The organism is Viridibacillus sp. NPDC096237 (assembly GCF_050278625.1).
In the GTDB taxonomy this organism is placed as follows: domain Bacteria; phylum Bacillota; class Bacilli; order Bacillales_A; family Planococcaceae; genus Viridibacillus.
In genome coordinates this window covers 1-57,671 of record NZ_JBNNTI010000016.1, presented here as the reverse complement: position 1 = coordinate 57,671, position 57,671 = coordinate 1, and the positions used below count along the sequence as shown (strand labels likewise).

The 57,671-nt window shown below is 35.7% G+C and carries 43 protein-coding genes, 3 pseudogenes and 1 other annotated feature (1 of these 47 running past the window's edge); of the genes and pseudogenes, 38 read left to right on the top strand and 8 right to left on the bottom strand.

Annotation, left to right across the window (positions count from 1 at the left end; translation table 11 throughout):
* From ACQKMD_RS10815 to ACQKMD_RS10790, 6 genes are all read left to right on the top strand, one after another.
* A protein-coding gene (locus ACQKMD_RS10815) for a serine hydrolase domain-containing protein (protein ID WP_427751957.1) crosses the window boundary here: on the top strand, positions 1-843 show its 3' portion. It extends 621 nt beyond the left edge of the window; the window shows 843 of its 1,464 coding nt (coding positions 622-1,464); the start codon falls outside the window, past its left edge; its stop codon occupies positions 841-843.
* A gap of 8 nt (positions 844-851) precedes the next feature.
* A complete protein-coding gene (locus ACQKMD_RS10810; protein WP_427751915.1) occupies positions 852-2,135 on the top strand; it encodes an MFS transporter in 1,284 nt (427 codons plus the stop codon).
* A 17-nt stretch (positions 2,136-2,152) separates the two neighbouring features.
* Positions 2,153-16,042, top strand: coding sequence for an amino acid adenylation domain-containing protein (locus ACQKMD_RS10805; protein WP_427751913.1), 13,890 nt, complete (start codon positions 2,153-2,155; stop codon positions 16,040-16,042).
* A gap of 42 nt (positions 16,043-16,084) precedes the next feature.
* Positions 16,085-18,763, top strand: coding sequence for an amino acid adenylation domain-containing protein (locus ACQKMD_RS10800; RefSeq protein WP_427751911.1), 2,679 nt, complete (start codon positions 16,085-16,087; stop codon positions 18,761-18,763).
* Positions 18,764-18,824: 61 nt separating this feature from the next.
* Positions 18,825-19,946, top strand: coding sequence for a guanitoxin biosynthesis PLP-dependent (S)-gamma-hydroxy-L-arginine cyclodehydratase GntC (gene gntC / locus ACQKMD_RS10795; protein WP_427751909.1), 1,122 nt, complete (start codon positions 18,825-18,827; stop codon positions 19,944-19,946).
* 70 nt (positions 19,947-20,016) lie between these two features.
* Entirely contained in the window at positions 20,017-20,862 is an 846-nt protein-coding gene (locus tag ACQKMD_RS10790) for a DUF2785 domain-containing protein (protein WP_427751908.1), read from the top strand.
* 250 nt (positions 20,863-21,112) lie between these two features.
* Here ACQKMD_RS10790 and ACQKMD_RS10785 read toward each other — a convergent pair whose 3' ends face one another.
* Both ACQKMD_RS10785 and ACQKMD_RS10780 read right to left on the bottom strand, forming a co-directional pair.
* Positions 21,113-21,238: a hypothetical protein gene (locus ACQKMD_RS10785; protein WP_427751906.1), complete on the bottom strand. Its 126-nt coding sequence runs from the start codon at positions 21,236-21,238 to the stop codon at positions 21,113-21,115.
* Positions 21,239-21,825: 587 nt separating this feature from the next.
* Positions 21,826-22,566 carry a GTP pyrophosphokinase gene (locus tag ACQKMD_RS10780; RefSeq protein ID WP_427751905.1) on the bottom strand — a complete coding sequence of 247 codons (741 nt, stop codon included), beginning with the start codon at positions 22,564-22,566 and terminating at the stop codon, positions 21,826-21,828.
* 180 nt (positions 22,567-22,746) lie between these two features.
* Here ACQKMD_RS10780 and ACQKMD_RS10775 point away from each other — a divergent pair, with 180 nt between their 5' ends.
* The 6 genes from ACQKMD_RS10775 to ACQKMD_RS10750 all read left to right on the top strand — a co-directional run bounded on the left by ACQKMD_RS10775 (position 22,747) and on the right by ACQKMD_RS10750 (position 28,850).
* The gene (locus tag ACQKMD_RS10775) at positions 22,747-24,687 is read left to right on the top strand and encodes a GTP-binding protein (RefSeq protein ID WP_427751902.1); all 1,941 of its coding nucleotides are present in this window, start codon (positions 22,747-22,749) and stop codon (positions 24,685-24,687) included.
* 156 nt (positions 24,688-24,843) lie between these two features.
* Positions 24,844-25,446 (top strand): class I SAM-dependent methyltransferase, encoded by a 603-nt coding sequence (locus ACQKMD_RS10770; protein WP_427751901.1) that lies wholly within the window; start codon positions 24,844-24,846, stop codon positions 25,444-25,446.
* Positions 25,447-26,202: 756 nt separating this feature from the next.
* Complete coding sequence (locus ACQKMD_RS10765) at positions 26,203-26,517, top strand: RNA polymerase sigma factor (protein WP_427751899.1); 315 nt, start codon at positions 26,203-26,205, stop codon at positions 26,515-26,517.
* Positions 26,514-26,738 (top strand): RNA polymerase sigma factor, encoded by a 225-nt coding sequence (locus ACQKMD_RS10760; RefSeq protein WP_427751954.1) that lies wholly within the window; start codon positions 26,514-26,516, stop codon positions 26,736-26,738. Before ACQKMD_RS10765 ends, ACQKMD_RS10760 begins: the two co-directional genes overlap by 4 nt.
* Entirely contained in the window at positions 26,707-27,699 is a 993-nt protein-coding gene (locus ACQKMD_RS10755) for a hypothetical protein (RefSeq protein ID WP_427751897.1), read from the top strand. Before ACQKMD_RS10760 ends, ACQKMD_RS10755 begins: the two co-directional genes overlap by 32 nt.
* 962 nt (positions 27,700-28,661) lie before the next feature.
* Positions 28,662-28,850, top strand: coding sequence for a hypothetical protein (locus ACQKMD_RS10750; protein WP_427751895.1), 189 nt, complete (start codon positions 28,662-28,664; stop codon positions 28,848-28,850).
* Between the two features lie 155 nt (positions 28,851-29,005).
* On the opposite strand, the gene ACQKMD_RS10745 is transcribed toward ACQKMD_RS10750, so the two are convergent.
* Entirely contained in the window at positions 29,006-29,257 is a 252-nt protein-coding gene (locus tag ACQKMD_RS10745) for a hypothetical protein (protein WP_427751893.1), read from the bottom strand.
* A 348-nt stretch (positions 29,258-29,605) separates the two neighbouring features.
* Between ACQKMD_RS10745 and ACQKMD_RS10740 the strand changes: the two genes are divergently transcribed.
* From ACQKMD_RS10740 to ACQKMD_RS10705, 8 genes are all read left to right on the top strand, one after another.
* Positions 29,606-30,199 carry a TetR/AcrR family transcriptional regulator gene (locus ACQKMD_RS10740; protein WP_427751891.1) on the top strand — a complete coding sequence of 198 codons (594 nt, stop codon included), beginning with the start codon at positions 29,606-29,608 and terminating at the stop codon, positions 30,197-30,199.
* Between the two features lie 72 nt (positions 30,200-30,271).
* The gene (locus ACQKMD_RS10735) at positions 30,272-31,486 is read left to right on the top strand and encodes an MFS transporter (protein WP_427751889.1); all 1,215 of its coding nucleotides are present in this window, start codon (positions 30,272-30,274) and stop codon (positions 31,484-31,486) included.
* A 67-nt stretch (positions 31,487-31,553) separates the two neighbouring features.
* Positions 31,554-31,730 carry a GrpB family protein gene (locus tag ACQKMD_RS10730; protein WP_427751887.1) on the top strand — a complete coding sequence of 59 codons (177 nt, stop codon included), beginning with the start codon at positions 31,554-31,556 and terminating at the stop codon, positions 31,728-31,730.
* Positions 31,731-31,842: 112 nt separating this feature from the next.
* Positions 31,843-32,058 (top strand): GrpB family protein, encoded by a 216-nt coding sequence (locus ACQKMD_RS10725; protein ID WP_427751952.1) that lies wholly within the window; start codon positions 31,843-31,845, stop codon positions 32,056-32,058.
* Between the two features lie 69 nt (positions 32,059-32,127).
* Complete coding sequence (locus ACQKMD_RS10720; RefSeq protein ID WP_427751950.1) at positions 32,128-32,355, top strand: GNAT family N-acetyltransferase; 228 nt, start codon at positions 32,128-32,130, stop codon at positions 32,353-32,355.
* A 145-nt stretch (positions 32,356-32,500) separates the two neighbouring features.
* Positions 32,501-32,717: a binding site (T-box leader), on the top strand.
* Positions 32,718-32,810: 93 nt separating this feature from the next.
* Positions 32,811-34,493 (top strand): arginine--tRNA ligase, encoded by a 1,683-nt coding sequence (gene argS, locus ACQKMD_RS10715; RefSeq protein WP_427751885.1) that lies wholly within the window; start codon positions 32,811-32,813, stop codon positions 34,491-34,493.
* Positions 34,494-34,995: 502 nt separating this feature from the next.
* Positions 34,996-35,259, top strand: a complete 264-nt coding sequence (locus ACQKMD_RS10710; RefSeq protein ID WP_427751884.1) for a hypothetical protein — start codon at positions 34,996-34,998, stop codon at positions 35,257-35,259.
* A gap of 592 nt (positions 35,260-35,851) precedes the next feature.
* Positions 35,852-37,159: a GHKL domain-containing protein gene (locus ACQKMD_RS10705; RefSeq protein ID WP_427751882.1), complete on the top strand. Its 1,308-nt coding sequence runs from the start codon at positions 35,852-35,854 to the stop codon at positions 37,157-37,159.
* A gap of 211 nt (positions 37,160-37,370) precedes the next feature.
* Here the strand turns inward: ACQKMD_RS10705 and ACQKMD_RS10700 are convergent, their stop codons facing one another.
* Positions 37,371-37,463, bottom strand: coding sequence for a hypothetical protein (locus tag ACQKMD_RS10700; protein WP_427751880.1), 93 nt, complete (start codon positions 37,461-37,463; stop codon positions 37,371-37,373).
* 354 nt (positions 37,464-37,817) lie between these two features.
* On the opposite strand from ACQKMD_RS10700, the gene ACQKMD_RS10695 reads away from it, so the two are divergent.
* Genes ACQKMD_RS10695 through ACQKMD_RS10625 form a run of 15 tightly spaced genes read left to right on the top strand, consistent with a single transcriptional unit; the run spans position 37,818 to position 52,372 of the window.
* Positions 37,818-38,558, top strand: coding sequence for an SDR family NAD(P)-dependent oxidoreductase (locus ACQKMD_RS10695; protein ID WP_427751878.1), 741 nt, complete (start codon positions 37,818-37,820; stop codon positions 38,556-38,558).
* A gap of 23 nt (positions 38,559-38,581) precedes the next feature.
* Entirely contained in the window at positions 38,582-39,640 is a 1,059-nt protein-coding gene (locus tag ACQKMD_RS10690; protein WP_427751876.1) for a 3-oxoacyl-ACP synthase III family protein, read from the top strand.
* A 13-nt stretch (positions 39,641-39,653) separates the two neighbouring features.
* Positions 39,654-40,676 (top strand): 3-oxoacyl-ACP synthase III family protein, encoded by a 1,023-nt coding sequence (locus ACQKMD_RS10685; RefSeq protein WP_427751874.1) that lies wholly within the window; start codon positions 39,654-39,656, stop codon positions 40,674-40,676.
* Between the two features lie 33 nt (positions 40,677-40,709).
* Positions 40,710-41,543 (top strand): 3-hydroxyacyl-CoA dehydrogenase family protein, encoded by an 834-nt coding sequence (locus tag ACQKMD_RS10680; RefSeq protein ID WP_427751872.1) that lies wholly within the window; start codon positions 40,710-40,712, stop codon positions 41,541-41,543.
* Positions 41,533-42,498 carry a 3-oxoacyl-[acyl-carrier-protein] synthase III C-terminal domain-containing protein gene (locus ACQKMD_RS10675; protein WP_427751870.1) on the top strand — a complete coding sequence of 322 codons (966 nt, stop codon included), beginning with the start codon at positions 41,533-41,535 and terminating at the stop codon, positions 42,496-42,498. The genes ACQKMD_RS10680 and ACQKMD_RS10675 overlap by 11 nt, the downstream gene beginning before the upstream one ends.
* A 24-nt stretch (positions 42,499-42,522) precedes the next feature.
* Positions 42,523-43,497 (top strand): 3-oxoacyl-[acyl-carrier-protein] synthase III C-terminal domain-containing protein, encoded by a 975-nt coding sequence (locus ACQKMD_RS10670; protein ID WP_427751868.1) that lies wholly within the window; start codon positions 42,523-42,525, stop codon positions 43,495-43,497.
* Between the two features lie 18 nt (positions 43,498-43,515).
* Entirely contained in the window at positions 43,516-44,484 is a 969-nt protein-coding gene (locus ACQKMD_RS10665) for a 3-oxoacyl-[acyl-carrier-protein] synthase III C-terminal domain-containing protein (protein ID WP_427751866.1), read from the top strand.
* A gap of 20 nt (positions 44,485-44,504) precedes the next feature.
* Positions 44,505-45,488 (top strand): 3-oxoacyl-[acyl-carrier-protein] synthase III C-terminal domain-containing protein, encoded by a 984-nt coding sequence (locus tag ACQKMD_RS10660; RefSeq protein ID WP_427751864.1) that lies wholly within the window; start codon positions 44,505-44,507, stop codon positions 45,486-45,488.
* 36 nt (positions 45,489-45,524) lie between these two features.
* On the top strand, positions 45,525-46,520 hold the full coding sequence (locus ACQKMD_RS10655; RefSeq protein WP_427751862.1) for a 3-oxoacyl-ACP synthase III family protein: 996 nt from the start codon (positions 45,525-45,527) through the stop codon (positions 46,518-46,520).
* A gap of 20 nt (positions 46,521-46,540) precedes the next feature.
* Positions 46,541-47,521 (top strand): 3-oxoacyl-ACP synthase III family protein, encoded by a 981-nt coding sequence (locus tag ACQKMD_RS10650; protein ID WP_427751860.1) that lies wholly within the window; start codon positions 46,541-46,543, stop codon positions 47,519-47,521.
* Positions 47,522-47,551: 30 nt separating this feature from the next.
* Complete coding sequence (locus tag ACQKMD_RS10645; RefSeq protein WP_427751947.1) at positions 47,552-48,469, top strand: ABC transporter ATP-binding protein; 918 nt, start codon at positions 47,552-47,554, stop codon at positions 48,467-48,469.
* Positions 48,466-49,272 (top strand): ABC transporter permease subunit, encoded by an 807-nt coding sequence (locus ACQKMD_RS10640; RefSeq protein WP_427751859.1) that lies wholly within the window; start codon positions 48,466-48,468, stop codon positions 49,270-49,272. Before ACQKMD_RS10645 ends, ACQKMD_RS10640 begins: the two co-directional genes overlap by 4 nt.
* A 27-nt stretch (positions 49,273-49,299) precedes the next feature.
* Entirely contained in the window at positions 49,300-50,304 is a 1,005-nt protein-coding gene (locus ACQKMD_RS10635; protein ID WP_427751856.1) for an LLM class flavin-dependent oxidoreductase, read from the top strand.
* 33 nt (positions 50,305-50,337) lie between these two features.
* Complete coding sequence (locus tag ACQKMD_RS10630; protein WP_427751854.1) at positions 50,338-51,360, top strand: 3-oxoacyl-ACP synthase III family protein; 1,023 nt, start codon at positions 50,338-50,340, stop codon at positions 51,358-51,360.
* Positions 51,361-51,370: 10 nt separating this feature from the next.
* Positions 51,371-52,372, top strand: coding sequence for a 3-oxoacyl-[acyl-carrier-protein] synthase III C-terminal domain-containing protein (locus ACQKMD_RS10625; protein WP_427751852.1), 1,002 nt, complete (start codon positions 51,371-51,373; stop codon positions 52,370-52,372).
* Between the two features lie 218 nt (positions 52,373-52,590).
* On the opposite strand, the gene ACQKMD_RS10620 is transcribed toward ACQKMD_RS10625, so the two are convergent.
* Positions 52,591-52,842, bottom strand: coding sequence for a hypothetical protein (locus tag ACQKMD_RS10620; RefSeq protein WP_427751850.1), 252 nt, complete (start codon positions 52,840-52,842; stop codon positions 52,591-52,593).
* 304 nt (positions 52,843-53,146) lie between these two features.
* Here ACQKMD_RS10620 and ACQKMD_RS10615 point away from each other — a divergent pair.
* Positions 53,147-53,386 (top strand): annotated as a pseudogene (locus ACQKMD_RS10615) (IS30 family transposase); the annotation flags it as partial.
* Positions 53,387-53,402: 16 nt separating this feature from the next.
* On the opposite strand, the pseudogene ACQKMD_RS10610 reads toward ACQKMD_RS10615, so the two are convergent.
* Both ACQKMD_RS10610 and ACQKMD_RS10605 read right to left on the bottom strand, forming a co-directional pair.
* Positions 53,403-53,513 (bottom strand): annotated as a pseudogene (locus ACQKMD_RS10610) (IS30 family transposase); the annotation flags it as partial.
* Position 53,514: 1 nt separating this feature from the next.
* Positions 53,515-53,663: pseudogene (locus ACQKMD_RS10605) on the bottom strand (IS1595 family transposase); the annotation flags it as partial.
* Between the two features lie 818 nt (positions 53,664-54,481).
* On the opposite strand from ACQKMD_RS10605, the gene ACQKMD_RS10600 reads away from it, so the two are divergent.
* The gene (locus tag ACQKMD_RS10600) at positions 54,482-55,297 is read left to right on the top strand and encodes an alpha/beta fold hydrolase (RefSeq protein ID WP_427751848.1); all 816 of its coding nucleotides are present in this window, start codon (positions 54,482-54,484) and stop codon (positions 55,295-55,297) included.
* Positions 55,298-55,829: 532 nt separating this feature from the next.
* Here the strand turns inward: ACQKMD_RS10600 and ACQKMD_RS10595 are convergent.
* On the bottom strand, positions 55,830-56,870 hold the full coding sequence (locus tag ACQKMD_RS10595; protein WP_427751846.1) for an LCP family protein: 1,041 nt from the start codon (positions 56,868-56,870) through the stop codon (positions 55,830-55,832).
* A 360-nt stretch (positions 56,871-57,230) separates the two neighbouring features.
* On the opposite strand from ACQKMD_RS10595, the gene ACQKMD_RS10590 reads away from it, so the two are divergent.
* Positions 57,231-57,539, top strand: coding sequence for a DUF3147 family protein (locus tag ACQKMD_RS10590; RefSeq protein WP_427751844.1), 309 nt, complete (start codon positions 57,231-57,233; stop codon positions 57,537-57,539).
* The last annotated feature ends 132 nt before the right edge of the window (positions 57,540-57,671 follow it).

Sequence of the window (57,671 nt, the reverse complement as noted above, 5' to 3'; positions counted from 1 at the left end):
CCAAAAGAATTAGCCACAGGATATAAAGTCAATTTTCTTCAAGCACGTCCTTACGAAGCGCCCGTTTACAGAGGAAATACACCTGCAGGTTATATCATTACGAATGCCGATGATATCGAGAAATGGTTGAAAGTACAGTTGGGAACCGCCTCTCAAAGTCCAATAGACAATGCTTTAATCATGAAGTCACATGAATTCGACAAAAAGTTATTGTCGGAAGGAGAAGGTTGGATTTATAAGGAGGGTTGGTATATCGAGGATAATGGGAAGAGAGTCTATCACAACGGAAATAATCCTAATTTCTCTTCCACGATCTTTTTGGAGCCAGATAATCAGCTGGGCGTAGCCTTATTGGCTAACATGAACTCGGATTACACTTATTCCACCGTTAAAGGTATTATGCAAATTCTGAATGGTCAGGATGCCAATCAGAGCGCTTCTGATATGTATTCGATGATTGATCAAATATCGGTTGTGCTTTTGTCTATCATGTCAGTAATCATTATTGTGGTATTTGTATTCATAACACGATTTTTTGTTCAGCTATCTAAGAGTAAAAGAAAATTTATGGCTCCGAATATAATCATAATCTTAAAAATCTCAACTTACCTTGTATTAATAGTAGCTGTTGAATGGTTTATTTATCAAATTCCTCAATTGTTTTTTAACGGAGTTGGTTGGGGTTTCGTATCTGTATGGGCTCCTGCCTCCACGATAGTTGCCGCTATTGGGCTGGGAGTAGGAATCGGATTGTTATTGTTATATCTGATTGCAGCCAATCTATTTAGGGTTAAGCAGATCACCTCATCTTCAATTAGTATTGAGGAAATAGAAAGGAGATGACAAAAAAGATGGAAGCAAATGTACAATCGGCTACTAATAAAGCAATTAACTATAAGCAGAACTTCTTATGGTTTACGTTCGGGAGAACCATAACGGTTATGGGGACGAGTGTATTCGATTTTGTGTTGAGTTTGTATGTATTAGATCTCACTGGATCAGTCGCGGCTTTCTCGATGATTCTGAGTCTTTCGATTTTTCCGCAGGCGATGGTGAATATTTTTGGCAGTGTGTTTGTAGATAAATATGACAAGAAACGAATTATGATTTTTGCGGAAGTAACTAGTACCTTAATTTCAATTTTATTTATGTTTCTTTTTATCGGAGGTTTCAAGAGTGTAGTAGCAATCGCCATTCTTGTCATTTTGTTAAATGCGCTTCAGAGCTTCTTTTGGCTAGCTGGAAATGCTTCTATACCAAATATTGTGGGGAAAGATAACGTTGCGAAAGCTAACTCTAGCCTTGAGGGAATTTGGGCGATCGTGAATATACTTGGCCCAGTGATAGGTGCCGTTGTTTATACGAAAGTCGGTATGGATTTTATCTTTTTGACAACTTCTATTGCCTTCGTAATCGGTGCTCTTACCGTTACTTTAATCAGTTTTGAAAAGAAGGAAGAGAATAGAGAACTGAACGAGGGAACTTACTGGGAGAATATGAAAGTTGTATATACCTATTTAAATAGCCAAAAAATATTAAAGTTGTTATTGATCGTGGCTGTGCTAATTAATTTTATTTATAACCCGTTACTATTCTTAGTGTTACCTTACATTACTTATGAAATAGTGAAAGTATCTGCAGAGCAACTTTCCTATATAAGAGCTGCAGCGGCAATTGGTACGATACTTGGGGCGTTATATGTATTTAGATTGAAATCCGGCGACGTCATGTTCAAAAGATTTTTTATATTGCTACAAATGCAAGCCGTATTAATTATGCTTTGGGCATTTCCATCACTGCCCATTTTTAATGATGCTTCGGCCCTGTTCATTACGATCATTTTTGTCATCGTATTGATTACAATTAGTACTTTAAATACAGTTCAGAATATACCTATTCTTGGATATTTTCAGTTGAAGATTCCAGAAGAGATTAGAGCAAGGGTGTTCGGCGTGTTGAAGTCGGCGTTGCTTTTATCTACTCCTATAGGAATCTGGATCTATGGATTGTTCCTACAGTATATTCCGTGGACGTATGTTGTTGTTACATCAGGTTTGATCATATTTACCCTGTGCTTGATTTTAGGCAGAAATCAAATATTTACAAATTTCGTTAAAAACGTGGATAAAGAGTAGATTGGAGGAGCATTTCTGTGATAGATGTGAAAAAGCTTGAGAAGAAAAATGTAGATGTAAAAAAGCTTGAAAAGAAAAATATAGAAGATATTTACCCGTTGAGTCCGTTACAGGAAGGAATGTTATTCCATTATTTAGAGAAACCTGACAGCAAGTTATACTATGAACAATTAGTTTTGACATTAGTTGGTGACATAGATAGTAATCTATTCGCTAAAGCATGGCAGTTAGTGACGAAATCTAATGAAATGCTGAGAACTATTTATAGATGGGATAAATTAGCTAATCCCCTACAAATCGTTTTGAAAGAGCATCTCTTACCTATAACAGAACACGATCTAGCGAGTGAGGCAGATGAGGAAAGAAAGCATCATTTACTTGAGCAGATTAAAATGAAAGATAAAGTAGGGCACATCGATATTAGTAGTGAACCGTATAGAATAACTCTTTGTAAGCTAGAGGCAGGACTTTATCAAATGTTTCTAACGAATCATCATATCCTTTTGGATGGATGGAGCAATGGAATCCTGCTGAAAGAGTTTTTTCAGACATACAATGCGCTGCATGATGGCCAAGAACCACGTGTCATTGTGAAAAATAAATATAAGAAGTTTCTTGAATGGAACCGTCAGCAGGATCAATCGGGGCAAAAGGATTTTTGGGGGCAATATTTAAAGGGCTTTGATACAAAAACGCTTCTGCCGATTAGCAGTAAAATGGACAAAAATATTTCTAAGCCGAGTAGCTACAGTATTACGTTATCGGCTGAAACCAATAGACAAATGCAGAAGGCTGTCAGGGAGTTAAAAACTACTACAGCGACTATTCTATATACAGCATGGGGAATTTTATTGCAGCGATATAATAATACTCTTGATGCAGTGTTTGGAACGACTATATCTGGACGAAATGCACGTGTTGAAGGTTTGGACAACATGGTGGGGCTGTTTATTAATACGCCTCCGCTCAGGGTAAAGGCAGAAAGCAACGAGAGAGTATATGATCTCGTCAAGAAGGTAGAGGCAGGCATACGTGAGAGGGAATTCTATGAAAATACCTCTTTGGTAGATATTAAATCCTACAGTGAGGTTGAGGCGCAGGGCTCCTTGTTTGATTCAATCCTCGTAATAGAGAACTATCCGCTTGAAAAGCAGTTGATGGAAGGGAAAAGTGGATTAAAAGTAATTGATTATTCCATATTTGAACAAACGAACTTTGATCTTACTGTTGAAGTAGAGCTCTTTGATGATATCCAGATTAGGTTTGCTTATATAGAAGGGTTGTTTGATGCTGTAGTTGTACAGAGAATGGCTAAGCATTTCTTGAACATATTGGAGGCTATGATTGGCAACTACGATTTGTTGTTATCTGAGATTGATATTCTAACCGAAGATGAAGAGCGACAAATAAAGATCGAATTCAACGACACAACTGTAGAATATCCTAAGAGCGCCACTATTCATGAACTATTTGAACATCAGGTTGAGAAGCTGCCCGAACATATAGCTGCAATGTGCGGGGATGATAAGCTCACTTATCGAGAATTAAACGAGCGTTCTAATCAACTGGCGAGAATATTAAGAAGCAAGGGAGTAGGTAGAGATACGATTGTAGCCTTGATTGTTGAACGTTCACTCTCAATTATTACGGCTATCATGGCTATTAGCAAAGCTGGCGGTGCTTACTTGCCGATTGATCCTAAATTTCCACAGGATCGTATACAATTTATTTTAGAAGACAGCGGAGCGGATCTTTTGTTGACACAGAAGCATTTGATTCATCACTATTCATTTGATGTACAGATGATAGCTGTGGATGAATCAGCACTGTATGAAGGTGATTCATCTAATCTTAATCCAATTGGAACCTCTGAGGATTTGGCTTATGTCATATATACATCAGGTTCAACGGGTAAGCCTAAAGGAGCTATGATTGCCCACTATTCTCTTGTGAATAGAATAAATTGGATGCAAACGGCATATCCGATTCATGAGTCGGATGTGATTATGCAAAAGACTCCTTATACCTTTGATGTCTCTGTATGGGAGATGTTTTGGTGGGCAATTACAGGAGCGACTGTGTGCTTCCTTGAGCCAGAAGGAGAAAAAGATCCAAGGACTATTGTCGAATGCATAAATAAATACAAAGTAAGCACCATGCATTTTGTTCCATCAATGTTAAACATTTTCTTGGACTATATTGAAGATATGGATGGATTGGCTAAGTTGGAAAGCTTAAAGAAAGTCTTTTGTAGTGGAGAGGCATTGCTGGCGAAACAGGCAGAAAAATTCAACAAACTTTTCTATGAAACAACGCAAGCTCGACTCATTAACCTGTACGGTCCTACAGAGGCAGCCATTGATGTTTCATATTTCAATTGCTCGACTGGTGACAAGCTCGACATTATCCCAATAGGCAAACCAATTGATAATATTCAATTATATATCGTAGATAACATTGGGAAACTTCAGCCTGTTGGAGTTGCTGGGGAGCTATGTATTGCCGGAGAAGGCTTGGCTAGAGGATATTTAAACCGTAGTGAACTAACGGCAGAGAAATTTGTCTCTAATCCGTTCACGCCGGGTACAAAAATGTATAGAACGGGAGATCTTGCCCGATGGATGGACGATGGAAATATTGAGTATCTTGGTAGATTAGATCACCAAGTGAAAATCCGCGGGGTCAGAATTGAACTAGGTGAGATTGAAAAACAATTAGTGGATCATCCGGTCGTTAAAGAAGCGGCTGTCATAGTGAAGAAGGACGATAGTGGAAGTTCTTATTTATGTGCATATGTAACGCGGGAAGAAGAAGTTTCGATAAGAGAACTAAAACAATTTTTGGCAAAAAGGTTGCCGAGCCATAGCATTCCTTCCTTTTTTGTTCAGATGGAAAAATTACCACTTTCTGCTAACGGAAAGCTGGACCGAAAAGAATTGCCTGAACCGGATTTGGTAATGAGCATGGGTGTAGAATACGTCGAGCCTTCTACTACGTTGGAAAAGGAATTGGCGGCTATATGGCAGCAAGTACTTGGGATCGAGCCTATAGGGATTGATCACGACTTTTTTGAACTGGGTGGACATTCCTTAAGAGCGATGACTGTTGTTTCAAAGATTCATAAGGAACTGGAAGTGCATGCCACCGTAAGTCTTATTTTTGAGAATCCAACTATTCGTGAATTGGCAAAGGCTATTGAAAACGCAGATACAAACAAATATACAGCATTACAGCCTGTTGAGATTCGAGAAACATATCCTGTGTCATCTGCACAAAAAAGGCTTTATATTCTAAGCCAGATGGAAGAATCCAATACGAACTATAATATGTCTGGGGCTGTACTCATTGAAGGAAAACTAAGTCGAGAGCGATTTGAAACAACGCTTCAGAGGTTAATCCAAAGGCACGATGGGCTTCGTACGTCTTTTGATAACAATAAAGGCGAAATTGTACAGAGAGTACACGATAAGGTTGATATTAAGCTAGAGATGTCTCAGGCGGGAGAACATGAAATCCCAGAGTTGATGAAGCAGTTTGTAAGACCATTTGATTTATCACAAGCTCCGTTGCTGAGATGCCAGCTTGTAGCAACAGATCAACACAAGCATGTCCTTCTATTCGATATGCATCACATTATATCGGATGGAGTTTCTCTGTCTATATTTATACAAGATTTTATCGATCTTTATGAGGGGAAAGATTTGCCTGAGCTTGAAATACAGTACAAAGATTTCTCTATATGGCAGAATACTATACAAGAGTCGGAGATTATGAAAAGCCAAGAACAATATTGGCTAGATACGTTTGAAGGTGATGTACCTGTATTGGATCTGCCTATTGATGAGGCGCGTCCGCATGTACAAAGCTTTGAAGGTGATAACTTCGCATTTGAATTAGATGTTGAAGATAGCAAGGCACTTTATGAACTGGCAAATGGCACGGGAACTACTTTGTATATGGTACTTTTGTCAGCTTACCATTTACTTTTATCGAAATATTCAGGACAACAGGACATCGTGATTGGATCACCTATAGCGGGGAGACAACATGCAGAGACGATGCGCACAATGGGAATGTTCGTTAATACGTTGGCGATGAGAAATAATGCTCTTGATGAATTAACGTTCAGACAGTTTTTGCAAAACGTAAAGCGTAACTCATTGAAGGCTTTTGAAAATCAAGACTATCCGTTTGAGCTTCTCGTAGAGAAAAAAGTGAAAACAAGAGATGCTAGTAGAAATCCTTTATTCGATATTATGTTTGTTCTGCAAAATACTGAAACTGCTCCAGTACAATTTGGTGATCTTGCGTTCCAGACATACGAGTTTGATGCTCAAATCTCCAAGTTTGACATGACGTTAAGTGCCCGTGAAGAAAAGGGACGTATCTACTTTACATTGGAGTATTGTACTAAGCTGTTCAGACGTGACACAGTTGAGAGAATGGCAACACATTTCCTTTACTTATTAAGAAAAGTACCTACAAACTTGAACAACAGGCTTGCAGAGATCAGTCTCATGTCAGCCAATGAAATTAGACAGGTATTGCATGATTTTAACAACACTACAAGTGAGTATCCAAGAGAAAAAACGTTAAGTGAGCTGTTTGAAGAACAGGCAGAGCAACATCCTGATAGAACAGCGGTAGTGTTTGGAGACAATCGTTTGACATACAAAGAGCTTAATGACAAGGCTAATATAATTGGTGAAGTATTAAGGGAGCGCGGTGTTAGGGCTCAAAGCATCGTGGCTATCATGGCAGAGCGTTCATTGGAAATGGTCGTCGGTATCCTAGGTATCATCAAGGCTGGTGGCGCATATCTACCAATAGACCCAGTGTATCCTAAACAAAGAATGCAATATATGTTGGAGGATAGTGGGTGTAAGCTGCTGTTAGTATCCAGCGATCCACCTGCTGGTATTGATTTTTCTGGTGAATGTCTCGATATCAGCTTGCAGCATCGCAGTCTCTGGGAGACAAAGGCAAGCCAAATTACTACTATTTATAAACCTTCTGATTTGGCTTATATTATTTACACTTCCGGTTCAACTGGGAAACCTAAAGGAACCATGATTGAACAGCGCGGTGTAATAAGATTAGTGAAAGATACGAATTATGTAACGTTTGAAGCTGGGGACAAAATACTTCAGACCGGATCTGTGGTATTTGATGCCTCTACCTTTGAAATTTGGGGTGCGCTATTAAATGGATTGCAGTTGTGTCTTGTGAATGAAGATATCATTTTAGACGCTGCGAAATTGCATAAAGTGATATTGGATCTGGAGATTAGTACGATGTGGTTGACAGCACCACTGTTTAACCAGTTATCCGCAGTCAGACCGGAGATGTTCGAGACTCTTAAATATCTCTTGGTTGGAGGTGATGTATTATCGCCTGTACATATCAATGCGGTGAGGAATAGTTGCAAGGATCTCACCATTCTTAATGGATATGGTCCAACCGAAAACACGACATTTACTGCATGTTTCCCGATTAACAAGGAGTATACAAGTACGATTCCTATCGGTAAACCAATAAGTAATACGAGCGTTTATATCCTTGATAAAAACCATCAACCGTGCCCAGTGGGTGTTCCTGGAGAGTTATTTATCGGAGGTGATGGATTGGCGAGAGGATATTTGAATAATCCAGAGCTGACGGCAGAGAAGTTTGTGGACGTTCCTACTGAGCTTTATGGCGAGCTGGCGATGGATCAAAAGTTGTATCGTTCGGGAGATCGCGCACGTTGGCTGAGTGATGGAAACATTGAGTTTTTGGGTCGTATAGACACTCAAGTGAAAATTCGTGGGTTTAGAATAGAAATTAGTGAAATTGAAACCCGGATTATGAAATATGACGGTGTAACATCAGTTGTTGTTGTCCAGAAGGGTGATGATCATAACAAATATTTATGTGCGTATCTCACATCGGATACAGAACTAAATCAAGAGGAAATCAGAAAGTTTCTCCTGATGGATCTACCAAATTATATGGTTCCTTCGTACTTTATCAAGCTCGACAGATTACCACTGAAAATTAGCGGTAAAATTGATGTGGATGAGTTACCAGAGGTCGAAGGAAATATAGATATAGGATCTTCTTACAAAGGACCATCAAATGACATCGAAGAGAAGCTGATTCCTATATGGGAAGAGTTGTTAGGAATTACAGGCATCGGTGTTACACATAATTTCTTTGAACTCGGAGGGCATTCCTTAAAAGCGGCTGTATTAATGGCGGAGCTGCATAAAGAATTTGAAGTAGAGATACCTCTGCGGGAATTGTTTAAAGGACCAACAATTGAAGAGTTGGCTGCTTATATTATCCATTCAGGAAAACAACAATATGCACCAATCGAGCTTCAAGAAGAAAGAGAGTATTATATAGCATCTGCTGGACAGACGAGGCTGTATATCCTAAGTCAATTCGAAGGAATCGGGACAAGTTACAACATACCTGCGGCATTTATCGTTGAAGGTAAGCTGAATTTAAGCAAGGTAGATCTTACACTTCAACAATTAATAAAAAGACATGAACTGTTACGTACTTCTTTTGACATGGTCGATGGGAAAGTAGTTCAGATCGTTCATGAGAAGGCAGAGTTCACATTAAGTCATTTTGAAGTGGAAGAGCATGATATTGATAATGCTATTAAAAACTTTATTCAATATTTTGATTTACAGAAAGCACCGTTGTTAAGAGTTGGAATCGCCAAGCTTGATGAGACAAGGCATCTACTTCTGTTCGATATGCACCATATCATTTCCGATGGGATAACTATGGGCATATTGGTAGATGAATTTGTTCAATTATATGAAGGAAAAGAATTATCTCCAATTAGCGTACAATATAAAGACTTTTCGCAATGGCAGTACAAACTATTCGAGACAGAGGCGATCAAACAGCAGGAGCAATATTGGCTAGACTCTTTTGCTGGAGAAATTCCTGTTCTTAATCTGCCTTTAGATTATTTGCGACCGGCAGTTCAAAGCTTTGAAGGAAAGAGATTGGCTTTTGAACTGGATAAGGTACTTACTGACAAGTTGAATATACTCGCTAGAAAGACGGGAACCACTCTCTATATGGTATTGCTGGCAAGCTATAATATTCTTTTGCAGAAGTATACAGGTCAACAGGATATCGTTGTTGGCTCACCTATCGCGGGTAGGTCACATGCAGATTTGAAAAAAATGATTGGTATGTTCGTGAATACGCTAGCAATGAGAAATCAGCCCGATGATGAAAAGACATTCAGCAGCTTCTTACGGGAAGTAGAAGAAAATACACTAGCGGCTTTTGAAAACTCTGATTATCAGTTCGAGCAGCTTGTTGAGAAGCTACATATTCATAGGGATAAAGAGAGAAATCCTCTTTTTGATACTATGTTTGTACTTCAAAATACGGATGAACGAAGACTGGAATTAGAAGGACTACGATTTGAGTCAGTCAAACTTGATAATCAAGCCGTGAAGTTCGATATCACGCTGAATGCGGAGGAAAACGGCGGGGTCATACAGTTCCTGTTGGAGTATTGCACAAAGTTGTTTAAAGATGTGACTATGGAAAGATTTGCATCGCATTTTATTTATGTACTTGAGCAAATTGTCCATAATCCTGATCTAAAGCTAGCGGAGATTGAGTTGCTGTCAGCGGTGGAAAAAGAACAGATTTTATTTGGATATAATAGTACGACAGCAGAATACCCAATGGATAAAACGATACAAGAGCTGTTTGAGCAACAGGTAGAAAAAACACCTGAACGTATCGCAGTCGAATGTGAAAGCGAATGTCTGACATATCAGGAGCTTAATGAACGATCGAACCAATTGGCGAGAGTGCTAAGGGATAAAGGTGTAGGTAGAGATGTAGTTGTTGCACTGATCGCAGAACGCTCGATAGAGATGGTTACAGCTATGTTGGCCATTGTCAAAGCTGGGGGCGCGTATCTCCCAATAGACCCGGATTACCCGCAGGAACGTATTCAATATATGTTTGAAGACAGTGGGGCTAGAATCGTATTGACTGAGAAACCGCTGATAGAACGTTTTGCTGAATTAGATGCAGATCTTATCGATTTGAATGATTCGATTTTGTATGAAGGTGATAGCTCTAATCTTAAGAAAATAGGTAGCGCTCAAGATTTGGCGTATATTATTTACACGTCAGGCTCTACAGGTAAACCAAAGGGAGTAATGATTGAACAGCGAAACTTGGTCCATTACATTTGGTGGGCGAAGAAAACATACTTGGATGAAAATGAAGTATTCGCTTTGTATTCTTCGATTTCTTTCGATTTGACCGTGACATCTATCTTCACGCCATTGATTTCTGGTAATCAGATCGTTATTTATTCTGGAGATGGAAAGGAATTTATTTTAGATAAAGTTCTAAAAGAGAATAAAGCAACGATCGTAAAATTAACTCCTGCACATTTAACCTTGATTAAGGATGGGGACAATCGTCATTCTTCTGTGAAGAAAATGATTGTCGGTGGGGATAATCTGAAGGTTACTGTAGCTAAAGAAGTGGTAAATAGTTTCCACGAAGAAATAGAAATCTACAATGAGTATGGACCGACTGAAGCTACCGTTGGTTGTATGATTTATAAGTATGAAACTGAAAAAGATAATGGGGTTTCTGTTCCTATCGGAATACCGATAGACAATACTCAAATCTATATTTTAGACAAGTATCTCAAACCAGTAGCGACAAATTTGCAAGGTGAAATCTATATTTCTGGTGACGGAGTAGCTAGAGGATATTTGAATCAAAGTGAGTTAACTAATGAGCGGTTTATCAATAACCCATTTGTAGATGGTGCGAAAATGTATAAGACAGGGGATATCGCGAAATATCTTCCAGATGGAAATATAGAATACATTGGTAGAAACGATAACCAGGTTAAGATTAGAGGCCATCGAATTGAAATAGGCGAAATTGAAAAGCAATTAGTTAGGCACGAAGCAGTTAAAGAAGCTGTAGTAACTGCAAGAGAGGGAAAAAGTAGCATGTATTTATGCGCATACGTTACTGTTTGCTCTGAGGTTACTTTTAAAGAATTGCGCACGCATCTTTTAAAAGAGCTTCCTGAATATATGGTGCCGACATATTTTGTACAGCTTGAAGAAATGCCGCTTAGTCCGAATGGAAAAATAGATTTGAAGGCATTACCAGAGCCAAGCGGTGACAGCCATACTGAAACAGAGTATATTCCACCTTCCACGCCGCTTGAGGAGCAGCTGGTTGAGCTATGGAAGGAAGTTATCGGTCTAGATAATGAGATTGGTATTCAAGATAATTTCTTTGAAATAGGAGGACATTCTCTGAGTGGTGCCGCTTTTGTGTCCAAAGTGCACAAGCATTTAAATGTAGATCTGCCGCTTAGCGAATTATTTAATAGTCCAACGATTAAACAGTTGGCGGATTACATTGAATCCAAGGAGCGCACTTTACACACTTCCATCAAGCCTGCTGAGCCTAGAGAGTATTATCCAGTATCCTCTGCGCAGAAGCGACTGTACATTATTTGTCAGTTCGATAGCATTGATACGAGCTACAATATGCCAGTGGCTATGTCTCTAAAAGGCAAAATAAATATGGATAGGCTGGAGGAAGCTGTTAAAAAGCTGACACAAAGACATGAGGCACTACGTACTGCTTTTGAAATGGTCGAGGACCAGATTGTTCAAAGAATCCATAGTGATGTGGGTGTTGTCATTAGTCAACTGCTGGGTACAGGACGAGATATCAGTGAAATTCAAAGAGAATTTGTTCGTCCGTTCGACTTATCCCAAGCTCCATTGTTCAGAGTGGGACTTGCTAAGATTGCAGAGAATGAGCATGTACTATTGATGGATATGCATCATATCATCGCAGATGGTCTGTCTATGAATATAATGATTCAGGAATTCACCGCTTTCTACCAATGTAAGGAGCTTCCGGAGCCTGGAATCCAGTACAAAGATTTTGCAGTATGGCAAAATGATGAGTTGCAGAAGGAAGCATTAAGAGAGCAAGAAGATTATTGGTTAGAGGTTTTGGGGGATGAAATCCCAGTTCTGGAGCTACAAACGGAAGGGCCACGTCCTGGCGTACAAAGTTTCAAGGGAACCAGGTTGGATTTTGAGCTGGACTCGTCATTAAGCTCACATCTTAAAAAGATGTCAACTGGCAATGGAACAACATTGCATATGCTTATGCTATCGGCATTTTATACCTTACTGTACAAATACACTGGTCAAGAAGATATGGTAATAGGTACTCCTATTGCTGGTAGACATCATGATGACTTGAAAGATATGATCGGCATGTTTGTCAATATGTTGCCTTTGAGGAATCAACCTTCGGGCGAAAAGACATTTATGCAGTTCTTACAAGAAGTAAAACAGAATACGCTGTCGGCTTATGACAACCAGAATTATCAATTTGATGACCTGGTAGAGAAGCTAAATCTTCAGCGTGATCTAAGTAGAAATCCATTATTTGATGTCGTGTTCTCACTGCACAACAATAGTCAGAACATCAACCACATGGGTGATCTGGACCTAGACTTCTATCAATTGGAAAGTAATACTGCTAAATATGATCTATCCATGGATGTTCTTGAGCGTTCGGATAAGATATCGTTTAGCCTAGAATACTGCACGGATTTATTTTCTAAGTTAACGATTGAAAATCTCGCAAGCCACTATGTAAACATCTTGAATGAAGTAGTTCAATCTCCTGAGTTGAAGATAAAAGACCTAGAAGTGCTTTCCGAAGCAGAGAAAAACAAGGTTTTACATGAGTTCAATTCAACTGAGATGACTTATGAACATGATCAAACCATCCACACACTGGTTGAAAAGCGTGCGTCAATTACACCGGACGAGATTGCTTTGGAATGCAGGGATGAAAAAATGTCTTATGGCGAATTAAACAGCAAAGCAAATCAATTAGCTCACCGTCTCAGAGAATACGGGATTTCGAGAAATGAAATTGTGGGAATCATGGCGGAGCGTTCAATAGACATAGTTGTGGCAATACTTGGAGTGCTAAAGGCAGGAGGAGCTTATCTGCCTATCGATCCTGATTATCCAGAGGAAAGAATCAAATATATGCTCAAGGATAGTGAAGCAAAGCTGTTGCTAACATATGGGCATCTAGCAGGTCGAGCAGATTTTGGCGGTCCTGTTATAGATATTGGTGATAAGGCGCATTACACAGGAGATGTGCATAATCCTGCACATATTAATGAAGCAACAGATCTTTCTTATATTATGTATACTTCGGGATCAACCGGGAATCCGAAGGGCGTAATGCTCACGCATCGTGGTGTCATTAATATATCGGGATATTATAATGAAATGTTTGATTTAGAGCTTCATAAACATATTGTTCATATGGCAAACGTTTCGTTTGATGCTTCAATCGTCGAGATCTTTCCGCCGCTAATCTATGGTATGACTATCTTTATCCTTGAGAAGGAACAGGCACTTGATCGAAGAGAGTTTATCAAGTTTGTTAAGGACAAACAGATCCAAATCGCACAGTTTGTCCCTGTTACACTGAAAGAACTCTTGAGTTACGATGAGAAGCCAGAATGCTTGGATATCGTTCTAGTTGCTGGAGACAAGCTCGACGACACGTTAAAAGCTGACATTCTTTCTAAAGGATATCAGTTGACCAATCATTATGGACCTACAGAAGGAACTGTAGATTCTATAGTTGCAAAATGTGATCCTTTCACAACAACAATAGGGAAACCAATCGCTAATACAAGGGTTTACATTCTTGATAAGGATGATAATCTTGCGCCGATAGGAGTTCCAGGCGAGCTGTGTATTGCTGGTGATGGAATTGCCCTTGGATACCTTAACAACCCTACGCTTACAACTGAAAAGTTTGTTCCAAATCCTTTCCAATCTGGAGAGAAAATGTACCGAACGGGTGATCTTGGGTGCTGGGAACACGATGGAAACATCAAATTCCTCGGTCGTAAGGACAATCAGATCAAACTTAGGGGCTACAGAGTAGAACCTGGAGAAATTGAAGAGCAGTTACTGAAGATGGATGAGATAAGAGAAGCAGTGGTTATCGATCGCACGGATAAGACTGGCAGCAAATATTTATGTGCTTACATTATTTCTGAACAGGAACTGGATCTACAAAAGATCAAGCATTATCTATCACAGGAGCTGCCTGATTATATGATTCCGGCTCGATTCATGCGGATTGACAAGATTGAACTTACCTCCAGTGGTAAGGTGAATCGGAGAGCTTTACCTGAACCAGATAATGCTTTAGATAGCGGGATAGAGTATGTTGCCCCTACGAATGAGACTGAGAAAGATTTAGTACAAATGTGGGAGCAAATTCTAGATGTAACGGGTATAGGTATCAACCATAACTTCTTTGATCTGGGAGGACACTCTTTAAAGGCAACAATCCTTGTGTCCAAAATACATCGAGAGATGAATGTAGTCGTCCCACTGAACAATATATTTAGTAACCCTACTATTAGCGAGCTTGCGCAATATATCTTGGGAGCGGAGTACAGTCAGCATATCGCTATTCAACCAGTGGGAGAAATGCCGTATTATCCTGTATCTTCTGCTCAGAAGAGAATCTACATTATGTGGAAGATGAATGAGCAATCTACAGCATATAACATGTCGTCAGCTATGATGCTTGAGGGAGAAATCAACAAGGTCAAGTTTGAAGATGCAGTCAAAAAACTTGTTGCTAGACATGAAATACTAAGATCTTCGTTTGAGTTGATTGAAGGAGAGCCTGTGCAGATTGTCAAAGCTGATGCTGGACCTGAAATTCAATTTTTGGAGGCAAAAGAAGAAGAACTCAAAGAGTTGGCGTTACGATTCGTTAAGCCATTTGATTTGACGGTGGCTCCAGTGTTCCGAGCAGCGCTGATTACAATTGAGCAAGACAAGCATCTGATGTTGTTTGATGTACATCATATCGCATCTGACGGTATATCTTTGTCTATTATGTTAAAAGATTTTGCTAGTTTCTATGGGGGAGAACAATTAATTCAACCGACCTTGCACTATAAAGATTATGCTGTATGGCACAATGCTTTATTGCAATCAGAAGAAATTCAGAAATCTCGACAGTACTGGATAGATAGCTTTAAGGACTTTGCTTACACAGAGTTGCCTATCGTAAGAAATTCTTTCGGACAGCGACAAGACGGGGTTGTTAAGCAAATTCTGCTAGATTCCCAATGGACAGAGGCGATTGATAATTATTGTAAAAAGAATTCTATTACAAGTTCTGTGCTCGTTATGGGTGCCTTCCAGATGGCTCTGTTGAGAGTCTTGGATCGAAGTGAGCTTACGGTAGGTGTCTCTGCAGCAGGCAGAAGACGTGAAGAGGTTGAGAATATGCCGGGTATGTTCCTTAACGTTTTGCTCGTCAGCTCTAATCTGAATCATTGTTCTACATTTATCGACTATCTGTACCAGCTTCGTGATAGGTTGGCACAAGGGCAAGAGCATCAAGATTATCCATATGAATGCATCTATGCCGATGCTAAGGAAATATTGAATTTCCGTCCTGAATCTTTATTTACGATTCTATTTAACTATTTGCCATTTAAGGATAATAAGACATGGGAGTTTAAAGGGTTTAATGTTCAGCCATATGCATTTGAACAGATAGAACCTAAATACGGACTTACGCTCTATGTTGAAGAGCAGGAGGACAGCATTACATTGGATTACTTGTTCAATAGCAATATTGATGAGTCGATGATGATGAATCTAGTAAATGGCTTTAAGACTGTGCTTGAGACTGTTCTTGAGAATGATAGTGTCTCAATTGGTCAGATTTCCTTACAGTCAAAAGAGATAGCCAATACATTCTTAGAGGATTTTGACGCAGAATTTGATAATGATGATTTTGTTTGATAGTAAGATAAAAACTTCCTTAAAGTGAGAGGGTTATTGTATATGGCATTAACAACCGTGAAATCAAAAACCGTTTATGAAGCAGTAAGTTCGATCGCGATTCATCAGCCTGATAAAATCGCGATTGATTGGGGAAACAAAACGATTACTTATGCGGGACTGGAGCAACAGTCAAATCGGATTGCTAATTTTTTAGTCGAAAAGACAGGGGACCAAAAAAACATCGGGGTTATGCTGGAAAGCAGCATAACCCTGGTGACAGCAATCTTGGGAATATTCAAGTCTGGTACGGTGTACGCGCCGATTGATCCCCAATTCCCTGATACACGAATCAAATATATGCTCAGTAAGATTGATTGTGAATGGCTAATAACAAGTTCTGCTTGGTTGGATAAAGTGGAACAAATGATGGAAGGGGAGAATAAGAAAATCAATGTGCTGCTAACAGATGATGAAGTAGTTAGTGGAAAACAATATAAAAATATAAATCTATTTACACTTGATAAAGATAAAAAAACAGCTCTACAGTTTGCTCCCATTGAGGGAAACAAGAATAGCTATCTTATTTTCACTTCTGGTTCTACGGGTAATCCAAAGGCTATTCTGGGAAGGCATAGAAGCTTAAAGCATTTCATTGATTGGGAAATAAAAGAATTCGGAGTAGATGGTTCCTTCAGAATTAGCTTGTTGACCTCTCCGTCATTCGATCCGTTTTTCCGGGATGTTTTTGTTCCTTTGTGTGCAGGTGCAACTCTTTGCATTCCAGAAAACAGGGATGTGGTTATGAATCCTCCAAAACTTAAAGAATGGCTGGAGCAAAAACAAATCTATTTGATGCATATTGTTCCGACGTTGTTCAAAGCGTTGGTTTCGGAAATAGAAGACGCTAGCAACTTAAAGGATTTGCGCTATGTCATGATCGCTGGCGAGATGCTCAGAGGTAGTGATATAAAGAGATTTATTGAACTACTTGGGAGCCGTATTCAATTGGTCAATATGTATGGTCCAACTGAGACGACTCTAGCAAAATTTTATTACCGGGTAAAGGAAGAAGATGCAAGTCGTATCACTATTCCAGTAGGCCAGCCGATAGCTGATACCCAGGTTATGATATTGAATAGTGAAATGCAGGTGTGTCCGGATGGGAATGTTGGTGATATTTATATTCGGACACCGTATATTTCATCTGGTTATTACAATGATCGTGAGTTGACTTCCACCGTCTTTATTAGGAATCCATTCACTAATAATCTGCAAGATATTATTTATAAAACTGGAGATATCGGCAAAATGATGCCAGGTGGCTTCCTGGATCTAGTGGGAAGAGCCGATCATCAAGTTAAGATCCGAGGATTTCGGATTGAGTCGGAAGAAATTGAGAGTGTTCTATTAGAATTGGATGAGATTAAGGAAGCAATCGTCGCTGTCAAGGAAGATTCAAACGGAGATAAAATCTTATGCGCATATATCATAGCTAGTAAAGAACTTATCGTACCTGAATTACGGGAGTATTTGTCTGGGAAATTGCCAGATTATATGATTCCTGCACATTTTGTTCAACTGGAGAAATATCCGTTAACGCCTACTGGGAAAATTGATAGAAAATCACTTCCAATCCCACAGGCAGTTATGAACATTGGTGTGGAATATAAAGCGCCGGAGAACGAAGTCGAGCAGAAGCTGGTGCGTATATGGGAACAGGTGCTAAGTCTTCAGGATATCGGTACCAACTATAACTTTTTCGAAATTGGCGGGAATTCCATCAATTCTTTAAAGGTCATTAGTGAAATCCAGAAAGAATTCGATGTGAATATTTCCCTTGGAGAATTATTTGCCAACCCCACAATAGCAGCTTTGGCAAATAGTGTTCAGACCGAGAGTCTCTTTTCAAAGATGGAATGCGTAGTAAGGATGAACAATATATCGAGTGAAAAAAGAAATGTGTTCATTCTTCACAGCCGTGATGGCACAATATTTGGTTACAAAGAATTGGCTCAACGTCTCGATAAAGATTGTAATTTTTATGCAATCCAAGCGAAGGGCTTAATAGGAGAATCCCCGTTACCGCAGAGTCTTGAGGAACTAGTATCTTTCTATATGCACGAAATTAAGCAGGTTCAGCCAGAAGGGCCATATATCATTGGGGGACATTGCTTCGGTATTTTCTTTGGCTACGATTTGGTACGAATGCTTGAAGATCAAGGAGAGACAGTCGAAAAGTTGATCGTTATTGACGAGCAGCCATGGTTAAATGATAAACAGCTGACATATGTGTGGGCAAGATCCTTATTATCAAGACCGTATAAAGCTGTGAAAAGATCAATGATCAAAGCATCAAGGAAGTCACCAAATGATTGGACTTATGATTTTTATCTAATGCAAACCAAAAATAATTCGAGCACATATCCGAAGATGGAAGTCCAAGAAAATTTTAAATACCTAGAAAAAAATAAGTATAGAATCAGATCTAAAATTAATTGTGATATTTACGCTATTAGAGCAAGTGATTCCGTATGGGTAAGATTTACCGAGGCATATTGGGGAAGGATGACCCGAGGAAATGTAAAGAGCATAGTGGATATCCAAGGCGATCATTGGAATTTGTTTGGGGACCCTTATCTGCAAGGATTGGTTGAAGCCTTCCAAAAAACACTGCGGGGGCACGATGGAGGATCTTCATTTAAGTCTAATACGAACAAGAATATATCCCCAAGCGTATAAGCGCAGGTTACGCAATGTATAGGGATAATAAAAAAGCGAATTGAGGAAGGGGGGTTCTGCTATGCAAATGGCATTACACTTAATGGAACCGTGGTTAATTGAAAATCAATATACGAAATATAATCTAGGTGAGAGCGGCATTGAAGACATGACATTAGGAGAAGTTCTAGAGGTAACGAATACTTCAATGGATGAACTTCTGCAATGTAGCTTTAAGAATAACGATACTTACGGTTCTCCGGAATTGAGAAAAATCATTGCGTCTTTTTATGACAATGTGAATCCTGATCAAGTCATTGTGACTACAGGTGTGAGTGAAGCGGTATTTATTTACTACCACCTTCGCTTTGAACCGGGTGCAAATGTCGTTATTCCCTTCCCAGCATTCCAGACTTTATATGAGGTTCCTAAATACTTGGGTTATGAAGTCAGATTATTGGAATTGGAAGCTGAAGAAGGTTTTAAAATAAATATAGAGCGTCTGAAGTCATTGATAGATAGTAATACAAAAGTACTTGTGCTCAATAACCCGCATAACCCTACAGGCCAAACGCTGACAGATTCTGAAATGGAAGAGATTATAGAGTTGGCGGATCAGTACGGTTTTGAAATATTGGCAGATGAACACTATCGGTTTATCCCATATGGGGATGAGGAATTAATCCCGTCCCTATATGGGAAATCCAAGCACGTTGTAGCTATGGGATCCATGATCAAATGTCTCGCATGTGTTGGACTGAGAGTAGGGTGGGTGGTCGCTGACAAGGAGTTGATCGACCAAATTCGCGATTTTAAAGATTATACTACTCATACAATTTGTTCGATTAATGATTTTATTGCGGTTAGGCTTCTGCTTCATTGGAAGAAGATCGGACTCGAGCACAAGTCATGGGTGCTAGGAAATGTATCAGAATTCCGAAAGCTAGTCAACGAGCATAATACGGTACTCGACTGGGTTGAACCAGAAGGCGGAATCGTTGCTTTTCCGTTTTTGAAAGATAAAACACTTAGTAGCCAACATTTTGCAGAGAAATTGATTGCGAGTACGGAAGTATCTGTTCTTCCTGGTGAAGTGTTTGAGCGTCCTGGACATTTCAGGGTTGGATTTGGGCTTCACCCTGACAAATTCCGCGGTGCAATGAAATTGATGTCTGAATTTATTGCATCCAAGGGATGGGAATAGGAATAAGCAGAATTTCCACGACTCATGATCTCGGCGAAGCGAGTGAACGAATGGATGAGAGGGATGAGAAATGAGCGATACAAGGACCAAATTAATGCTGGATTTACAAAGAATTGAGAAGGATGAGTATCAGTTACGCGAAGGTGAGCAGCATCAAGATTTCTTACCTTTGTTACTTCAATATATTGGAGATCCTCAGCCGGAATTACGGGATAACCTGATTTATCCGATGTTTTATATGTGGATTAAGGAAGAGAATAGGTTCAGTGGAGAGGAGTTGCGTAGCCTCTTAACTGTTCTGACTGATGAGAACCATTTGTTCTATAATATTGGCAGCGAGGATGATCAGTCAGTTTTTACAAGGACGTTCTCTGCCTTGCCTATCGCTTTGATTGTGCAACGCCACAAACAGAATCCATTTTTCAATCAAGCGGAAATTGAGCAATTAATGCATGCAATGCTCCGTTATTATAAAGAGGAGAAGGATCTACGAGGTTACCTTTCAGTAGGAGGCTGGGCTCACAGCGCGTCTCACGGTGCGGATGTTTTTGTCGAGCTGGTACAGTGCGAGGAGAGCAGCGTCGCTATGCTGCGTGAGGTTCTTGTCGCTATTTCTGGCATGCTTCATAATGATAGACACATTTTTAGCGATGAGGATGATGAGCGGTTGGTCAACATCGTTGATACGATGATTGACAAAGAGTTACTTCCACATCAAGAAATCGCTGATTGGATTAGAGGCTTAGCGCAATGCTGTAATTTACCGAGAAGTCGCAGTCAGGTGATTGCTCGCGTGAACAGCAAGAATTTTTTACGCAGTCTCTATTTCAGAAGGGGACAAGAAAGCCGAGGGAATGAGCTTAACACTGTAATGCTTGGTACTGAGGCAAAATTGAACAGGTTTTCTATCAGTTAAAGGATTAGAGGGCTGTCCCAATAGCCATGGAAAATTGGCTGAGGGATTGCCCCTTTTTATGTCAAGAAAAACAAAAAGAAACCATCCTTTGGTAAAATGGAAGTACCTTCCACCACCGCAAAAGGAGAGGCAAGTCAATTCTTCTTGAAGTTTTTGTTGATTAAGTGATACACCGTTTTGTGATATTAAACGTACAAACTCGATTTTACTTTTGACAAATTCATTTTCAATTAATAACGGAATCACTTGTTCAAGGGGCTTGTACTGACAATATTTCATAGCAATGAATTGCTGTGAATTTCCCATCAATTGCTTTAGCAAGATCAGATATTAACTTGTTAGGTATTTGTTGTTGTTGAAACGAATTATAATTCAATATCCATTCACCTTATTGGATATTTTAGGTTTTGTAACAAGGATATGTAACTTGTCCTAGAATGTATGTGTACAGTTTGTGTAAAATATAGGTTTAATAAATACTTCTTACGGACTGTTCATACAGATGTGATATTTCACAAATAAGAGTTACAGAACATGGAAGTATTAATTTGCGATATTCGTTTATATCCTCTAGAGGATATAAAGAATTTTGAAGTATCTGAAGCGTATTTTGAGGGTGAAGTGGGTTAGTATTTTCAATGATCTAAATGAACAACACGATAAAAGAGAATTGACATATTTGTCAATTCTCTTTTTTTATTCTACAGAACATATAACTATAATCGTTGAAACTATTATGAGTGAGATTTATTTTTGTTATGTCATATTCACAACATTTAAAGCAACTAAAGAAAGCAAAAAGAGTATTAAAATAAATTAATTTATCGATTTATATTTTCGATTGCTCTAGCAAAATCATAAAGATATAGAAGTAAACAATCTCCCTAGATAACTACCTTGCTTAAAAAACCAACTTCACTGTTTGAGCCCTTCTTGAAATCCTATAATATCAATCATCTTCTATTATTTCAGTTTATCTATAGCTATCTTTTTCATAATCTGAAACACCTTTTGTGATGAGGCTGTATCAATTATAGGTAAATCTTCTTGTTCTTCATGAGCGATTTCTTTTAAGATGTTGATTTCTTTGTTGAGTCGTTCCATTTTGCGATCTAGTTCCGCAGCTGTAAAAGCGGCTTCTCTTAGTTCATTCGTCAGTTGTTCTGGAACTTGTTTGTTGTATTTATAATAGATTTTATGCTCCAAACTTGCCCAGAAGTCCATAGCGATTGTACGGATTTGCATCTCGACATATACATGTTCTTCTCGGTCTGACATATAAACAGGGATTTTCAAAATTACATGAAGACTTTGATATCCGTTTGGCTTTGGATGTTGAATATAATCCTTTACTTCAATCACTTCAATGTCTGATTGAGCCTGAATCATTTCACTAATAATATAAATATCAGAAACAAAAGAGCATGTAATTCGAATACCAGCGATATCCCTCATGTTTTCTCGTATCCCTTCCAAAGTTAAGGGAATATCTTTTTTACGCATTTTTTTCAAAATACTTTCGGGTGATTTTATGCGTGTTGTGACATGTTCGATTGGATTATATTCATGAATTAACCTAAATTCTTCTCTTAAAATGCTAACTTTAGTCCCGATCTCATCTAACGCAAATTTATAAGCCATCATAAAACGGGTTAACTCTACTCGAAGTTCTTTCATATTTTGCTGTTCTAAAGAAAATGTCATAAAAACATCTACACCTTTCAAGATTCATATAATCCATTTTCTCAAATTTCTCAAATTATTTCACGTGAGGACTGTGGTTTTAAATAAATTGTATATAATCGACATTATCTTGACTAGCCGAAAGTACCCAATCAAATGATATAATATAGTCAACTGTACGATACGAAATGAGGAACATATATGTATAAGACAATCGGGATTCTAGCCCATGTGGATGCTGGTAAGACAACATTTTCAGAGCAGCTGCTTTATCATACGAATAGTATTCGCCAGAGAGGACGCGTTGATCATAAGGATGCCTTTTTAGACAATCATGCAATTGAACGAGAACGCGGAATTACGGTTTTTGCTGAGCAAGGCATTATTACATACAACGATCATACTTATACCATTATAGATACACCAGGGCATGTCGATTTTTCACCTGAAATGGAGCGCGCTATTCAAGTGATGGATTATGCCATTTTAATCATTAGCGCAGTTGACGGGGTAGAAGGGCATACAGAAACAGTGTGGCAATTATTACGTAAGCATAATATCCCGACCTTTTTCTTTCTAAATAAAACAGATAGAGAAGGTGTTAACGCCGAAGTATCTCTAGACGAAATTCGGTCGAATTTAACAGAAAATGTTTGTGACATAACAACCGCCTTTCATGATGGGGTAATGCAAGAAGAGCTCATTGAATTCATAGCTGAGCGTGATGAGGAGCTTCTTGAACAGTATATAGAGTCTGGTTATGCTTGGGAAATTTGGCTAGAGGCATTCAAGAAATTGATTTCAAGGGGAGAAATCTTCCCATGTGGAAGAGGCTCAGCATTGAAAGATATAGGTGTACTGGATTTCTTCTTAAAATTGGATCAATTAACTGAGGCTTTTGATGATAAAGACAGTGATTTTGCTGCACGAGTTTATAAAATACGCCATGATGAAAATGATCAACGTGTGACGTTCATGAAATGCTTAAGTGGTTCCTTACAAGTAAGGAATGAAGTACAATACGGTGAAACTTCTGAAAAGATCACACAAATACGCTTGTACAATGGCAATAAATTTTCAACAGTAAATGAGGTTCAAGCAGGTGAACTTTTCGCGGTCACAGGTTTAAGTAGTGTAGATATAGGAGAAGGCCTTGGCCAGCTCCGTAATAAAGCAATTTTCGAACTCATACCCACATTAAAATCTAAAGTCATTTTCGATACTAGTATTCATGTAAAAGAAATGCTCCGTTGCTTTAAAATTTTAGATGCAGAAGATCCTTCTCTCCATGTTTTTTGGGATGAGCATTTTCAAGAAATCCATGTTCATGTAATGGGTGTCATTCAGCTTGAAGTGCTAGAGCAGATTGTAAAAGAGCGTTTTTCATATAATGTTTCATTTGGTGAACCGAAGATATTGTATAAAGAAACGATTGGATCAACAGTAACAGGGTATGGCCATTTTGAACCGCTGAAGCATTATGCAGAAGTGCATCTACAAATAGCACCAGAAGATAGGGGTTCAGGTGTTACGTTTGAAAATAAATGTCATGCTGATCATTTATCAGTAGGCAATCAAAATTTAATTCACCAACATGTCCTTGAAAAAAATCATCACGGTTTACTTACTGGTTCTGCAGTTACTGATGTGAAAATAACGCTACTAACAGGACGTGGAAGTAACGAGCATACATCAGGTGGAGATTTCAGAGAAGCAACGTATAGAGCACTACGACAAGGTTTGGAGCAGGCGGATAATATTTTACTTGAACCTTATTATGATTTTAAAATTAAAGTACACATGGATCATATTGGACGCGTAATGTCGGATGTTCAGCAGGCACATGGCCGGTTTAATCCACCAGAAAACATAGGCGATAAGGTAATCATAAAAGGACGTGTCCCTGTAGCCACTTTTATGAACTATAGTACTAGCTTTGCTGCTTTCACAAACGGTAAAGGTGCACTCACACTTACCTTTGCCGGCTATGATCAATGTCATAATACTGAACAAGTCATTGAAGAAATTGGTTATGACAAGAATGCCGATCCACAATATACGTCTACCTCAATTTTCTGTGCAAAGGGGAAAGGGTATTCTGTCCCTTGGGATGAAGCGAAGGCTGCTATGCATTGTTTGTAAAGAGATAATGCTGTTCTCTTGTGGTTTCACGCATACGAAGAAACATATATAGGCAGTGGATTTCAATAGAAATTCCACTGCTAGTTTTTTTTTTTTTTGAAGGTAAAATATGTTAATGTTATGGTACTATGGAATTTATAAAAATGGGGGATGGCGTTGAATTTACTAAATAGATTAATAGAACAAGCTAAAAATCCAAATGGAATCATAGGCTCAATAATGTTAAGAATTATGAATTCCGCACATACAAGTATGAACCGATGGGCCTTAGAGAAGATAAAGATAAGAGAATCAGCAGTAATGTTGGACGTTGGATGTGGCGGAGGTAAAACAATACAATTATTGTCTAAACGGAATACATCCGGAAAGATAAGCGGTATAGATTATTCAGAACAAGCAGTAAAAGATTCAATTAGAGCAAATAAACAAGATGTAGAAAAGGGTAAAGTAAACATCCTTCAAGCAAGTGTTACTGACATTCCCTTTCCAGATCATACATTTGATATAGTTACAGCTTTTCAAACACATTACTTTTGGATAGATTTAGAAAACGGGGTTAAAGAAATCTTTAGAGTGTTGAATCGAAATGGGCATTTCTTAATTATTGCAGAAACGTACAAAATTAACTATCATATGAAATCCTATAAAACTAAAGATGAATTGGAGCAATTATTTAAAAATGCGGGTTTTAATTCAGTAAAATTTTATGAGATTAATAACACTAAATGGCTTTGTGTTAAGGGGCATAAGGCTGCTTAAAATGGCTTTTCGTTTAAAAATTGAAGTGAATTTTTAATGGGGAAATAAGTATTAAATGACTAAGAGAATACTTCATACTCATGTAACAAAAAATTTAAAGGGGTGTAAAATATGGAGATTTTATCTTATTTAGAAAAGTACGAAGAGAGTTGGCTAAGATGTAGATTCCTTTCTTTATTACATTCTGCTATGTATGAAGATGTTGTCACTAAAAAACCGCGAAAGACAATAATGACTTGGTAGAGAACGTTTTACAAACAGTTATAACGTCTACTTGAAAGTGCAAGAGATGAACACTTAACATGTATTATAAAAGGCGATTTATGGAGAATAATAGGATCTATTTTGAACTATCAAATTCAAAATAGATCCTATTTTCAATTTATTTAAGTTTATTTTTAAGAGGCTTCAGTTGATATCGCATTTACGAATTTTCAACTAGCACATCTTTTATATACTCAAGAAATGAGGCACTCTAGAGCATATTGAGTGGATTGTTGCGCTAACTGCTCTGTTTGTTGCATTAAGTCGAAGGATTGTTGCACTAACTGAGGTGATTGTTGCGTTAAGTGCGACGATTGTTGCGCTAACTCGATTCCAGACTATATATTGATTTGTAAATTCAATCAATCATTGTAGTATTATGGCGCTGAAGTATTAAATCAAGAACCTAGGTGTTTCGTCCACTTATCATTTTAATAATGGGTGATTCATTTGAAGGATTCACTCGTCTATAGTTTAGGAAGGGGGTGCCAGATGAATCAGGAGAAATTTGGACTTTATTATGAACTACATAGTGATGCAATTTATAAATACTTATTTTTACTCGTTGGTCATAAGGAAACAGCGGAAGATTTGACGCAAGAAACATTTTTTCGTGGATTTAAACAGTATTCAAAATTTAGAGAACAGGCAGGCATTCAAACATGGTTAAGGAAAATCGCCAGAAATCTCGTTTATGATTACTACCGAAGGAAAAGGATTATCCGCTTTATTCCTTTTGTTGCGCAGCATGAGTTAATAGATATGTCATCCATTCCAAGTGAAATTAAAAAAAAGGTGAGGAAATAGCACTTCTTTACAAGTCTCTCATGATGTTGAAGTTGGAATATAGAGAAGCACTTATTTTACGTAAGATGGAGGGCTTGTCTATTAAGGAAAGTGCAAAAATACTAGGATGGACAGAGGCTAAGGTGAAAAACAACACAATAAGAGCAATGCAAGCATTGAAAAAAATCGTAGGAAAAGAGGTGATCTTAGATGACGAAGGATATAGAACGTTCACTAGATGAAGTCTATGATGTAAAGCGAGATCCGGTGCTGAAACAAACATCTAAGGAGCAACTGCTTAAAAGGATGTATCAAGAGCAGTCACAGTTTAAATGGCAACCACTTTTTGCAATTATAACTTTATGTGCAATTTTGTGCTTATTTATCGTAACATTGCCTTCTTTAAATATGGATAAAGGATCAATTCATACAGGTACGAAGCTTTCCGAACTGGTAGATGGTCAGTCAAGTATTGAAAAAATATATATAGCAGAAACGCATTCTGAGCACTTTTTTGCAGCTAATAATCCATGGTTTTATATTGGTGTTTTCGATCTTGATTGGAGATACACGGATAGTTGGGTAAAGAGTTTAGAAAATGCAATTCAAGAAGCAAAGCCTGTAAGCCAAGTAACCTGGAATAAGGAATCAATGGACATTCGCGATATTAGAATTAAATATAGTTTGAGAAACCTGAACGAAGAATTACGTCTGAAAGCATTTTTTATTAATGACAGCAATAGTAATTCAGTTTATATGAAAGATATGGATTCAGGGCAAATGTATGAAGTGCAAGGTAAGACGGCAGTAAATTTAAATATGTATCAGTTTGTTAAACCGTTGGAAGGTAACCTTCAAATGATCTTATATTTGGGGATGGCAAGTTATATGCTAACCTATTTTGTAGGTCTTATTATAAGGGATAAAAATCCAATTCTAAAAAGAACAAAGCGCTTCATCAATAATCGTCAAAAGATAATTACGATTACCGTTAGGCTTCTTGTTGTATTAATAGCACTTAGTAATCTTTATCTGTTAGGGGTTATGAATATTGTTGTCGCGTTCGTACTCGTTACAATGATGTTTGCTTACCCATTGTACACTGAGTTACGATATCGTAAAGAAGTGAAACGTCATTATCTTGTTATTTCTCAATATATCGTAGCATGTTTATTTGTTGGAGTAATCTTTTTGATTGCTTGATAAAAGGTGTGTTAATACTTTTTTTAAATTCTTTTTCTTTATTGTCGTTGTTCAGTATTTTCTCGAGATTTGTCTTACTAATAACTAAGCGAATATCTTTATTATTTTATTAAAGATTGATTCGTTAATTGTAAACAATTATATAAAGAGAAAATTTATATTGTATCGCACGATGAACAATTACTTCTTATCGCCAAATAATTTCTGGACATAACCTAACCAGAAAAGAATTTTCAAAAGAAACAGGATGGTTTTCGGTTAACTGTTGAATAACAAAGGTCGATAAAAGAAATAGAGGTATTATCTATAGAATTGTATTTATCTCAACATTGAATATTAGGACCTTTATGATTAACAAATATGTTTCATAGATAGAAATTGAAATTTATCTAAATTTATCTTATAAACAATATGGAGATATAAAATTAAAATACTACTTGCCCACTAATCAACAAACTAGCAAAATTTTAATTAAAGGTCGTGATCAGCTATGAGTATATACAGTAATGCGTATCGTGACTTTCTAAAGAAAGATTTTATGATACTGATTATTGCCATTGTTTTATTATTCTTTCCATTTGGATTTTGGATAGGTTTTCCGATATTTGTTGTGTCAGCTTTTCTTTGGGAATTAAATATACCACCCATTATTTCATTAATACTCGTCCTATTACTTATTAGTGTTCTATTCACAATATTCTTTATTCCAATGAATATAAAAGTTGCAAAGACAATTGGGGAAATTAAAAATCGAAGTACTTTAAGCGTATTTTCGAGATTACAATTGATATTTATCCTAACCAGTTCGGTTATTTTTTCTTTAATCTTTATTGTATTTACTTTGGTGTAATAACTAATTTATATAAAATTAGAAAAAATGTAGTGAAGACAAATGATATCGAAGTAAATGAGTGGTAAATTGTATTTTCTGCAACTCAAAATAAAGCGATAGGGGAATAGTTATGGAAAACTGGCCTAAAGGTATGTCTACACCAGCAATACGGGCACTTAATAGCGTAAGAATCACGACGATAGAGCAGCTATCAACAATTGATGAACAAACTCTAAATGCACTTCATAGTATGGGGCCTAAAGCTATAGAGGTATTAAAAGGAGCGCTCCATGAAAAGGGGCTGCAATTTAAAGAATAATGAATATGTAACACCGACATGGCGAAAGGATTGCTATGTCGGTGTTTTTATGACATGAAACAATATGTATGATAAACCATCAGGAACGATTTAAAATCGCACCTAGATGGTTACTGACTGTCACTTCATGAGGATATAATCAAAGAGGTATAGGTTTAGTCAATAATCTTAATATGATAATCGTAAAGCTCGGCAGGAAATTCAATGGATAAAAAAGATATTAATTTAGATTTTAAATCATGTGGAATGTTGAAATGGATGTTACTAATATGCATTTTACGACCTAAATGAAACAAACTTTCATAGAGCGATTCAGCGGTGTGCACAGAATATTGATCGGCATTTTGGTTGCTGACACGTTTCACCACATATTCAGAATTTTCCTTGTGAATGCGTAAAGTAATCATAAACCTTCACTTCCTTTATCATATTATTTACACCTAAAAGTGGGTGTCTCTCCATTATATACAAAAAAGTCTAAGATGGAATAGCAATATGCTTAAATGTCAGAATAGTATAATGATTCATATGGCTAATTTTTTCATAAAAAGCTGTTTAAATTAAGAATTTTCTGTTATTTAATGAGCCTAAAACCTCTATAATATCCATTATTATGAATTTAATTGATTCTTAATGATTTATTTTGATATTAATGATTTTTTCTATTGAAAATCAATAATGTATTTACATATTATTCTATTTTATATATGATTGATAAATCAATCAAATAATAAGTTAGGAGAATAATTATCATCATGACTTCTGATAAAAGAGTGAAAGCAATGGAAGAAAAGAAAAATCAGATATTACAAGCATCAATACAATTATTTGCAGAAAATAGCTATGAACAAACGACTGTAGCACAAGTTGCAAAGAGAGCAGGGGTTAGTTTCGGTACAGTCTTTACTTATTTTGAGAACAAAGAAGAGCTTTATTTTCAATCAGTAAAGGAGCCAATGGAGCAGCTAGTTGAGAAGTTTTTACAATTTGATACGAAGACAGACGACGTGTTAAATGAAATTTCTAGAATGGTTAAATCTCATTTAATACTTTTCTCGCAACAAAAAAAATACTTACAGCTGATTATTAAAGTGAATGGTACTCACGAACAATTCCCAGAAGTATTTCAGTTGGTCTATGAGCGAACGCAAGAATTGATTAGAAAAATTAGTCAATTGATTGAAAATGGTCAACAAAGAGGACAATTCGTTGAAGGGAATTCTGAATTTATTGCTACTGCTTATATTAGCCTGTTATTTGGATTGGAGTTGTCATATATAGATGAATTAGGAGAAGACTTAATAAATACATATACACAAATAGCAATACGTTTATTTGGACCGAAGTAGTTTTATTCGGTCTTTATTCTAAGATAATTAATGATTGATTAATCAATCATTAATGTAAAAAGGGGAGATAAAATGAATTTTTTGAAGTTCAATCAGACAATTAAAGTAAGAATGTTATTGAAGTTTTTATCAGTTTTCGCTCATACAATGGTGTTACCTTATACAGTTATTTATTTTTCAGGGAAAGTTGGTCTTTCATTAACAACCACGTTGATATTAATCATAGCGATTATTAGTATGCTAGGCTATGTGATTGGCGGCAGAGCAACAGATCGAATCGGTAGGAGAAAAGTAATAATAATTAGTGAAGTTACAACAGCTATTGGCTTTATGAACATTAGTTATTTTAATAGTTTGGATCAATTTCAAGTCGTACCTATTTTTATTACATTCGCTCTGATTTATTTTTGCGAAAGCGCAGTCAATCCCGCATATGGTGCTCTAATAATTGATGCTAGTACGGAGGATAATCGAAAATTGATTTATACATACTTCATGTGGATTTCATATGTCGCATTTGCAGTAGGAAGTCTTGTCGGTGCTTTTTACTTTGAACTACATGCTACTACTTTGTTTTTAGTAGTTGGTATTGCGGCGCTAATTTCAGCTAGTTGTACATATTTCTTTATAGTCGATACTTTCGTAACATCGATTATAGAGCAGCATAATAAAGTTGCGGATATTAAACCAATTAAATTTTCAAAATGGTTTTCTTCTCGTTTATTTTTCCTTTTGTGTTTTGGATCATTGGTAATAAGTACATTAGTAGAGCAATTCCCTAATTATTTGAGCATTCGTCTAGTTTCACGATATGAAAAAGGCGAGTTTAATGTCACAGGTTATGAAATGATAGGTTATTTAAATCTTGAAAATACAGTTATTGTTGCATGTGGCGTAGTTGTGATGATGAAGATAGTGCGTAGAGTTACCGAAAGATATTCATTATTAATGGGTCTATTCATGTCATGTATAGGTTATATCTATATGAGCTATGTAATTCATCCATTTTTGCTAATAATCGGTATGTTATTTGTCGCACTAGGAGAGTTATTGTATATGCCTACACTTCAATCCATAGTGGCTAAGTCAATTCCAAAGGAGACAAGGGGGACGCACTTATCTATTTTAGGTTTAATGAATGTAATTGGAGGAATGATTGCGAGTTTATTTATATGGGGAATGCAGTTTATTCCTGAGAATGGGATTACACTTTTTTTTATTGGGTTGGGTATTTTGATTTTAATCATTTATTCAAGTGTTTATAAGTTAACACAAATAAATAGTTAGTTATGCTACAATTAAAATAAACTGAATATATTGAAATTTAAAGGGTTGTTAAAGTAGAGGTGAAAAAATGAGAAAGGTAGAAGTAGTAAAATACCAGCAAGAATGGGTTGCTCTATTCGACAATGAGCAAAAGATAATAAGGGATATTTTCCGTGACAAGATTCATGATATCTTTCACATTGGTAGTACTTCAGTTGAAAACCTTCCAGCGAAGCCTGTCATCGATATAATGCCAGTCTCGTAATGTTCGCATTACCTATTTCATAAAAATGGACATGGTGTGTGTGTGATTGTAGCCACCTTTTTCAAAATACCGTCGTCCAGGTAGACCGTTCTCCCCTTTAGCTATATAGCCGATTTTCTCCAACTTACATCTTGCCTTCCGAGATTATTTAAGAAGTCATCCTGCTGAAGCTTCAAAATATGGACTGTTAAAGCAACAAAATGCATTGCTTCATCCATTTAATATAGATGCTTATATAAAAGAGAAATCGACTATTGCTAGTGAAATTTTCCCTAAAAGTAAACGGTCTGTTTCTAAAATAAGTAACTTTCCAAGGATGAAAGTGTAGTGGATACAGAACAATTTGTAAAATTTATTTTAAGTAAATACGAGTTTTAATCAGTATGCTCTTTGGGGTATTGAAAATAAAGAAACAGGTACATTAATTGGGACAATTGATTTTGTGTCATGGAAGCCAAAACAGCAAATAGCTTGGGGAAAAGGCATTGTTAATGAAGTAGCTAAAGAAGTCCTTACATACGGTTTTATGGAAATGAATTTAATAAGTATTCAAGCAAAATGTTTAGTAGAAAATATAGGGTCAGCTAGAGTAATGGAGAAGGTAGGCATGTTTTTGAAGGGCTAATACGATAAGGGATATTTGTACAAGGTTGAATTACTTAATAAAATTTGATATATAACAGGAATTGTCTTTAAATTAATGTAAAAAAATTTTTTCTCAAACATTGACTTATTTTCAAATTAAATATAACATGATTACAATTTAATAAAAGAATTCTATGAAAAAGAGAGTAGTTTATGGGGAAATGTCTAGCGAGTTAGGGATAGTGAGAGCCTAATACATGGAACATAAATGAAACGCACTTTGGAGAAGCTTTTTGAAATAGCAGTAGAAAAGATCGGGGAGTCACCTCGTTAACAATGGAAAGTGGTCACATATTGTGGCAACTAGAGTGGTACCACGGGAATTATGCTCTCGTCTCTTGTATTAGAGACGGGGGCTTTTTTTATTGTTTTTAGGTATCAATTGTATTTAACCCCAGGTACTCTGCGCTTTTATTTTTGGAGGAGGTAAATAGGATGGAAGACAAGAAATTAATAATCAATTCATTATTTGAAGCAGTAGAAGGTCAATTAGCAAAGGGTGATATTGAACGAACAATAGAGACACCAAAATATGCACATCTAGGTGATTATGCATTTCCATGCTTTGCATTAGCGAAAATTTTCCGTCAATCACCGAATAATATAGCAAAAGATTTAAGTGAGAAAATTAAGAATGACATCATAGAAAAGGTTGAAGCAGTTGGTGGGTATGTGAATATATTCCTCAAGCAATCGAAAATCTCTAAAGTGGTTTTATCGAGTATTGTGGATAGTCAATCAACTTATGGACAACGAAAATATGGAAAAGGCGAAACGATTACGATTGATTTTTCATCACCTAATATCGCAAAACCATTTTCAATGGGGCATTTACGGTCAACGGTTATTGGTAATGCATTAGCCAATATTGCTGAGAAAAATGGCTATGAAGTAGTACGTATTAATCACTTAGGCGATTGGGGTACTCAATTTGGAAAGCTAATTGTGGCTTACCATTTATGGGGTGAAAAGGAGCTGATTGAGCAATCACCAGTACGTGAATTATTAAAGATTTATGTGAAATTTCATGATGAGGCAGAACATGATGACTCATTAAATAATCAAGCACGTGCTGCTTTTAAAAAGTTAGAGCAAGGTGATACAGAATCACTACAATTATGGCAATGGTTTAGAGAAGCATCGTTGAAAGAATTTGAACAGGTATATGCATTGCTTGGCATACGATTTGACTCATATACTGGTGAAGCCTTTTATAATGACAAAATGGAGCGCATAGTAAACTTGTTAACGGAAAAAGAGCTTCTTGAAGAATCAGACGGTGCGATGGTCGTTAATTTATCAAACATCCCACCCTGTTTGATAAAGAAAACAGATGGTACAACACTTTATGCGACTCGAGATTTAGCAGCAGCTCTTTATAGACATGAAACATATAAATCAAAAAAATCTTTTTACGTTGTGGGGAATGAACAATCACTACATTTTAAACAGTTATTTAGAGTATTAGATAAAATGGGGTATGAGTGGGCAGAAGAATTACAGCATATTCCCTTCGGCATGATGCTAAAAGACGGTAAGAAAATGTCTACTCGTAAAGGAAAAGTTGTACTGCTTGATGAAGTATTAACTGAGGCTATCCAATTAGCTAAGAATAATGTAGAAGAAAAAAATCCAAACCTGAAGCAAAAAGAAGAAGTAGCCAAGGCAGTTGGAACAGGAGCTGTTATCTTCCACGATTTAAAAAATCATCGTATGAATGATATAGAATTTTCGCTTGAAGAAATGTTGAATTTTGAAGGGGAAACAGGACCATATGTGCAATATTCGTATGCACGGATTTGTTCACTACTTCGAAAAGGTCAATATAATTCGAAAGATAGTAAATATGAAGGGTTATCAGTTGAAGCTTGGCCAATTGTCATGCAACTAAAAGAATTTCCAGATGTAATAGTTAAAGCATTTGAACTAGCAGATCCTTCACAAATTGCTAAGTATTTAATTGAGCTTTCAAGAGCGTTTAATAAGTATTATGCACACACTAGAATACTAGAGGACAATAATGCTAAGCAAGCTAAGCTAACATTATGCGCCAGTGTCGCTACCGTACTTAAAGAAGGCTTGAGTTTATTAGGCATTCAAGCACCGGAAGAAATGTAGAGGGTATAAAGAGGTGTTAGAACAAATGAACTTTCAAATATATATTTGATTAAGACGGGACATTAACAGATTCTAAAGTCAACGAGTTTCTCATATGCATTCTATGGTAATAGATAAGAAATTAGTCTTGGAAGAACTGCTGCATATTGTTAATAATGTAAATGAATTAGGTTCTTTATTAAGTAATTGATTAATAAAATTTAAAATAAAAGGATTTTAGCACTTCTAGCTTTTATCACCTTATTTAGTGGTATGCAGTTCTATTTTTCCCAACAAGATATCTAAGTAAAGTTATTCAGCCAACAAAAAAAGCACTTGCTGCCCCAAAGAGCAAGTAAGAAGTTTCATCAAATAGTTATATCCATTACTATCATCAAGATATAGCACACCAACTAGAGTGTTTATCTTCAACTAATTATTGATGAGTATAGAAAGGAACAGAAGTTGTGTTCCTTTCTTTTTTTAGAAAATTAGTTGATTATGTAGAAGGGGAGGAAATTAGGTGAAATCCATAAAGGCAAAAGATAAATATCATTTCGAGCCTTTACTGTACGGAATAATTTCTTTTTTTATACCGATATTAGGATTTTTCGTAGCGATTGGTGGGTTTATTTCTTATAAAAAAGCAAAAGAAGAAATTACCACAAATAAGGGTAAGTCTTCTTTGCTCATTAATTTTGGTTTAGTTGTAATTATTTTAGGAATAATATTTCAGTTGCTAACAATATTAGCAATGTGTACTATCAGAAAATTCCAAACAGGGTGATAGCAAATCTGTGAGTTATAAGTAGACTTGTCCTTGTGAAAATCTCTCAAAAACTACAAAAAGAGAATGAGAAGTTTTATCTATTCCTCAATCTCTTTATTTGATTTAAGGTAAAAAATTATCAAATGTTCTATTTGATACCTTAAGGTAATGGTCGTTTATTGTCTTAATTGACTTATGACCTGTTTGATTGGCAAGTGTCGCTAATCAAAACCCTAAATTAGAGAGGCTATGTTTCTGATTTAGGGTTATTTTTATAGTATCATTTATATGTAGCATCTATCATCGTCGCCCATGATTGCAAAAATCATACAGAATAATGACAAACTTTTGAATGGTTTTTATAAAATATTTTATTCTATATTATTAAAAATTGATTTTGTGATGTTATTAAAGTAGGATATACAAGCAATGTCTTTAAGAAGGTATGATATAGCAAATAATTTTTAGAATTTACTATATTATAATGATATTGTTGGAAAGATAGTTCTTGATTTCGTTTAATAAACAATGGAATATTTTATTTGAAATCCAGATAATCTATATGATTATCTATCTTTTAATTAAAAAAGATGAGGAAGTACCAGTTTGTATGAAAAATAATAAAATCAGGTTAATTTTAGTGTTATCTACTGTCCTTTTATTACTGTTTACAGGTTTAAATGTATTCATCTCTTATTTGAAGATGAAAAAGACGGTTGAAGAGTCAATAGCGAACCAAAGTCTAGAAGCAGCAAAATCCATTGCGACAGAGATAGATATAGAAACGTATCAGAAATTTCTGAATAACCCCATGAAAAACGAATATTATTGGGAATTAACAAACTACTTGAATGATGCAAGAAAAAAATTGGGTGCTTTATTTGTTTACACATTGGAAGTTGATAATCCTAAGATATCTAAAGTTATGATAGGTGGATTACCCAAGGAATTAGACGAGGGTTATAGTATTGGAGAGATTTGTACAGTACCCGAAGCGCAAGTCAAAAGAGCTTATCAAGGGGATACATTTGTAACGGGTGTAATTGAGGATCCCAATAATGGTTCCTATGTTTCTGTAGGAGCACCGATAAAGAATGAAGAAGGTACCGTGATCGGATACCTTGCTATAGATATTGGTGTCAATACACTTAATGATATTAAAGGAAAAGTGCTGAAAAATAATCTATTTATGCTTGTCTTTAATGGTGTATTTATATTGGTTGTAATTGGCTCCTTCTTATTTTTGCAAAGATGGTATCAAAAAGAAGTGACTAAGGAAGTAGGGTATACAGAAGATACATATCAATCAGAACTTAAAACTTTAATCACCTCAATATCCTCTATAAGACATGATTTCACCAATCATATTCAAGTTTTACACGGACTATTACAATTAGGAGAAGTTGGTCAGGCGCAACAATACTTATCATCTCTGTCTAAAGAAGTTCAGGCGATTGAATCTCTAAAATTAAATATAGATCACCCTGGTCTTTCAATATTATTACAAACAAAGAAACTTGCTGCACAAAATTATAGTATTGATATAGATTTTACGATTTCTCATGATTCATTCGATAAAATCAAAACAACGGATTTAATCATAATTTTATCTAATTTAATTGATAATGCCATTGATGCAGCAATAGAATTACCAGAAGCTGAACGCAAAATAATGATTGACTGTCAAGCAAATGATACGAAGTATGTATTTAAGATTACGAATACAGGACCCGAGATTATCGAGAATGAATATATATATAAGCAAGGATATTCAACAAAAAAAGCAGAACAAGGAAAAATAAGAGGGCAAGGTTTATTTATTGTGAAAGAAGTAGTAAATAAATATAATGGGAAAATCTCAATTGATTCATCAACTGAATTAGAGACTACAGCCACTGTGGAAATTCCTCTAAAGTAAATTTGAACGTAAGTGTAAGCTTCCTACTATTAATTGTAGGAAGCTTTTTTATATATTTCGGTCATATAGATTAATTTGAAAAAACTCCTAACTTCTTAGGGTTTTTTATGCATATTTTTAAGTAATCATTAAGTATTTTACACTTAATTCTAGTTGATGGAAAAGTGAATTTATCATAATAATAAATTTTACAAAAATTACAAAAAATAAATTAACATGGCAATATTACCCACGAAAAATTGTGCTTAGTTGGAACAACTACATCCAAACCTAGCTTTTTCGTTTGATGGGCTGTGTCGAGCATTGAATACGTTTTACCTACACCAGCGGCAAACCAAGAAATATCTTCAGATTCCCTAATGCTTCTTTTGATTCCTGTTTTTTTATCTTAAGTTTTAAATCTTAATACCATTTTAATACAAATCACTTATTTTCTAACACTACATTAATTTTAACTGCATTATGATTATGCATGAAATCAATAGAAGGGGTGATAGACTTAATGGATATATACATGGTGATGGCATTAATCATAAGTTTTTTTTATTAATAAGTCTAGTAGTTTGTTCTGCTAATGTAGTTTTCAAAGAGTGAAGCTTTGCTTGGGTAAGCTATATTATTCTATTGTAACCACTATATTAACTTGGAGAGATGAAGAATGAAATTGGAAAATAAAGTAGTCATCATTACTGGCGGTACCAAAGGATTAGGTAAAGCTATTGCTTTAGGGTTTTTAAGAGAGGGTGCAATCGTAATCTGTGCTGGTAGACAACCATATGATTTTGAAGAATTTACTGCTCCTTTTAATGAGCGCGCTATGTATTGCGAGGTAGATGTAAGAAAACCTGAATCGGTAAAAAATATGATTAAAGTAATAATAGATAAGTTTGAAAAGATTGATATTATGGTCGCCAATGCAGGGGTGTTAAGAGATTCAACTCTTATAAAAATGACCTATGATCAGTGGTTTGAATCAATTGATACTAATTTGACTGGGGTATTTAATTGTACTCATTCCGTGATTCCTCATATGTTAGAAAAAGGAAGTGGTCACATTATTAATATTTCTTCTGCTGCTGCCTCAAGAGTAAATATAGGGCAGGCTAATTATTGTGCATCTAAAGCAGGTGTAGAGATGTTTACTAAAGTAGCAGCTATAGAGCTTGGTTCTAAAGGTATTATGGTGAATTGTATTTCTCCAGGTATTATTGAGGAAGGAATGGGTGAATCATTAAGTCAAAAGGAACTTATATGGGAGAAATATAAAAAACGCATGTCATTGCGACGCTCTGGTACTGGTGAAGAAATTGCAAAAGCAGCTCTTTTCTTAGCAACAGAATCGAGTTCATATGTTAATGGTCATATTTTAGAAGTAAATGGTGGTCTTTTGTGGGCTTAAATTGATAGAAAAGAGGAACTAAGTTGAGTGTTTTAATAAAAGAATTGCCTCAAATAGTAAATAAGACAGGACTAACCTACGGAGTAGGAATAAAAGGGACCGGAATGTATGTTCCTGATAAAGTAATAACCAATCAATTTTGGGAAGAGCGTCTTGAAACTACTAGTGAATGGATTGAGAAGAAAACAGGTATTATTGAGCGACGTCACTTAAGTGATATAGAGACAACTTCTGATATGTGCATAGCTGCTTCTGTACAAGCTTTGAGCAGAGCAAACGTGAAGGCTCATGAATTGGATGCTATTATTATTGCTACAATAACACCTGACTATCCATTACCTTCTACAGCTTTAATTGTTAAAGAGGCTCTAGGTGCATCTAGAGCAATTACATTAGATCTAACTCAGGTAGCCTGTTCTGGATTAGTATATGGTATGCATGTTGGTGCACACTTTTTGCAGAATAAAAAAATGACACATGTTCTTGTGATCGGTTCTGATGCTCTTTCAAGAATCTATAATCCAAATGAGCGGGGATCATGCGTTTTTTTTGGAGACGCTTGTGGAGCAATGATCTTGCAAAGAACTAAAGATCCTTCTATGGGAATCTTAGCATGGGATATTAATTCAAAGTTGAACTTTAGAGGAGCGGGAATATCACATGGCGGAGCTTCAAATACTTTAACTCATGAATCGTTAGATAGAGGTCAGCATTATTTATACATGAATGGACAAGAAGTTTGGAAAGAAGCTACTACCGTACTACCTTCTACTCTTCAAAGTTCAATTAAAAATGCTGAATTAAAAATAGAAGAAGTTGACTTTTTTATTTTGCATCAGGCAAATGCCATTTTAATTAAAGAAGTACTAAAAACGCTCAATATTGATGAGCGAAAAGCTTTATTTAACGTTTCTAAACATGGTAATACTGGGGCCGGTACTATGCCTACGGTGTTACACGAAGCGATAATTAAAGGGGAAATTAAAGATGGGGATATAATAGCTTTTGCGGGAATAGGAGCTGGATTTAATTGGGGGTCATTAGTAATGAAGTACTCATCGAATTCAGAAGATTTTGAATGAGGAGGCGATTTATATGAACCAACCAGTTAGATCTGTTGGGATTTTTGGAGCTGGATCATACGTACCAGAAAAAGTTTTATACAATTCAGATTTAGAAAAAATAGTTGATACTACAGACGAATGGATTACAAAAAGAATAGGTATTAAGGAAAGAAGGGTAGCTAAAACTGGTGAACTAGCATCAGATATGGGTGTAAGTGCATTAATAAACGCATGTGAAAATGCCGGAATATCTCTGGAAGAAGTAGACTTAATTGTTTGTGGATCAAACACGCCTGATTACAATAGTCCACAAATGGCGGCTCTTATTGCAAAAAAGGCAGGGCTGAGCAATGTTGTTACCATTGATGCTCGAGCTGGTGGATGTCCTGGAGGAGTTTTTACGGTAGACGTTGCTGCACAATATGTAGCTACTGGTCGATACAGTACCGTTGCTGTTGTTAACTCTGAATTAAACTCAGCAGTTCTCAATTGGGAAGATCGTTCTACATGTGTGATCATGGGTGATGGAGCAGGTTGTTTACTACTGAGAGCTTGTAAACCAGGAACCGGGATTCTTCACACGGTTTTATGTAATGACCCTTCAGGATATTTTATTGCATACGTTCCTTCAGGAGGAACAGCAATACCAACTACTGAAGATACACTAAAAAAAAAACTTGGATATTTTCATATGGATGGTGGTGCGATTTGGGATTTCGCGACGGGGGAAATTCCAAAATTAATCAAACGTTTATCTGAAGAAAGTGGTATTTCTCTAAAGGATGTTAATTTATTCATATCACATCAAGCTAACTTGAACATTATTAAAGAAATTATGAATAAGATTAATATTCCTCTAGAAAGATCTTTCATTAATATTGAAAAATATGGTAATACATCCAGTGCATCTATTCTACTAGCTATATCAGAGGCCTTTAATGAAAATAGAATTAAACCAGGTGACATATTATTTACATTTGCTTTTGGAGCAGGGTTGTCTTTTGGTGCATCCGCGATCCGTTGGTGTGCAAAAGAAGATTTCTTATTAGTTTAGTATATATATATTTTACGAATTGAGAGGGATTTTATGAGGAAAAAAAAAGTTGCAGTTATAGGTATTGGGGCTATTGGTAGAGGTGTTGTACAGTGCTTTGCTTTGGCTGATTACGAAGTATGGACAGTTACTCGACATGGAGATGATAAGATGTCGTCTTATGTTGAAAATGAGGTTAATAAAGGCAGGCTAACTAATATTGAAAAGGAATTTCTTCTTTCTAATATCTCGAATTGTAAGTTAGAAGAATTACCAGAAGTCGATCTAGTAGTGGAAGCAATTATTGAAAATATTGATGAGAAAAAAGAACTTTTTAAAAAATTAGATGAAATCCAACCTTCAAGTACAATTTTAGCATCATCTACTTCAACGCTTCCTATTAGTGAAATATCATCACTTGCTATTAACAAAGATAGAATTGTAGGCATGCATTTTGCAACTCCAGTTCCAAAAATGGAGCTGGTTGAAGTGATTCGTTCTGTATTTACGAGCGATGAAACGTTGAAAAAGTCCTTGGAATATTGTAAAGATATCAATAAAACTGGAGCAATCGTTAAAGATTTTCCTGGTTTTGTAATTTCTAGGTTAGCACAAGCGATGATTAATGAAGCAGCCTATATACTGATGCAAGGTATAGCAGATGAAGAAGCTATTGATACCATAGCCAAACTTGGTTTAAATGTACCTATTGGTCCATTAAAATTAGTTGATCAAACGGGAATTGATGTTGCACTTCGAGGGATGGAATCTATGGAAAGATTACTAGGTGACCGACGTTATGCACCATGTCCAATATTTAGACAAAAAGTATATGATGGACACGTTGGCCGTAAAGTCGGACAAGGATTTTTTTCATATGAAAACTAAAATTCCTGTAGGTATTAAATCGATTGGCAGATATTTGCCGAAAAAACAAATGAATACAGTCACTGGTGATGGTGAAAAGATTATCATTCACAAGGCGGCTAAAAATGATACTACCTATCGAATGGGAGCAATTGCATTGGAAAATGCAATTACCATTGCAGAAATAAATAAAGAAGATTTAGGACACTGGTTACATTGCAATGACGCTCCGGGAGATTTTCTATTTCAACTGGTAGGTAGGAAGATATTGGACGAAATTCAAATAGGTTCTTGTCATACCTATAATTTGTACCAATCTTCAAATTGTTCATTGCTTGCTATTAAGCTTTTAATAGATCATTTGCGTAATGATCCAGAAGGTTATATCGGTGGTGTATCATCTAGTAATAATTGGGAAAATCATACTGATAATAGAAAGATAGGCGATGCAGTACTCGGTGATGGAGCTGCAGTACTATTGTTGGAAAAAGGAAGTAACCGATATTGTTTTGACGCATTTACATTTAAGACAATGGGGAAATATCATGACATTGCTGCATTTAAAGTGGGCGGCTACTTAGAAGAAATAAACCAAAAATCTATACAAGAAGGCCGTTTTAAATATAGCTTAATTAATAAGAAACACTATTACGAATTGAAAAAAAGAAGTGTGGAAATAGGCATTGAAGTAGTTGAAGACACTCTGAAAAAAGCTGGTATCTCACGTAATGAAATTGATTTATTAGTTTTACATAGCCAAACTCCTCAAGTTTCAAAGGAGTTAATTGAATCCCTAAAAATAAGCAAAGATTCTGTAGTTGAAACAGTAAATTGCTATGGTTATATGTGTTCAGCAGGATTGCTACTTTCATTGCATGAAGCAGTATACTCTCTTGAATTGCCGAAAAACAGCAAAGTGTTAGTAACTTCTATAGGGATAGATGGGAACTGGTGTGCAGCTATTATGACTGTCTAATAAAATATTAAAGAGGTGGATAGTATGGTTGGTATAGCTGGAATTGGTGTAGCTTTTCCTGAAAAAGTTGTTGATACGTGGGAGACTTATGCAAAACCTAATGGATTAAGACGGGATGTTTGGGAAAGAATGGGTTGCCATTCTACATATGTCTTAGAACAACCATTAACACCCACAGACTTGGCTGTTCAAGCAGCCAAACAAGCAATGTTAGAAGCAGAAATTGTAGCAGAAGATGTGGATGTAATCATTTGCAACAATTATAATTCTGAATATTTGTATTGGCAGACTAGTGCGAAAGTTCAGTGTTTGTTAGGCTGTGACAATGCCTTTACATTTGATATCTTTGGTGGATGTAACGCAGTAGGATCAGCTGTAAGATCTGCTTACGACTTATTTGAACAAGATGATTCAATTAATACATGTTTAATTGTATTATCAGAAGCAATAAGTGGAGAAACATGGCCTCAATTTATCTCTGATGGAGCTTGCGTTCTAGTGTTGAAACGTAATTGTGAAGAACTAGAAATCTTAGCCCATAGTCAAGTAAGTGATATTTTCCCGACTATGCAAAGGTTGCCTGTTGGAGGAACTGTAACGCCATTTTCAAAGGATATGACATTTGATGGGAACGTATATAGTAATTTTGAATTTAGTGCATTGCAATTTCGACAGGAGATTAAACCACTAATATTTCCATCTTGTAAAAAAACGATAGAAAAATCGCTAGCAAAAGCAGGATACAGTACATCTGATTTAAGTCAAGTATTTTTCGTACATCAACAAAAATATGTAAATCAGAGTATGTTGGAAATGTTTAATTTACCGTCAAATCTTTCTCCAGTTGATTATATTGACGACATAGGACATGTATCTGGATGTGATGTATTTATTTGTTTAAAGAGAGCCATGAAAGAAGGGCGAGTTAAAAAAGGCAATCTTCTTTCTTTTGCGGTGATGGGTTTAATGGACTTCCATGGTTGGGTTATCCGTTATTAAAGAAATGAGGGAATAATTATGGAAAAGGAAACTATTGGTATAAAATCTGTAGGGATCTTCTTACCTCAAGAAGTACGATCAATTATATCTCCTCATGGAGATGTGGTGTCAATCCGAATTGCAGAATCAGATGAGACTCCATACGAAATAGGGGCCAAGTCTATTCGGAATATGGTAGAAAAAGCGAAAATTTCACTCCAGGATTTGGAAGACCAATATTTTTTCTTTAACGAAGAATCTTATGGGGATTATCTTTTTCAAATGCACGGTAGACAAATTATGGATAAAGTAGGGGTTAATCGCATAATTTCGTTTAATTTAATACAAGGAGGAAACTCTTCCTTGATGTTAATGAGGCTGCTATTGAATCACCTGAGAGCAAATGATGATTCTCGTTTTGGAGTTATAGGTTCTCCTCAATCTTGGGGATTTCATAGTCAAGATAGATTATTGGGTGATGCAGTTTTAGGTGATGGAGCAGCAAGTCTCTTGTTAGAGAAAGGTTATCAGAAAAATCGAATTCTTTCTATCGTCACTAAGACCATTAGCAAATACCATGATGTTATTTATAACGAAGTGGGAGGTTGGAAACTCCCTATTGCTGATAAACCTTGTAAAGAGGGGAAATTTGTCTATAAGGTTCAAAATATTTCGCATTATAAAGAAATTGAAACCCAAGTTTTTAAAATACTCGAAACCGTAATAGAACAGGCATTAAATAAAGCAAAAATATCTTGGGAAGAAATAGAAAGAGTCGTCATTCACAGTCCAACCCAATCACACTATAATCGATTTAGAAAACATTTCAATTTAAAAGAAGAACAAATTATTGACAGTGCAAAAGAGTATGGTTTCATGTGTTCGGCAGGTATTTTACTTTCAATCGATATGCTGTTAAACGAAGAAAATTTAAAGCAAGGTACTAAAGTTCTTGTTCCATCATTTGGGGTTGATGGAAACTGGGCTGCGGCTGTTATAGAGATCTAGGACAGGAAGGAGTAGAAATCATGGAAGAGGAAATTGGAATTGCTGGAATTGGTGTTTCATTACCAGAAAATTTAGTAAGTACTTGGGATGTATTAGCACCCGCGGCTAAAATTAGAGAAACATTAAAGGAAAGACTTGGCTGTAATTTTGTACCTCTGGCTACAGAGAATGAGAATCCTATGTTATTTTCTCTTAGAGCTGCAAAAGAAGCTATAAATGAGGCTTCAATCATTCCTGAAGAAATTGATTTTATAATTGCGAACAGCCTCTCCAGTGATTATGAAAAATGGCAAAGCTCTGCTTTCATTGCTGATCAACTTGGGTGTATCAATGCTAGTACAATTGATGTTTATGGTGGTTGTAATACAACTGGTGCTGCTTATCATATGGCAATAGATATGATCAAGGCAGACGATGAGATTAATACTGTCTTAATTGCTCTAACAGAACATTTAGGTGGTGGAACTTTCCCCCAATTTATAGGAGATGGTGCATGTTCACTAGTCATTAAACGAAATTCGCCAGATTTAATTTCACTCGAATATATTAATTTAAATGAAACAATGCCAAGTTTGGGAGTGATGAGAGAAGGTGGGGTCATTATGCCATTCTCTGAAAAAACATCTTTCGATGGAGGATGGGAGGAACAAGTAGACTTTAATATTGAAAAATATAAAACTGAATTAAAACCAATTTTCTCTCAAATTTCTACTAAACCAATTTTAGAATTGTGCAAGAAGGCGAATATTAATGTCAATCAGTTAGATATGTTATTTGTTGTTCATCAGCAAGCCCACTACCATCTCTCAATTGCTAATTTGCTTGGTTTACCAGCTACTAAAATTCCTATTCATTATATCGAGAATCTTGGTCATATTAGTGGTTTTGACGTTTTTATATCTCTTAAGTGGGCTATGCAAGATAAATTAGTGAAAAAAGGGGATCTTTTGGGAATGATGGTAATGGGTCTGGGAGAATGGCATGCTTTTTTAATACGTTACTAATTTTACAATAGCTTATTAGAGAAAGGGTGGGAAATAATGAATGTGCCTGTAGGTGTTTTAGGAGTTTCAGTGTATTTACCTCCTAGAAAAAGTGTAAGTGATTTAGTGGAAATAGGTCAATTAACATCAAAAAAGTTCAATAAAATTGGTGTTCAGTCGGTTCCAGTAGCAGAGACTGAAATTGGTAGTGATTTAGCTATTAACGCGTCCAGAGATTTGCTAAATAAAACTAAAGTTGATCCGTTAGATATTGATATTCTAATATATGTGGGCAGCGCTATGAATGATTATCAAGTCTGGCTACCTTCTGCTAGGGTTTGTGATGAGCTAAATTTGAAAAATGCATTCGCATTCGATTTAAATATGGGGTGTGGAAGTTATCAAACAGCTATAAAGTTTGTTGCCGAAACCCTTAAGAATAGTGGAAAATGGAAAACAGCGTTATTAGTATCCGGTGATAATTTTGGTCACCTAACAACCAATAGGGAAACGAACGAAGTCATACTGGGCGATGCTGGAGCAGCGATGCTTTTACAAAAAGGACATGAACGTAATATGTTTTTCGGTTACGACGCAATAACTAAAGGTTATTATCATGACTTAACATTTTATACTGGCTTTACCCCCGCTGCTAAGAAATTTGTAGACAGTAACAGTAATGTCAAAGAAAATCTTTGGACATTCGCGCGTGGTGAAAAATTACAAGATTTGATGAAAGAGAATATCTCAAATTATCTCAATATAGCCAAAAACGTTCTTGATGAACAAGGTCTTGCATTAAGTGACATTTCTTATGTAATAGTTCCTTCTGGAAGATTAGACCTTATGGAAAAAATAGTGAAAGAATTAGGGTTTCCGATTGAAAAAACTAATATACCCTTTCTTGCCGATATAGGAGATTGTGCGGCATCTGGGTTTGTTATAGATATTCAAAATATATTAGAGCATTATCAACCAAAAGCTGGGGAATTCACATTGTGTATAGGAGCGGGGCTAGGAATATCATGGGTGGCATCAATTATTAAACATTAAGAGAGGAAATGAAGTGTTGTATGACAAAACAAAATTCTGCAAGGATTATTGGAACGGGTGCTTATGTACCTAGTAAAGTATTAACAAATCATGACTTAGAAAAGCTTATGGATACTAGTGATGAATGGATACAAGAGAAGTACGGTATAAAAGAACGCCGTATAGTATCAGAAGACCAAGAACAAAATATCTCAGACCTTTCATACAATTCGGCAATAAAAGCGTTAGAGTCAGCAAAAATACATGCTGAGGAATTAGATTTAATCATAATTGCTTCTATATACTCCGATATTAGAAGCCCTGCAACAGCGTGTATATTACAGGGGAAACTGGGTGCTAAAAATGCTGTGGCATTTGATATGAATATCGGAGGTTGTCCAAATGCGGTCTTTGCTATGACTACCGCACTGAAATTTTTAGATGGAGTTCGTTTTAAGAGAGCTCTTGTGGTATGCACAGAAATTTATTCTAGATTTATAGATTGGTCTTATCGAAATACAGCTTGCTTCCTTGGAGACGGTTCTGGAGCGGTAATTTTGGAATCTTGTCCAAAAGAAGAAGGGGTACTTGCTTATAACCTATATACAGATGGTACAAAATATAACAAGGCATGGTGGCCTGGAGGAGGAACTGTAGATGTTCTCCCTAATCAAAAAACTCCACACATAGAAGGAAAAGACGTATGGGAGTTTGGAAACACAGCTACACCAAATGTCATAATTGAAACAGTATCTGATGCTGGTTTAGAGATGAAAGAAATAGATTTCGTTATTTTCCATCAAGCCAATGTAAACATCATAAACAATGTTATGGATATGATTGGATTACCTAGAGAACGCACGTATATGAATAACTACAAATACGGTAATACTGGTGGTGCTTCCTCTCTAATTGCACTAGATGAAGCCATTCATTTAGGGAAAATAAAAAGAGGAGACAAATTAGCAATATGTTCTTACGGTGCAGGGTTGGCATGGGGATCAATGGTATTGAACTATTGATGTTAAAATTTATAAGAAAAGGTGATTATCATTATAAAAGTAAATGGACTTTCAAAAGTTTTTAAAAATGGAAAAGGTATTTATGATCTTTCATTTGAAGTTGCAAAAGGCGAAGTATTTGGTTACTTAGGACCGAATGGTGCTGGGAAGTCCACCACAATTCGAAATTTAATGGGTTTTACTAAACCTACATCTGGCAAGTCTTTAATTGCAGGTCTTGATTGTTGGGATAAATCTCCTGAAATTAAAAAAAATGTAGGGTATTTACCTGGCGAAATATCTTTCATAGACGGAATGAACGGCGTACAATTCCTTAATCTAATTGGTGGAATGCAGGGATTAAAGGATACAAATAGAAGAGATGAACTTATTAATCGTTTACAATTTGATGTTAAGACTCCCATTCGAAAAATGTCCAAAGGAATGAAACAAAAAGTAGGTATAGTAGCTGCCTTTATGCATCAGCCTCAGGTTTTAATATTAGATGAGCCGACTTCAGGTTTAGATCCACTGATGCAACAGCTCTTCATAGAACTTATTTTAGAAGAAAAACAAAGAGGCACTACTATCTTAATGTCTTCCCATATGTTTCAGGAAGTTGAGAGAACATGTGACAGAGTGGCCATAATAAAGGATGGAAAGCTACTAACTGTAGAAAATGTACATGATTTAAGAGCTAGACAGCGCAAAATTATTGAGGTGACCGTTGAGTCAAGAGAACAGCTCCATAGGCTAGAGCAGTCAGGCTTAAATATTGAGGGCTCCAAAGATAATACAGCATTTATTGTTGTTCAAGGGGATTATAATGATTTTGTAAAAGCATTGGTACCTTTTAATATTACTAATATTCAAATTAGAACGATGGATTTAGAGGATATATTTATGCATTACTATGATCGTAACGAGGTCATAGCCGACAAAAAAGATAAAGAGGTGTTCACTCAATGAATATGTTTCTCTTTAAAGCGAATTTAAGATCACAATCTAAGAATTTCTTCAGTTATGCAGTGGGTTCTTTATTTTATCTATGGATTTTAATTTGGGTTTTTCCTAGTATTGTATCAACAGAAGGCGTGAACAAACTAATTAAGTCAATGCCAGAAAGTCTTTTAAAGGCAACTGGATTGAGCGGTGGTATCCAAGAACTCAATAGTTATTTAGCAGGAGAATATTACGGTTTAGTCTTCTTACTTTTATTAATGATTTTTAGCGTAGTGGTCTCTACCCAGCTGGTAGCTCATCATGTTGATAAAGGATCGATGGCCTATTTGCTCACGACACCAGTATCTCGTACTAAAATAGCTTTAACTCAAGCTATTACTCTTGTGTTGGGTCTGCTTATAGTAATCTTAGTTACTTATGTAGGTGGATTAGTTGGAGTATATTGGTTGTTAGATGATTATGAAATAAATCATGGGTTATTTCTTAAAATGAATTTAGTAGGAGGACTCTTATTTTTAGTCGTTTGTTCTTACACATTTTTCTTTTCTTGTTTATTCAATGATGAAAAACAATCATTAGGAGCGTCAGCAGGTTTGACAATTTTCTTTTATGGATTGGATATGGTTGGGAAGTTAAGTGATGATTTTGAAGTATTAAGAAATTTTTCTGTATTTAATTTATTCAGACCACAAGAGATAGTTTCTGGAAATTATGAGGTGGGAATAGTTTCTATAATATTGTTCTCAGTAGCTGTTTTAATATTTGCAATATCGATTATTGTGTTTAAAAAACGTGATCTACCATTATAAAATAATTTAACAGAAGGTGGTTCCCTTATGAAATATTCGATTTTTTCCCTTGTTGATCATTATGATGACAGCCCAGTTGGCATAAAACAACAATATAAGGAAGTCCAAGAACAAATTGAATTAGCAGATAGCTTAAATTTTGATACTTTTTGGTTAGCGGAACATCATTTTCAAAATGAACATGGAAGTATAGCTTCACCTGCAGTTTTCTTATCGTCAGTTTCAAGAACTACTTGCAATATTGGTCTTGGTACTGCGGTGTCCGTTCTCCCGTTACATAATCCGATTCGTGTTGCTGAAGATTTTGCTATGTTGGATATTATTTCTAACGGGAGAATGAAGTTTGCAGTAGGTAGTGGATATCTACCACATGAATTCGAGGGGTTTAATATAGAGTTTGAAGATCGTGTTAAAATGCTAGATGAAAGTTCTGAATTAATTTTTCAGTTATGGTCACAAAAGCACGTGACTTTTCAAGGGGAATATCATCAATTTGATGGTGGATTAAACGTAAGGCCTGTTCAGAAATTGAAAAAACCTTTAATGGCTACAATCCGCAATGAGGCAATTCAAGCTATGGCTAGACAAGGTATACCTATTTTCATGTCTGCTCTTTCCGTAAGAAAAATAGATGAGGTTAAACAAATGGTTGAAGGGTATCACGATACTTATGATAAAAGTAAATACCCAAAAGAAGATAGACACGTGGCTTATTGCTTAAACCTTGTACTTGATCAAGACGAGGAAATTGCTAAACAACGGGGAATAAAAGCACTTCAAAAACTATTTAATAATAGAGGTGTAAAACGAACGCCTGAAAATTTCATGGAGTCAGGTCTTTGTTTTTTTGGAACACCTGAACAAGCAAGTAGAATAATGACATCGTATATTGAAAGTGGTATCACAGAACTCGTTTTATCAGTCGGTTTTGGAGGGATTGAACATGAATATGCTTGCCGCACCATGGAACTATTTGCAAAAGAAGTTTTACCTCAATTGAAAAAAATTGAACGACCTGGTTTACATGTATAATTTGCAAAGAGAAATTAGAGGGAGAGTTTTTTCATGAGTGAAAAACAAACAGTAAATAATGTAGGTATATTAGCTACAGGGAAGTACTTACCTGAACATGTTATGACAAATGCGGATTTGGAAAAAATAATTGACACTTCAGATGAATGGATAGTCAATAAACTTGGGATTCATGAAAGGAGATTTGCGACGAGTGATGAGGTAACCTCCGATTTAGGTGTTAATGCGATTATGGATGCTGTGAATAGAGCAGGTATTTCTCTTGATGATATCGATTTGCTTATTTCTGGTTCTAATACGCCCGATCATCAAAGTCCCCAATTAGCTACGATGATTATGAGAAAGCTGGGAATGAAAAATACACCTGGTTTTGATGTTCGCTCGGGAGGATGCTCTAGTGGGGTTTTTTCTTTATCTGTGGGTGCAAAGTTTATAAGTGATGGAACGTATAAAACTGTCGCAGTTGTAATACCTGAAATTAATTCTAAAGTAGTTACATGGAAAGACCGTACTACGAGTGTAATTTTAGGAGATGGAGCAGGATGTTATATTCTAAGAGCTACAAAAAGGAATACAGGTATTCTTCATACTGAACTAGGTAGTGATCCGTCTGGTTATTTTGCGGCGTATGTTCCAGCAGGGGGAAATGCCTTACCTCTTACTAAAGAAAATATTGATGAAGGTCTACAATATTTTCATATGAATGGACCAGATGTTTATAGATTTGGGACAGAGATTATTCCGAAACTTGCTTTAAGGTTGACAAGTAAAACAGAAATACCGATTGAGGGGGTAGACTTATTTCTTACCCATCAAGCAAATATAAATATTATACGAAAAGGATTAGAGGATGTGGGTGTTCCTTTTGAAAAAGCGTTGCTAAATCTAGACCGCTATGGAAATATGGCAGGTGCAAATCTACCGGTAGCATTAACAGAAGCTGTAGATGATGGCATATTAACTCCTGGTAAAATAATATATTTAATTGTTTTTGGAGCTGGTTTGTCGTATGGGGCTATGGCGATACGTTGGTGTGGACCTGAAGATTTTATTTAGGAGGATAATTGTGGAACATATAGGGATTTCAGGTATCAGCACTTATATACCTGAAAAAAGATATAATACATGTAAATTGATTGAATCTGGTTATATTCAAGAAATAGTGTTTAATAAAATTGGTGTAACAGAAGTACCTGTTGGTCAACTCGAAGACACACCTACGGAAATGGCAATCAGAGCTGCTATCAAGCTAATGGATCAACTAGATGTTGATTCAGATGATATTGATATAATTGTATATGTAGGAGCAACTCCCCCGGATTATCTTCTATGGTCGCCAGCGGCCAAAGTGGCTGATGCACTAAACATTAAAAATGCTTTTTGTTTTGAAATGCAACTGGGTTGCGGGGGAGTTCAAGCAGCTATTCAAGCGATAAAAGCAATGATGTTAGGTGGGAATCAATGGAATAAGGCTTTAATTGTAGCAGCTGACATGTGGGATGCTTACACTAAAGAGAGATCAGGAGCTGGGCTAATTTTCGGAGATTCTGCAGCAGCAACCTTATTAGAAAAGGGTAAAGATGTATCACATCGACTAGTTAGCTTCAATGGATTTACAGATGGTCAATTTCATTCATTAGGACATCTAACTGATGGAACAGCATATACAAAGAATTTAAGTAATCAATATCCTAATTTACCAGATGGTCAATATTCTATAATTAATAAAAGTAAGATCCCAGCATTAAATAAACTGAATATTAAAAATTATAAAAAAGTAACTGAAAATGTATTAATAGATAGTGGATGGGAATTGCGTGATATTAAGTATTTAATTCTTCCTTCAGGAAGGGTAGACTTAATGAAGAAGATCGCTTCCGAATTTTCATTTCTCCATGAAAGTACAAACATTCCTTTCTTATCTAAACAAGGTGACCTAGGAGCACCAGGTTTGTTAGTCGACTTAGATAACTTAGCGCGAACCCATTCCTTACAAAAAGGTGATAAAATCTTGGCATTGTCTGCGGGTGTAGGAATTACATGGATGGCTTTAACAATTCAGGTGTAGATTGTATCGTGAGGAGGCGCAATAAATTCTGTGTTTTTAAATAATTTACGCAGTTAACTTTAATTGTTATTGAATTCGGTGATGGCTGTTAAAGGTGATGTTAATTTTCATTGTTGATTTAAGGTGAAAAAACAGAGTTGGATCTGCGAATGTGTAGAACCAACGCTGTTTTTCTTGTGACATTTCAAGTGTCGAATTTCAAATAATCCCCCCAATACTTATTTATCTACTCCACTAACTTTATCAATAAGTTTTCCATCATCCATTCTGCCATAATATATCAGTTCAGGTGTATTCAATTTTTTGAGATGGTTGGAGGTTATTAATTGAACATCCCAAATCTCCAAATCTTTGTTATCCAATCTAGAATATTTGTAATGTTTGGTTGTTCCATTACAAAATTCAGGAAATTGATATCCTTCTTCTATTGCTATATCAATTGCAATTTGTTCCGCTTTCGAAGCAAGCAACTAATAAGAAAACAAGAAATAATTATCATTATACATATAAAGTGATTCTATTTGATTTTTCGAAATTTATAAAATCATATGTATATACATAGGCATTAAACGCTCGCCAAGCATCGGTACTAGAACCAATTCCTTTTTCTAATTTTGTTTTTTAAATACGTCCGAGCTCAAGTGATCAAAAAATATTTTTTGTTCGGTCACGTGTTACTAACATACAATTTTGTTCGAGACTAATCACTCGAAAATATAATTTCCAACCAGTTTTACGATACTCACGACCGGCATTATGGCGATTGTCTTTCCGGCAGAATCAATGGAAAGTGCGATTCGCAAGTTGGTTTCAGTTCTTCCAACACAAGGATTTCCAACAGCGACAACGGATCGTGGAAAAGAATTTAGCTGCTATAAAACGTTAGAAAAAGAGCTGGAAATCCCGTTCTACTTCGCAGATCCTTACGCCCCCTGGCAGTGAGGATCTAATGAAAATGGGAATGGTTTATTACGGGAATTCTTTCCGAAGAAAATGGACTTAGGGCAAGTAACTATGAAAAGATAGTTTGTCAATTTAAGCGCAACACTGGCTCCTTAAAACACTCGTCTGCAGTTTTCCACCCTAAGCATTTTCTTGGTCGATTGTTAATCAAGATAAGTGCTTCTATTAATTCGTTTTCACATTTCAACAATTTCTTCGAATAATTCTAATTCCACTTGAGCAAGAGCCGATAAGACTTTATGTCGCAAGTAAAATAGGGTTACGTGGGAAATACCTTCATCTTCTAAGCAGATTCACGAAAGCTTAATCCAAGAAGCATACACTCGATTTCATCCATTTTCACTTTGAATTTACTAAAACGAACCACTTATTTGGCATCACAATGCTCACAACGTAGCCTATCCTTTGTTTTCTTTTAATTCACTACTTGAAAGATAAATTCTTAATTACATTGTGGAATAGTTGTTCGCATTTTTCGAATATCAACAGTTTTAATTAACATAGCTTAAAATTAAGATACGTTAAATTGTGTAAATAAGAATCGATTGCTAGTATGCTAGCGTTATAGATCAATGTTACCAATTGGAAATGAATGGTTGGTTATACGGCATTCTCTCCATTCGTTATAGGTTGTTCATATGCTACGGACTTTGGAGAGGTGCCTGTTTTTATTTTTAGGAAGTCTTTGAAACCACTGTCTGCTTAAAGGGGATAATATCAAATATAAATTATTTCGTTCTATTTTATTTAAATGTATCATATTTTTTCGATATGTGTATTATTTAGTTACCTGCTGGTAAAGCTTAAAAACGAGGTTTTCGTCGTCTGTAATTTAGTGCTGGTCTGCTATTTGAAAGGTAGCTTATCATGAAGGATTATTTGCTTATAGATGTTTATTTATATTGGTTATTTCCTCTGTAGTTACGTACAGAAACTAGTCAAGACATGTCTTTTTTTCGGAATCTGTAAATTGGTTTCGTTTGTATTTGAGACGTACCGAGCGAACATTTGAAATCAATTTTTACGATTGATTCCTTTGTACAAATGTCTTTGAACAATTTCTTACGGTTTAGTTTCATCTTATCTTTTTAATAATAAGTAAATAATGATATCGGTTCAAACTAAATCAAGGGTGGGATTTCTCTAATGCCAAAAGTTCAAGCAAACGGTATTTCAATTAATTATGAAATTAGAGGTGAAGGGGAGCCTTTATTATTGCTACACGGACTAGGTGCGAGTTGGAAAATGTGGTTACCACAAATTAATAGTTTATCAAAGGAATATCAATTAATTATGATGGATATGCGAGGTCATGGGGAATCTTCAAGATATTTTCCTAATGGACAATATGACACTAGATTGCTAGCAGAGGATGTAAAATGTTTTTTGGATACTTTGGAGATTTCAAAAATTAATATTGTAGGTGTTTCTCAAGGAGCAGTTGTTGCTCAACTATTTGCAGTGAAAAATAGTAGATATATAAATAAATTAGTGTTGTCAAATGGATATAGTGAAATTCCTACAAAGCTATCTGGTGTGGTTCTTAGATTTTCAAATTTGATCATGAGGTTACTTTCTTTTGAAAAAATTATTGAATTATTGTTAAAGGTTTATAAAAACGATGAATATACAAAAGAAATATTAAGAAACTCTTTTAGTTTTGATAAACAAATGTTGTTATCTGCAAAAAAACAAAAATTTGTTAACCATACTTCTGATTTGAAATTTATTTCTGTACCAACTCTAGTGATGGGGGGAGACAAAAAGGTGCTGGGAGTCGATGAACGAAAAGCGTCTCAAGTTATTTTTAATGAAATACCAAACTCTATCCTGGCCCTTTTCAAAGATGCATTTGATCCATTAAGTACTATGAAAAAAGATATTTTTAATGAAATGACTTTAGATTTTTTAAAAGGTAATGAATTAAAATATTACAAAGACGTTAGACTATATAAGCATTAAACACTTCTTTAACCTCAATTGATTCTTTTATTACAGTGTTGCGGAAATATTGTTGAGCTTGAGTAAATATCTTAGACATAAATCAGTCAACTTTTAATGCTGACTAATGGAATTAATCATTTATTTCAAATGACGACTGAATTTGATGTACTATATTTTCTTTATAATGGCACAGAAAGTTCCTAATAATGCATTAACGGATGGGTAGCTTTTACAGCAAAAACACTGAATTCTTTCTTTTATTAAACGACCAGGCAAAAACGTTATTGGTTCAATTACGTTGTGTAGTAAATAGTTAAAAGAAGAAATCGATAATTTTTATAGCAAACCGATATTTCAAATTCAGTTCTTACGGTATTTGATTATTCAAGGAATCTAATTGCGACCTAATGAAGTAGAGAAAGAAAGATTGGAAAGTCCTACGCATTGGTCACTGTCTCTTTTTACATAAAGCAACCTGTCACCGACTTAAAATCGATGACAGGTTGTTTTGATTTTTTTAAAATCGATTATTTAGTATTTAAATATTTATTCATTCAACGAAATCAGCATTAGTAATAAAATCAGTATCCTTGTTTAACTTAAGTATATTACGTAATTTCTTGCTAACTTTTTTTAGGCTCTTCTCTTCTGGAATATAAAAGAAACTTCCATCTACTCTTTTATCGGCACCTTTGATCTCTATCGTTTTTATTGATAAGTTATTTGATTTTGTATATTTTTTTTGCAGTGCATAGATTTCTTTCACTGACAGATTTGTTTCAACATTTTTCCCTAGAATATCTGCAATTTGACCAATTTTAAAAATTGTACCTGCTGAAACAGCTTGATCAATGGTTGCTTTTAAAAACTGTCTTTGTCTTTCTTCTCTAGAATAGGTAGCATTTTCAGCTCTTTTTCTCATACGTACAAAAGCAAGCGATTCTTCACCAGTTAAATGAGCTGTACCTTGTTTAAATTTAATCTTGTTTCCATTGTAGATATTTTCTTCCCAAAAACCTTTTTTAATATCGATTGAAACACCGCCAAAAGCATCAACAATGTCACGAAAACCTTCAAAGTTAACTGCAATAAAGTTGTCTATTGGAATGTTAAGGAGTTTTTCAACTGTTTCTATTTGAAGTTTAGCTGCTCCATATCCTGTTATTTCACCATATGTATAAGCTGCATTCATTTTATGAATACCTGAATATTCTCCTGCATTTTCAATATTGACTCTTGTATCCCTAGGTACAGTAACCATATTAATATCATTTGTATTCGGATCTAACGTTATTACCATTTGTGTATCAGCTCGACCATCTTGTTTTTTACTAGAATAATCTTCAATCCCTAATAACAAAATAGAAATGGGATTATCATTAAAAGAAACTTCATCTTCTCTAAGCTCAGATTTACCACCTGTTCTTTCTATATTAACCGTTGAATTATCAAATGCATTTTTCATTTTTATAAAAATAAAACCGGCATAACTAAACACTACTAAGAGTAATAGTATACTTACAGTTTTAGTTACTCTTAATATTTTCTTCTTAGATGCTTCTCTTTTTTGCGTGTTTTTCGTTATCCTCATAGTAAGTTCCTCTCTATGTATAAACTAATATTGAACAACTCTTAAAAGTAACTTCAAGAAGTGCGGATTTATTAATGCTATCGGTAGACCTTTTATAAGTATATCTTTAGATTATTTTCCTTTTAATGTATGAACAGTATATCACACTTATAGATGGTTAAAAATCGCTTTTTGTCCGGAGCGAACGCAATTACGCAACATATAAACTTTTACCATAGAAAGACAGCTTTTTATATCTGATGCAAAAACTATAGTAAATCGACTTTTTCTTTCAAAGTTAGTTTTAATATTATTGGGTAAAAAGCAGATATCTGATGAATGTAATGATTAAAATAATGATTTCGGGAATGATTATTGGTATTGTTACTGAAATTGCTAGACTATTTCCTGCTTATGGGGATAATAGCAGCTCTTCCGCTAATTAGTATACTCAGTATCGTTTGGCTCACTTTACAAGGAGAGCAAGCACAAAATTTAAATAAGTTTGTCATTGGTGTACTGCTAGGCTTGCCATCAACGGCTTCAATGCTAGCAGTCATATATCTCGCATTAAAACAATCTTTCCATTTAGTAATCGTTAGCTCTCTAGGAATTGTTGCATGGACATTATTTTTAGGTTTACAAAGATTAACATTAAATTATTTACATATATCTGAGTTAATTTCATAATTCTGAGCTCAGTCATATCAACGTCTTTCAGACAATGAAAAACAGGCACCTCCCCAAATTCGGTATAATGGTAGCGACAAAACAACCTAAACCGATTGGAGCGAATGCCTTATGACTATTGTAAAGCAAATT

Excerpts from the sequence above, each read along its gene's own strand:
- ACQKMD_RS10730 (WP_427751887.1), top strand. The coding sequence starts at position 31,554 with ATGAGAAAGGTAGAAGTAGTAAAATACCAGCAAGAATGGGTTGCTCTA.
- gntC (WP_427751909.1), top strand. The coding sequence starts at position 18,825 with ATGCAAATGGCATTACACTTAATGGAACCGTGGTTAATTGAAAATCAA.
- ACQKMD_RS10675 (WP_427751870.1), top strand. The coding sequence starts at position 41,533 with ATGAAAACTAAAATTCCTGTAGGTATTAAATCGATTGGCAGATATTTG.
- ACQKMD_RS10735 (WP_427751889.1), top strand. The coding sequence starts at position 30,272 with ATGAATTTTTTGAAGTTCAATCAGACAATTAAAGTAAGAATGTTATTG.
- ACQKMD_RS10740 (WP_427751891.1), top strand. The coding sequence starts at position 29,606 with ATGACTTCTGATAAAAGAGTGAAAGCAATGGAAGAAAAGAAAAATCAG.
- ACQKMD_RS10630 (WP_427751854.1), top strand. The coding sequence starts at position 50,338 with ATGAGTGAAAAACAAACAGTAAATAATGTAGGTATATTAGCTACAGGG.
- argS (WP_427751885.1), top strand. The coding sequence starts at position 32,811 with ATGGAAGACAAGAAATTAATAATCAATTCATTATTTGAAGCAGTAGAA.
- ACQKMD_RS10665 (WP_427751866.1), top strand. The coding sequence starts at position 43,516 with ATGGAAAAGGAAACTATTGGTATAAAATCTGTAGGGATCTTCTTACCT.
- ACQKMD_RS10810 (WP_427751915.1), top strand. The coding sequence starts at position 852 with ATGGAAGCAAATGTACAATCGGCTACTAATAAAGCAATTAACTATAAG.
- ACQKMD_RS10600 (WP_427751848.1), top strand. The coding sequence starts at position 54,482 with ATGCCAAAAGTTCAAGCAAACGGTATTTCAATTAATTATGAAATTAGA.
- ACQKMD_RS10650 (WP_427751860.1), top strand. The coding sequence starts at position 46,541 with ATGACAAAACAAAATTCTGCAAGGATTATTGGAACGGGTGCTTATGTA.
- ACQKMD_RS10705 (WP_427751882.1), top strand. The coding sequence starts at position 35,852 with ATGAAAAATAATAAAATCAGGTTAATTTTAGTGTTATCTACTGTCCTT.
- ACQKMD_RS10755 (WP_427751897.1), top strand. The coding sequence starts at position 26,707 with ATGACGAAGGATATAGAACGTTCACTAGATGAAGTCTATGATGTAAAG.
- ACQKMD_RS10680 (WP_427751872.1), top strand. The coding sequence starts at position 40,710 with ATGAGGAAAAAAAAAGTTGCAGTTATAGGTATTGGGGCTATTGGTAGA.
- ACQKMD_RS10655 (WP_427751862.1), top strand. The coding sequence starts at position 45,525 with ATGAATGTGCCTGTAGGTGTTTTAGGAGTTTCAGTGTATTTACCTCCT.
- ACQKMD_RS10670 (WP_427751868.1), top strand. The coding sequence starts at position 42,523 with ATGGTTGGTATAGCTGGAATTGGTGTAGCTTTTCCTGAAAAAGTTGTT.
- ACQKMD_RS10685 (WP_427751874.1), top strand. The coding sequence starts at position 39,654 with ATGAACCAACCAGTTAGATCTGTTGGGATTTTTGGAGCTGGATCATAC.
- ACQKMD_RS10765 (WP_427751899.1), top strand. The coding sequence starts at position 26,203 with ATGAATCAGGAGAAATTTGGACTTTATTATGAACTACATAGTGATGCA.
- ACQKMD_RS10700 (WP_427751880.1), bottom strand. The coding sequence starts at position 37,463 with ATGCTCGACACAGCCCATCAAACGAAAAAGCTAGGTTTGGATGTAGTT.
- ACQKMD_RS10775 (WP_427751902.1), top strand. The coding sequence starts at position 22,747 with ATGTATAAGACAATCGGGATTCTAGCCCATGTGGATGCTGGTAAGACA.
- ACQKMD_RS10640 (WP_427751859.1), top strand. The coding sequence starts at position 48,466 with ATGAATATGTTTCTCTTTAAAGCGAATTTAAGATCACAATCTAAGAAT.
- ACQKMD_RS10635 (WP_427751856.1), top strand. The coding sequence starts at position 49,300 with ATGAAATATTCGATTTTTTCCCTTGTTGATCATTATGATGACAGCCCA.
- ACQKMD_RS10660 (WP_427751864.1), top strand. The coding sequence starts at position 44,505 with ATGGAAGAGGAAATTGGAATTGCTGGAATTGGTGTTTCATTACCAGAA.
- ACQKMD_RS10800 (WP_427751911.1), top strand. The coding sequence starts at position 16,085 with ATGGCATTAACAACCGTGAAATCAAAAACCGTTTATGAAGCAGTAAGT.
- ACQKMD_RS10695 (WP_427751878.1), top strand. The coding sequence starts at position 37,818 with ATGAAATTGGAAAATAAAGTAGTCATCATTACTGGCGGTACCAAAGGA.
- ACQKMD_RS10595 (WP_427751846.1), bottom strand. The coding sequence starts at position 56,870 with ATGAGGATAACGAAAAACACGCAAAAAAGAGAAGCATCTAAGAAGAAA.
- ACQKMD_RS10750 (WP_427751895.1), top strand. The coding sequence starts at position 28,662 with ATGGAAAACTGGCCTAAAGGTATGTCTACACCAGCAATACGGGCACTT.
- ACQKMD_RS10745 (WP_427751893.1), bottom strand. The coding sequence starts at position 29,257 with ATGATTACTTTACGCATTCACAAGGAAAATTCTGAATATGTGGTGAAA.
- ACQKMD_RS10790 (WP_427751908.1), top strand. The coding sequence starts at position 20,017 with ATGAGCGATACAAGGACCAAATTAATGCTGGATTTACAAAGAATTGAG.
- ACQKMD_RS10780 (WP_427751905.1), bottom strand. The coding sequence starts at position 22,566 with ATGACATTTTCTTTAGAACAGCAAAATATGAAAGAACTTCGAGTAGAG.